We start from the raw sequence: 57671 nt of genomic DNA, 5'->3' as shown, positions 1-57671 counted from the left end.
CACTGCACCCTGATTCTCCGAACATTCTGTATTCCATATGTTCGAAGCTAAAAAAACACTACGATTCTACCTTCTCGGTCAGCCGGAAATTGGTGACTTCTCCCTTTCCCAGTCCCCATCGCTCCAGTATGGGAGTTTCCAGGGCCGGCTCACGGTATTCATCAGGCGACATGATCGGAATACCATGTACAATGGGATAATACCTGCCACAGGAGGTGCAGGTCATGAGCCCTTCGAGTATCTCCTGACCAGCTTCCTTGATCACTTTTATTTCCAGATCGCTCTTATCCAAAGGGCAACACAATTTCTTGAAAAATGCTTTCTTCATGGTTTTGATATGATTTGATTAAACTTTATGGTCGTGTCCAGCGGATTCTCTGCTTTCCACAATGCGGATATCAGGGCAACCCCTGACACTCCAAGCGATGCTATTACTCCGGCGTTTTCAAGACTGATCCCCCCGGATGCGAATACCGAACCGTCAAAATGCTCACAGGCCTCCCGCACAACATCCGGGGATACCAGCTCACAGGTATCCACCGATGAGGAGGGATACATCGCACAAAAACTGATATAGTCTACACCTTTTTTTCTGAGGGCCACCCAGTCGGCATGTGTACTCACTGTAAGGCCAATTATCTTTTTGAAAGTGCATTCCGGGCTCGGTAAATCCTCCTCCCTGTCGAAATGGACACCCTGAATGCCCGGTAGGGAGGCCAGCTCCAGATTGTTGTTGATCAGAATAGGTACCTGACCACACACCGCTTGCAACCTGTATAGAAACTCGTGACGATCCTGATCCGGATGCCAGTGATCCCACACCTGGATGGCACCTATGCCTCCACTCAGAATATGGAGTAATCTGTTTTCCAAGGCGTCAAACCCCTCAGCAGGATCCAGCACTAAATAAACTCCCTTTAGCTTCGGCTTCATTTCCATCCGCGATTTAGAGCGTCTAAAAAAGCCGCCCAATAAGGATCAACACCCGGGGGAGTCAATGGACTAGGTACTTCTCCAGCCAGCCATCTGCCGGCCCTTTCCTCCGTGACTTCCCCAATCTTAACCGCCTGGTGGCCGTCCTGATGCAACTGATTAATAATCCCGGACACCCGCCCCGGAGCTACCGCCAGAAGCAACGCACCTGCACCTACACTACGAAGAGGATCAATACCAAAAGCCCCACAAATACTGTCCTGAGCGTACCCCCGGGGAAGGGCTGCTACATCCACCTGAACTCCACACCCTGCAGCCGTCATCATTTCCCATATGGCTCCCATCACACCCCCCTCGGTGATGTCATGAATCGCTCGCACACCCTCCGAGTGAATCCCGACAGAAATAGCTGACATGGCGGCATCTACCGCTGATGATGCATAGAAGAGTGCCTGACCAGCCTCCAGTACCTCCTTGCCACATTTCTTAAGTATTGTTTCGGGAAAGCTAAGGGCCAGGATGGCGGTGCTAATAATGGCTGGCTCCTTCACCAGAATGAGACTATCGCCAGGACGAGCCATCCGGCTCAGCAAAACCTCTTCCGAGGGCATAGTGCTCATCATGGTCACTCCTCCTGAAATGGTACTATTCTGACCAGCAATCCTTCCGGTATGCCCACCAGTAATGGCCACTCCCAGCTGATCACAATAAGTACTGATGTGATTCCAATAGGAGTGAAACTCAGCCGCTGTGAAGGTTTCCGGTAAGTTGAGGCAAAACTGAGCATACTGGGGCAAACACCCTGCTGTGGCCACATCCGATGCTACCAAATGAACCGTCAACCATGCCGATTCCTGCAACCCGAGTGTTGGAATTAAAGTGGCAGGGTCAGTAGCCGTGACAAGCGACTGACCTCCATGAAGCGCTATGACACTTACATCCACGCCATATTGAGGGCCGCTTACCACCTCCTGTCTCACAGCCCCGGTGGATGGGAAAACGTGGCTTTTGAGAAAATCCTCCTGGATTTTGCCTGTATCCGGAAATCCTGAAATCATGGTTGATTCCTTTTGACATAAACACCGAAAAAATCACCTACTGGCACATGCCATTCCTGTACGGGAAACCACTTGGGCAATCCTGTACACTGCCATTCTACCGTATAATCTTCCCCCTGGAGAGCGATATCAATCACTTTGAGTAATGATTTTGGGGTGTAAAAATTGGCCGTTACATAAAAAGGATTCTTACCAACCATCTGCTGCATCCTGCGGCGCACATATTTGGGCGTGTTTCTGTTCATCATCCCGAAGACTATCCCGTGTTTGCCCACACGGGCCGCCTCCCTAATCACCTTCACCGGGTCTTTATAGTATTCAAAAGTGGTAATGAAGGCCACCGCATCGAAGGTGTTGTCACGAAAGGGCATGTGATGAGAGTCTGCCAGCACCAGGTCACCTCCGAAGAGCTGTCTGCCCTGAGCCAGCATGAAGGGACTCAAATCACCACCGGTAGCCTCTATCCCAATCTCGTGCCACCACCTGGTGAATCGTGTGGTCCCACATCCAAACTCGAGAAGTGTCTTCACCCTGGGGTCCTTTTGAAGCCGATCCGCAATAATTTTTTTCTGAAAAATCTCAGCACGCTTATACCGCCCCTCGTACCAGAGCTCATAGGTATCGGTGTGTTCGCGGTTGAAAAACCACTCTTTTCTGCCCTGCCAATTGGTCAGGTTCTGTTTTACTAACTCATCAAAAGCCATCTCATCATTTTTAAAAAATGGAATAAAAAAAACCGTACCGTCCAGGCATGCGCGGACAATACGGTTTATACTAATGACTTTATAATCTTACTACGAGTCAACCGATATTCCTACGCTGGCATTACCCAGATCAGGTTCAACGGGTATCATCTCAGCCGAATAACGGCACCCCGTGGTTACTTCAAATCTATACGCTAAAACCAGAACCAAAAAGGAATCCGGCTCCTTTCCATCAATTTATTTACTTGCTCCGTTCACAATAGCTTCTACCACCTCAGGATTGAGCAGGGTGGAAGTATCACCCAACTGATCTGCTTCCCCAGAAGCTACCTTTCGGAGAATCCTGCGCATGATTTTTCCGGAGCGGGTTTTAGGCAGTCCGGGAACAATCTGCACCTTATCAGGTTTGGCAATTGGCCCGATAATCTTGCTCACGGTTTCCCTGATTTCATTTTTCAAACTCTCTTCTGAGCGGCCCTCCATGTCACAGATCACGTAGGCATAAATCCCCTGACCTTTCACATCATGAGGGTAGCCCACCACAGCGGACTCGATCACCTTAGGATGCTCATTGATAGCATTTTCTACTTCGGCAGTGCCCATTCTGTGACCTGACACATTGATCACATCATCTACACGACCCAGGATTCTCAAATAGCCATCATGGTCCCTCTTGGCTCCATCTCCTGTAAAGTAGAGTCCCTTGTAAGTGGAAAAATAGGTCTGTTTGCATCGATCATGATCCCCATAGGTGGTTCTGATCATACCGGGCCATGGGAACTTGATACATAGGTTTCCCTCCACATTGTTTCCATGAAGCTCCTTTCCCTCGGTATCAACAATGATTGGCTGCACCCCGGGCAGGGGCAACGAGGCATGCGCGGGTTTGTTGGGGGTCACCCCAGCAATTGGCGCTATCATGATACCTCCGGTTTCCGTTTGCCACCAGGTATCTACCAAGGGGCAGTTTCCTTTACCCACATGATCGTGGTACCAGTGCCAGGCCTCCTCATTGATAGGCTCCCCTACAGATCCTATCACCTTCAGAGTGTCCATCTTGTACGGCTCCAGCGGCTCCAACCCATAGGCCTGAAGGGCACGAATGGCCGTAGGCGCTGTATAAAACTGATTGACCTTGTGCTTATCGATGATCTCCCAAAAACGACCAACATGCGGGTAAGTGGGTACTCCCTCGAACATGAGCGTGGTGGCACCAGCCAACAACGGGCCATATACGATGTAAGAATGCCCGGTGATCCACCCAACATCAGCCGTACACCAGTATACATCACCCACATTATACTGAAACACATTCACAAAGGAGTAATAGGTATAGACCATGTAGCCACCACAGGTGTGCACCACCCCTTTAGGCTTACCCGTGGATCCTGAGGTATAAAGGATAAAGAGCATATCCTCTGCGTCCATTTCTTCTGCCGGGCAATCCAGGGGCTGGCCCTTGATGGCATCACTCCACCAAATATCCCGTCCCTCCTTCATGGTCACCTCGGTATCTGTTCTTTTGAATACAATCACTTTCTCTACTGAGGTAGACTTTTCCAGGGCCTCATCCACCACACTTTTTACTCCTATGCTCTTGGCTCCTCTGTAGTTCCCATCTGAGGTCAGCACCATTTTAGCTTCACAGTCGTTGATTCGATCTGCTACAGCCGTGGAGGAAAATCCGGCAAACACTACCGAGTGCACCGCCCCGATCCGGGCACAGGCGAGCATCGCCACAGCGGCCTCAGGCACCATGGGCATATAGATAATCACCCGATCACCCTTCTGCACTCCCTGCGCCTTGAGTGCATTGGCAAACTGGCAAACCTGATGGTAAAGCTCCCTATAGGTAAGGGTAACGACCTCATCTCCCGGCTCATTGGGCTCCCAGATAATGGCTGGTCTATCCCCCATGATGAACAAATGACGATCGAGGATATTCTCTGTGATGTTCATTTTCCCATCTACAAACCAGTTGACATCTGGACCATCAAAATCCCACTTCAGTACCTTTGACCATGGCTTCTTCCAATGAAAAGACTCTGCCACTCTCCCCCAAAACTCTTCGGGCTGGAGAACGCTTTTCTGATATTCATGGATATAACCGCTCAGGGTTTGAATCTTGTGACTCATGTGTTTTGAATTTTTATGTTTTTGATAATTTAACGTTAGATAGGCCTTCAAATATCATGGATATCACTTACAATTCCTATGTGAAATTCCCAATTTGACAATGCTCCATCAGGTCCGCCCCAAAGCAAAGGCCAAATATTTTACCGGCATTTACTTAACGGCCAAAAGAATATTCCATTCGTCGCTATTCATCCTTGGTGAGAGGTTACTTCATTCATAGTCGTATCAAGGACAGGCCGAAAACAATCGTGCAATATGGTCATGCGTATTATCCATCCAATGACTATATTTATGAAACTGACCAAATCCAGACATGAAGACCAACAAGCTCCTAATTGCCACTCTGGCGTTATTCGCCGTAAATGTACCCGCTTACAGTATGGATGGAATGTCCTCTAGTAGTTTCAATATCACACTTGGACTTCTGGAACTCCCATTCCTGATCATGGCTGTTGTTTTTAGTTTCCTCAATGCAAAAAACCTCAAGGGAGGAAAATTTGGGACAGGAATGACCTACCTGGCCTGGGGATTTCTGGTGATGGCCGTGGGTCACCTTCACATGCAGATCGACTATCACTTTGGGTTTAACTTATTTAACACCCTGCTGGGTGAAAGTGGTGGTCTTATCGCCTGGTTTATTGCACTTATTCTCACATGGGGACTTTCCGGGTGGGGGTTTTATCAGATTTGGAAGGTAAGTAAATCCTGATGTTTAAGTCCCTTTACAAAAGATTGAGTTCCCGACCCCATGGGAACCTCTTGCGTGAAGAGCACAACCGTTTTATCGAATACATTAAATCCTTTGAAGCGCAAGGGATTTGGAACGAAAACCTGGACAATAGGATCAAAAGCCTGGCCAAGGAAAGCTTTGACAGTCAGCTTAACAGATCCGCAGGACTCTATCTCCTTTTCGAACATTCCTTTATTTACAAACAAAAAAATCCATCCAAATATCAAACTCAGCTGAGAAGAGAGATGCGGGGCCGGTTTCCCAATTTGGTGGACACGTTGTTTTTCAGAATCATCTTTAGTTCAGTCAATAATCAGGAGCGTGACCTGGCTTATCTGATTGTGGATCTGGTATGGTCCAAATACACCGATATGGTGGGCAACTCCAAAAACGAGCTCCTCAAAAACTACAAGTATCAGGTGGATAAAGCTGCGGAGCAGTTGAAATTTAACCAGCTCAACAGAAGTGAATTCAGGAGTACGGTAAAGTACGAAGTGTCCAGGCTTTATGAGTACCTCTGCCTCTCCATGGGCCAGGCCAAAATATCAGAGTGGCTCCAGGAGGCTTATCAGCTATTGGCAGACAATTATCAGTTTCTTGATGGCTTTTCACTCCTAATTGGCATTCTTCCCGAGCCCCTCCTGAATGAGCAGCAGCTGAGCCAGCTGAGCCGGGAGCAAATTCACGGTGTACTGCTGGAAAAAACCGAAAAGCTGGAAGAAACCAACCAGAAACTTCAGATACAAATCGCCGAGCGGGAGAAGATTCAGCGGGAGCTGGCTCAGAGTGCTGAAAGGCTCTACACTGTAGTGGAAAATGCCATGGACGCAGTGGTTCTGCTGGATGCTTCCGGGAGGATTACCTTTTGGAACAATCAGGCTGAGACCATTTTTGGATGGTCAAGTGAGGAGATCATTGGCAAGAAATTCTCGGAGCACATTGTACCGCCAGACCGAAAAGAGATCCTGGACAGAGGGTTGGATTTCTTTCTTAAAGGACAAAAAATGCCCACCATCAACCGAAGATTTGAGTTGGTGGGGCTTTCAAAAGAGGGGAAGCTCATTGACCTGGAGCTATCCATTGGTGCCAATCAGATTGGTGATGAGGTTATTTTCACGTCTTTTATCAGAGACATCTCAGACCGAAAGCGCTACGAAAAGCAACTCATGGATGCCCGGGACAAAGCGCAAAAGGCTTCTCAAACCAAGGCAGAATTTCTCTCAACCATGAGTCATGAGATACGCACCCCTATGAACGGCCTGTACGGCACCATTGAGTACCTGCTGTCAGAGAATCCAAGGGAAGATCAGCGGGAATCTCTGAAAATGATGAAACACTCTGCCAAGGGCTTGTTGGTGATATTGAATGACATCCTTGATCTTTCCAAACTGGAAGAAGGCCATGTGGAATTTGATCAGCGTGACTTCTCCATCCAGGAGCTATGCAACCGGACCATCTCCACGTTTATGCAAATGGCAGATGAGAAAGGAATCAACCTGACTCTGAACCTCCATCAACCCATACCCGGGCTCATAGGAGACCCCGTGCGCATTGGCCAGATCCTGAATAACCTCATTAGCAATGCCATTAAATTTACAGATGAGGGCTCAGTAGAACTAAGTGTAGAGTGCCTGGGGACGTCCAATGACTCAGTCAATGTGCGGTTCAAGGTTATTGACACGGGAACAGGTATTGCGCAGGCCGATCAGGAACGCATTTTCCACCGCTTTACGCAGATTGACAACTATGGAAAGACTCATCTGCGGACGGGAACAGGACTTGGATTGTCCATTTGTCAAAAACTCCTACAGCTTCAGGGAAGTGATCTTCAAGTAGACAGCTCCCCCGGAAAGGGATCCAGCTTCTTTTTCCAGCTCTCGTTTCCCAAATCGACCCAGAGAATTGCGCAGCATCCCACACCGGATGACCAAAAAAGAGACCTCTCTGGTGTCAGGGTTCTTCTGGCTGAAGACAACCAGATCAACCAGATCGTCGCCAAAAGATTCCTGGTGAAGTGGAACTGTGAAGTAGACATTGCCGATAATGGATTGATCGCCCTGGACTTACTGGCAGTTAACCAATATGATGTGATTCTGATGGATTTGCAAATGCCGGAAATGGATGGATTTGAAGCTTCCAGGGCCATCCGAAACCACAAGGATTCTCACATGAAACGAATCCCCATCATAGCGCTAACAGCGGACGTATTTCCCGAGGTGAAAGAAAAAGCCTTGCAATCGGGTATGAATGACTTTATGTCCAAGCCTTTCGACTCTGAAAAGCTCTACTTCACCATCGCCTCGAACCTATAACCCATACTAATGATGAGTGGCTCCTCCGGCCCCTCTTGGGTACCTGATTTGCTCCACCATCTCCTGCACATCGGCTGGGGGCGCAGGGTAAAACCTGGAAATCCCGAATGAAACGGCAAAGTTGACCAGCATGGCAATGGTGCCAAAACCTTCCGGAGAGATTCCAAACCACCAGTCTGCCTGAGTGCCTCCTCCAAATCCATCAAACTTGAACTTGATCATGTAAAACAGCATCAGTAAGATGCCGACGACCATACCAGCGATAGCACCCTCCTTATTCATTCGCTTATCGAAAATGCCCAAAATAATCGCAGGGAAGAACGACGCTGCTGCCAGCCCGAAAGCCAGTGCCACCACCGCCGCTACAAACCCGGGCGGGTTGATGCCGAAATATCCAGCCACCAATACGGCACCCAGCGCCCCTACCCGTGCCCAAATCAATTCCTCCTTATCAGAAAGATTGGGCTTTAATTGCTTTTTGATCAGGTCATGAGAAATACTGGCTGAAATCACCAGCAGTAAACCTGCGGCCGTAGACAGGGCTGCAGCCAGTCCTCCCGCTGCCACCAGAGCGATCACCCAGTTGGGCAAATTGGCTATTTCAGGATTGGCCAGCACCATGATGTCACGATCTATCGTAAGCTCATTTTTCTCTCCAGCCACGTATTGAATTTTCCCGTCTCCATTTTTATCCTCAAAAGCGATAAGACCAGTAGACTCCCAATTAGAAAACCACTGAGGTACCTGCTCATATTCCTGATTGGAAACCGTCTCAATGAGGTTCGTCCTGGCGAAAGCCGCTATGGCAGGAGCAGTGGTATATAGAATGGCAATGAAAATCAGCGCCCATCCGGCTGAAAGACGGGCATCCCTCACCTTCGGAACCGTAAAGAACCTGACGATCACATGGGGCAGACCTGCCGTACCTACCATCAGGGCAAAGGTGATGGCAAAAACATCTATCATGGACTTGGTACCGCCAGTGTACTCTGCAAAACCCAACTCTTTGTGAAGGTTGTCCAGCTTATCCAGCAGATAAGTACCATCCGCTACCTGGCTCCCAAAGCCGAGCTGAGGAATATAATTTCCTGTGAGCTGAAAACTAATGAAAATAGCCGGCACCATAAACGCAAAAATCAGAACACAAAACTGAGCCACCTGCGTATAAGTCACCCCTTTCATTCCGCCAAGGACTGCATAAAAGAAGACAATGCCCATGCCTATATATACACCCACATTCACCGGCACCTCCAGAAATCGTGAAAACACCACGCCCACACCGCGCATCTGACCTGCCACATAGGTAAACGACACGATGATGGCGCATATCACTGCTACCGTACGGGCCACATTAGAATAATACCGATCTCCTATGAAATCAGGTACTGTAAACTTTCCGAATTTCCTAAGGTACGGAGCCAGAAGCAGTGCCAATAAGACATACCCACCTGTCCAGCCCATAAGGTATACCGAGCCATCATAGCCCATAAAAGAAATGAGTCCGGCCATGCTGATAAATGAAGCCGCAGACATCCAGTCTGCTGCAGTAGCCATACCATTGGCCAAGGGAGAAACACCACCTCCAGCCACATAAAAATCATTAGTAGAGGCTGCCCGGGCCCATATGGCAATCCCTATATAAAGTGCGAAAGTGATTCCTACGATGAGGAAAGTCCAGCTTTGTACATCCATGATTATTCCTACTTTTCGTCTACATCAAATTCCTTGTCCAGCTTGTTCATCAAGCGGACATACACAAAGATCAGAATCACAAACGCATAGATGGATCCTTGCTGGGCAAACCAAAAGCCTAACTTGAAGCCGGCAAACTGAATTTCATTGAGTTGGTCCACCAGCAGGATGCCGGCGCCAAACGAGACTGCAAACCAAATGGTCAGGAGGATTAGTAAATACCTGACGTTTCTGCGCCAGTACTGCTTCATTGTATTTTCACTCATGGTTGGATTAGTTACTTAACTTTGAAAGATATGTGATTTTACCTTCCTGAAAAGAATTAATCCTAACTCAAAATGATTTTTTCATAGAAAATATTCTGTCGCAATGGCTGTAAATGCCCCAAACAAACTTATTAGAAACTTTTTGAGCCCAAAGTGATGATTGGGACTGCTTTCCACAAAAATGGTAGTGGAAATATGCAGGAAGCTACCAGACACAAAGGCAAAAAGCAGGAGAAGTACCTCAGGAGAAAGATTGAGCACCTGGTCGCTCATGAGAAAGCCTACCGGTGAGGAGATGCTAAAGATGAGGAGTATACCCCACAGTCGTCCATCGAATCCCTTACTGGTTCGAAGTGTGGTCACCAGAGCAAATGCCGCTGGCATCTTGTGGAGGACAATTCCCACGAGTAGAGAGTATGACTCATGCCGCTCATGAAATGGAGAATCATGGGTAAGCAGCGCACCCTCCAGAAATGAGTGAATCACCAAAGCGATCAACAGACCAAACTTGGACGTTCCGGTGATCTCATCATGAGCATGCGTATGTCCGTGTTCAATACCAGAAGTAAAATATTCCAGTAGCTGCTGAAAGAAAAAACCAAAGAGGATGTATAAACCAACCTCCAGTGGGTCTTCTGACAAAGAGAAGACTTCAGGAAGAATGTGTATAATGGTGACGGAGAAGAGAAAAGACCCTGCGAAGATGAGCGGGTACCGGATACTTTGGGTGTGATGACCAAAAAATTTAGAAGAAACACCCCCCAGTACGGCGGATAAGAACAAAATAAGAATCATTAAAACCATCGATCGGCGATATTATAGCGGTGAAGCATCTCCCTGCGCGGGCGCTGCAACTTCATAGAACGGATAATGCAATTCCTTTCAAGAAAATTCACCTGGAGCTGAACTTTTATTAATTTTTATTACAATCATTGAATGTTGTTGCGTTCTATCAGGGATTGCAGCCCCGAAGACACAAAACTTTTCAATTTACCCTCATCATCCTGATAAATCAAAAATGCCTCCAACTCTGTGGTGGATAAAATCTCTTTTGCACCCTCTACACCCAATACCATAAACGCCGTGGCGTAGGCATCTGCCGTCATGCAGTCCTCAGCAAATACAGAGGCGCTTAGTAAATTATGACTGGTGTTATAGCCCGTTCGGGGATCTATGGTATGTGCTATGATGCGGTCTCCCACCTGATAATAATTACGGTAATTCCCAGAGGTGGCCATAGATAGGTCATCCAGCTGCACAATCGCCAACAGACGTTGCTGGTCCCTGGCTACCATCGGATCTTCTATCCCGATTTTCCAGGTCTCGTTATCTAGATTCTGCCCTCTGGCGCGCACCTCTCCACCTATCTCCACCATGTAATGTTCCAATCCCCTTCCCTCCAGAAACTCTGCCACCAGGTCTACGGCATAGCCCTTGGCAATGGCACTAAAGTCCAGATACATGCCAGGGTCCATTCTTACCTGACTCCCCTGGGTGATGATTCGCTCAAACCCTACCATAGATCTCAAAGAATCAATCACACTGCTATCGGGCACTGTGACTGACTTATCCGGACCGAAACCCCAGGCATTGACCAAAGGACCCACGGTAGGATCAAACGCCCCATTGGTACGCTCAAAAACCAGCCGGCTGGACTCCAGCACCTCAGTAAACATTTTCGTGGGATAAAGTATACTGTCCGTTCTATTGAGCAGAGATATTTCCGAATCCGGAATGTAGGTGGACAGTGACTGATTGAAAGCCTGAAGAATGGAGTCAATTTCGGTCTTGTAACCGGGTACATCGTCACCCAGATACTTCACATTGTAGATGATTGTGCCCATGGTCTGACCCGTAATATGTGTCAGCTGAAATCCGGGCTGACCCATAAAAACCCGATAAATCGCCACTACCACAACCACCGCCAGGATGACTCTAAACACTAGTTTTCGACTCATAATTGGATATTTTACGCAATATTAAGGCATACACTATTACTAACCTTCATTAACATTATCTTTGTCCAAGATCGAAAACAAAGCATGAGAGAAGACTACCTGAGAGGTGATGATGAGCAGATGGATTCTGGAGAAAAAGAGTTTGAAAAAGCCCTGCGCCCTCTTTCGTTTGATGATTTTGCCGGACAGGATAAAGTGGTTGAAAACCTGAAGATTTTCGTGAAGGCTGCAAAGCTCCGCTCTGAGCCGCTCGACCATGTACTGCTACATGGCCCTCCCGGACTGGGGAAGACCACCCTCTCTCACATCATTGCCAATGAACTGGGCGCTGGCATCAAAGTGACTTCCGGCCCGGTACTGGACAAGGCCAGCGAGCTGGCTGGTTTGCTTACCAACCTGGAAGCTCACGATGTACTCTTCATAGATGAAATCCACAGACTCAATCCGGTAGTGGAAGAATACCTCTACTCGGCTATGGAGGATTACCGCATCGATATCCTGCTGGACAGTGGACCCAATGCCCGATCGGTACAAATCAGTCTGGAGCCGTTTACACTCATCGGGGCTACTACCCGTTCGGGCTTGCTCACTTCGCCACTGCGTGCACGCTTTGGCATAAACTCCCGACTGGAATATTATGATGCCAAATTGCTCACTTCCATAGTGGGTCGATCAGCAGATATTCTGGAGACGCCCATCGATCAGGAAGCCGCCTACGAAATAGCCCGTAGAAGCAGAGGAACCCCTCGTATCAGTAACAACCTCCTCCGCCGAACCCGGGACTTTGCCCAAATCAAAGGAGATGGTGCCATTACTCTGGACATTGCTAAAATGGCCCTGAAAGCACTGGATGTGGATGACCATGGACTTGATGAAATGGACAACAGGATTTTGGCTACCATCATCGAAAAGTTCAAAGGTGGGCCTGTGGGACTTTCTACCATTGCCACAGCTTGTGGTGAAGAGGCTGAAACCATAGAAGAAGTCTATGAACCTTTCCTGATCATGGAAGGCTACATCAAGCGAACTTCAAGAGGTAGACAAGCCACAGAACGCGCCTATCAGCACCTTGGTCACATCCCTCCGCAAGAGATGGGAAGACTCTTCTAAGAAGACCCAAAAATCGACTTCACAGGATCATATGTATCACATTAGTGCTGTGAATGTTCTTTCCCCGGATATCAAAAGGTAAAAATAGCGGGAGGTGATCTTTTCATCCTATTTTTAGGACTATAGCAAAACGCAAATGAAAAAGATCTTAGTCCCACTCCTACTACTTTATTTCCTGGAAAGCCTTGCCCAAACTGCTCCCGGTAACATACGCCTCAATCAGGTAGGGTTCCTGCCGGAAGCTCAGAAAATCGCGGTGGTTGTTGGCTCCAGCCAATCGGCCTTTGAAGTCATCAAAAACAGTAACTCGGCAGTGGTTTTTTCCGGTACGCTGTCCGCATCCAAATATTGGAGTAAATCCGAAGAAGATGTGAAAATCGCTAACTTTTCAGACTTCAAAACCAGAGGAACTTATAGACTAAAGCTTGGAAATGGGGACCTCTCCCATCCTTTTAAAATAGCCGATGATGTACTCCTGGATGTAACGAGCGCCACCATCAAGGCCTATTACTATAACCGCGCTTCCATGGAGCTCACCGAGGAGTTTGCCGGTGTCTACAATCGCCCATTGGGCCACCCGGACAATGCGGTAGTAGTTCTGCCTTCGGCAGCTTCCGATGAGCGTCCCGCAGGCACCGTCATTTCCACACCGAAAGGCTGGTATGATGCCGGTGACTACAACAAATACATTGTAAACTCAGGCATCAGCACCTTTACCCTACTCGCCGCTTATGAAAACTATCCTGAATTCTACGACACCCTTGACCTGAACATCCCCGAAAGCGGCAATGCACTGCCCGACCTCCTCGATGAGGCCCTTTGGAACATTGAGTGGATGAGTACCATGCAAGACCCAAATGACGGTGGAGTGTATAACAAGACCACTACTGCCAACTTTCAGGGAGTGGTCATGCCGCACAAGGCTACCGCCACGCGGTATGTGGTGGCCAAGGGCACAGCAGCTGCACTCGACTTTGCCGCTGTAATGGCCATGGCTTACAGAATTTACAAACCCTACCTGCCCGACTTTGCTGACGAATGTCTGGCCAAGGCTGAATTAGCCTGGACTTGGGCCAAGACCAACCCTAATGTATCGTATAACAACCCTGGAGCACAAGATGGCTATCCAGCGGTTCATACCGGTGGTTACGGAGATGGCAACTTCAGCGATGAGTTTTTCTGGGCTGCCGCCGAACTCTACATCAGCACCAAAGATGACAGCTACTTTTCCACCCTCAACTTTTCTCAATACTTTGGAATACCAGGCTGGCCCAATGTGCAAACCCTGGGTATCCTGTCGCTCATCACCCATAGAAAATCCCTAACGGCAGCTGCAGATACCACGGCCATTAAAAACATCCTGATCAATATGACGGATGACATCAAGGATTACCAGAAAAACACTTCCCCTTACCTCATTCCAAACAATGACTTCTACTGGGGAAGTAATAGTATCCCCGGCAATCAGGGGATGCTGCTGATGTATGCCTATGAGCTGACGAATGACGTGGACTACCTGAATGCTGCCATAGGAGCCGTGGATTATCTCCTGGGGCGAAATGCCACCAAATATTGCTTCGTGACAGGTTTTGGGACTGTCTCTCCAATAGACATTCACCACAGGCAGTCTGGCGCTGACAATGTGGCCTCACCGGTGCCAGGATTTCTGGCGGGTGGCCCAAACCCACAGAATGTAAATGACGACTGTGGTGCCAGCAAGTACCCCAGCCTCGTTGCCGCCCAATGCTACGTAGATGATTTTTGCAGCTACTCCACCAATGAAATCACGATCAACTGGAATGCGCCGCTGGTGTACACCGCAGGAGCCATTCATGCAGTCTATGATCGGGATTTCAAAACACCCAATACCGATCCGGTAGAGGAGCCTTTGTCGCTTTCTCCTTCATTCAAAGTTGAAATATACCCCAACCCGGCAGATGATTTTCTTATTGTACAAACCGATGAACACACCTTTGGGGAAATGGACATTCGCATTTTTTCCATCAACGGAAAAGAGGTCATCTCCACTACCCAATCGAGGATTGATGTTTCGGCATTGACACAGGGAGTGTATGTAGTCAGATGTAAAACCCGACAGCAGACCATCAGCCGTCAGATTCTGATCAGATAACCCATTGAATGAAAAAATCAAGCTGGCAAATGGATTTGCCAGCTTGAGAATCATCCCTTAGCCCTTGTAAGAACCCGGCTCATATCCAAAGGTAATGGCGATGCGATTCCATGAATTGATCTGGCAAATCAGCAAGACAAGATTAGCGATTTCCACTTTGCTAAAATGCTCCGATGCATGGGTATATGCACTTTCCAAATCCGAATGACCTATTGCGGTCAATGCCTCTGTGAGATGCAGCGCAGCAGCTTCGGCAGGAGTAAAGCAGGTAGCTTCGCGCCACACCTGCGAGAGATATAGCCGTTGAGCGGTCTCACCATCTTTGGCCGCCTCTTTGGCGTGCATGTCCATACAATACCCACACCCATTGATGGCCGAAGCCCGAAACTTCACCAGGTGGTAGATCATTTGATCAATGCCTGCTTTCTTCAAATAGCCCTCAGTATTCAGCATGGTATCAAACCAGCCTTTTGGGAGTTCTTTTGCCGTTATTCTTTCCATTGTCATACATTTATTTGGTTTATGGTAGTATGACTGGCCAGCAGCCCAATACGTGACAGTTTTTTTGAGTTATAGATTGATTCGAAAGTCCATCAGCTTTTCCGGATTGATCACCACAAAAACTCCGGTGACTTTGTCCGCTTCCACCTCCAGGATCATCACCCGATACACTTCATCATTTTGCAAGTAGGCAATAGCCGGCTGATGATTAACAGAGATCACTTCCACTTGGGTGTTTTCCAAATAGTATTTGGTACCTATGGCCCGTAGCAATTTGGACACATGGTCCTTCCCTCGGAGTACCTTACGCACCGCTGAGTTATTTGGTCCGCCATCTGAGCGGCTTTCCACTTTATTTTTGAGCAAGTGCTTGATCCTGGGCAAATCAGCAGATCGCATCGCTCCTATCAACTCATTCAGCAAGTCACTGTCTTGGCTCGAAAGAGCCTTTTTCTTTCCTCTTTTCAGGTGAATCTTATCTTTTGACCTTTTGTAAAGCTGTCGCGAATGCTCTTCTTCAACCCCGAGTACCTCGCCTATGTCTTTGTGTGAGAATTCAAAGGCATTTTTCAGGATAAAAACCGCCCGCTCTTGCGGGCTCAGTTTCTCCATAAGCACCAGCAGGGAATAACTCAGAATCCGCTCCTTGTCCACACCCTGATAGATACCCTCCTCGGTAATCACAGGCTCTGGCAGCCAATGATCAGGATAGTGCTCCAGCCTGCTTCTCAGAAGATTTTTATGGCTGATCGACCGGTTGATCACAGATTTTACCAAATACCCGGTGGGATTTTGAACCTCCGGGTGTTTTTTGAGGACAAAAGGCACCAGCACCTCCTCCACTACGTCCCGTGCGGGTTCCATTGTCCCTATGATGTTATAAGCATAGGGCAGCAGCGTAGATCTGAATCGCTCAATCTCATTTTCCGGATATTGAAGTTCGCTCATCTCAAGTGTACCCTGTGGGTTTTCGTTAGCATGCATCTTTGCCTGAAGTCCTTGATCCAGTTTAATGACGCTGCTTGTTTGAAATCCGTGACAATTATTTTTCTATTTCAAAGTCTGCCTCAGTTTCTTCTCTGCCCGAAGTGCATGTTCGCTTTCCGTATAGAAGAAAGCCGCCGGATCCATATGCTCCTCACTGATGATGTGCTGCTGGGCCTTGAACGTTTCTGAGTATTGGCTCAAAAAAACGATTCCCTGCTCCAACCCCACCAGTATGAGTACCAACAAAACGATGTTTCTAATCACGCGCTTCATATCGCCGAGGTAATTTCAGGGAATACTTTGTAGAACATCAGCCATGCCATGAGCAAGGTGAGCCCCAAATTGAGTAATTGACCACAGACGTAGAGGATCAGAGGCTTACCGCCAGAAAACTGGCTTCGGAGCTCTTTGAAGTTGGTAGAGAGCCCAATGCTTACAAAAGCCAGGCAAAACAGCCACCCACGGATCTCTTTGGTAAACCCAAACAACTGCTTTTCGATCAGGGCCTCTGATAACTCGGGGCTCAGGGTCGCCTGCAGAAGGGAGAAAAAAATGGAGGCTCCGATAAATCCCAGAATAAACTTAGGAAAGCGGACCCATATCTCAGATGCGGGTACTTTTTTACCCTGCACACGATCCACTTTGGTGGTCCAGTAAACGGCCACCGCAAAGGCAATCACCCCGATGAGGATGTTTTGAATCATCTTGATGGTAGCAGCTACATTCATCGCTCTATCCCCCAAGAAAGCCCCCGCAGCTACCACTGCGCCAGTAGCATCTATGGTGCCACCCAGCCAGGCACCGCCCAGGACCTCTGGCATCCCCACTGCTTTGATAAAGGCGGGCAAAGCCACCATCATCACAGAGGTGAAAACCATGGACAGCCCGATGGCCGTTGTAAGCTCCTCTTTTTTGGCATTGCAAGCGGCAGCAGTGGCAATGGCCGCAGACACGCCACAAACAGACATATCAGCACTGATGGTGATGTTCAGGGTTTTGGAAGACATCTTCAGAATCCGCTGGCCAAACCAAAAAGTGGTGACCAGCACAATGGGGGTGACCACCCAGGCCACGAAAATACCAGGAAGCCCAATGGCCATGATCTTACCAAAAAGCACCTCTGCTCCCAGCAGGACCAGACCGGTTTTGATAAACAGCTCATGCTTTAGAGCGGGTCTCAGCCAGTCAGGTATTCCAAAGGTATTGCTGATAAAGATCCCCAGAACGATCGCCCAAAGGGCATAACCCAGACCGATTGACTTGAAACTGACCTGAGACTGCAGTACATATGCCACCAGTCCCACCAAAAAGACCAGCGCAAAACCACCCAAAAACTTTTTGAGGGGCGTGCCCATCATGACCGCTCCGCCTCCCAGAACAGACGCGAAGACCAGCAGCAGGCTCAACAACCCCCAACAGTAGTTTTTTCCGGCAAAGGTATCGAGTGGGTTATACTCCCACTTCTGCAGCTTGGCGGTCATGAGATGAAGATGACTTGTCAATGTAGTCTGCTCTATCTCCACAGACCCGGTGATGGTCTGTTCGCTGGCATTTCCATATGGAGCCATCACAAATACCACCAGGGCAAACCCAAGAATTAATACGCCCGTGGCAATAGCCACCAAATCTTCTGTCCATTTCATCCGCTCAAATTTTCCAAAAAGATATGAATTCTCCTCAACTAACCCCATCAGATATGGCCTCACTATTTACCTTTAAGGCATGAGCGAGCAAAATGTCACCATCATCTATTGTAAAATGTGTCGCTGGATGATGCGCGCCCACTGGATGAGTCAGGAGCTGCTCACCACCTTCAGCGAAGAACTAGACGAAGTAACCCTAAGGCAGGGCACCGGTGGCATTTTTGATATCTACGCCAACGAGACAATGATCTTCTCCAGAAAAGAAATGGGACGATTCCCGGAAATCACCGAACTGAAGCAACTTGTGAGAGATCACATCGCACCAGACAAAAGCCTTGGCCATTCCGACAAGAAATCAGATTAATCTTTAGTTTGCAGCCTGATGCAGCAACTCAATCCTATTAAATTCTGGCCGCCACTCATTCTCCTCACGGGCACAGTGATCTACAGTCTGCTGGATAAAGAGGGGTTTCTGGCTGCAGCTCAGTCTATCAACACCTGGATTCTGGAACACTTCAGTTGGCTGTTTAGCTGGAGTGTCTTGTTGTTCGTTTTGCTCCTTGCCGTCATTTACATTTCCCCATTTGGTCGGATCACAATAGGGGGAAAGGGAGCTACCCCGCTACTTTCCAAATGGAAATGGTTTTCGATTACCCTCTGTACCACCATTGCCACTGGCATTTTGTTTTGGGGAACCGCTGAGCCACTCTTTCATTTCCACCAACCACCCGCCAGCCTGGACATCAACCCAGCCAGCGTAGAAGCCCGGAATTTTTCTATGGCTACAATGCTCCTTCACTGGACCCTAAGCCCCTATGCCATCTATACCATGGCAGCGCTGGTCTTTGCCTATTGTTTTTATAACCTCCAGCGCCCTTTTGAGGTGAGCGCTACCCTCTTTCCCCTCATCGGCAAAAGCTCCTCCGAAATCATTGGACACCTCACCGATATCATTTGCTTATACGGACTGGTGGCAGGCATGGCAGCTTCCCTGGGAGCAGGCATTCTTACCATCTCTGGCGGACTGCGCCTTTTTCTGGGTATTCCTCCTTCCAGTTTTCTTCCGCTGATCATTACCATAACCATTGTAGGCACTTTCGTGGCCTCTGCCAGCAGTGGGCTGATGAAAGGTATTCGGGTGCTTTCCGACTATAACATCAAAGCATTTATTCTCCTGGCCATTTTCTTTTTCTGCTTCGGCCCCACCATGCCTATTTTAGAAACAGGAAGCTCGGCGGTGGTCGCTTACGTCCAAAATTTTCTTCCCCGCAGCGTCAACTGGAACCATGCCCTTGATCAAAGCTGGTTTCAGAGCTGGACCGTCTTCAACTGGGCCAACTGGCTGGCCTGGGCACCCATCACGGCTCTCTTCCTTGGTCGGCTCGGCAAAGGATATACCGTTCGTCAGTTTATCCTGGTCAATCTGGTCTTTCCATCTATTTTCGGAGGACTCTGGATGATGATCTTTAGTGGTTCGGCCATTCACTTCGACACCCTGAGTAATGGTGCGCTATTTCAAATCCTGACCGATAAAGGACCCGAAAATGTGATCTACGCTATCTTTGAATCCTTACCTTTTACCCGCCTGATCAGCATCATTTTTCTACTGATTACCTTTATCTCCTATGTCACCGCGGCTGACTCCAACACCTCTGCCATGAGCAATCTTTGCTCCAAAGGAATCACCACCGAGCATCAGGAATCACCGGTTTTCATTCAGGTCATCTGGGGGACCATCGTGGGGACACTGGCCTGGATGATGATCTCCTACTCGGGCATAGAAGGGATCAAAATGATCTCCGTACTTGGCGGCTTCCCAGCGTTGTTTCTGGTCATCGCCATTTCCCTTGGCGCCCTCCAACTAATGATCACTACCAAATCATGAACCTACAGCAGCATACAGCACTGATCAAATCGCTGGCCACAGAGCTGGGCTTCAGTTTCTGTGGAATCTCCAAAGCGGGATTTCTGGAAGGTGAAGCACCTAAAGTGGAAGAGTGGCTCAGGCGCGGATATCAGGGAAAAATGGGTTATCTGGAAAATCATTTTGACAAGCGACTGGACCCCACCAAACTGGTGCCTGGTGCTAAGTCTGTGGTCTCTCTCCTCTACAACTACTATCCCGAAAAAGACCAGGCCACCGACGGAAAATACAAACTGGCTAAGTACGCCTATGGTCAGGACTATCACCATGTGATCAAGGACAAGTTGAAGGTTTTCATGGATCAGATTCAGGCAAAAATTGGAGCTGTGGAGGGAAGAGTATTTGTAGACTCGGCGCCCGTACACGAGCGGGCCTGGGCCGCTAAAAGTGGACTGGGGTGGATTGGCAAAAACTCCCTCCTACTCAACAGGCAGATGGGAAGCTTTTTCTTCCTGGCGGAGCTCATCATCGATCTAGAGTTGGAACCTGATGGTCCTATGAAAGACTACTGTGGCACCTGTACCGCCTGTCAGGATGCCTGCCCCACCGATGCCATCTCAGAGGCTTATGTGGTAGACGGGAGCAAATGCATTTCCTACCTTACGATCGAACTCAAAGAGAGCATTCCTCCGGAGTTTAAAGGTAAAATGGAAAACTGGGCTTTCGGGTGTGATATTTGCCAGGACGTGTGTCCCTGGAATCGGTTCTCCACACCTCACAATGAACCCGCCTTCCAGCCACAGGGCTGGGAAGATTTTTCCGCTCAGGATTGGGAAGAAATGACCCAGGAAGTCTTCAGCAAAGTATTTAAGAAATCGGCCGTAAAGCGGACCAAATACGAAGGCCTCAAACGGAATATTTCTTTCCTAAAAAATAACACTTAACCCCAGCTTTTCTCCGTTGGGTTGCTTAATATGGCATCGTTATTTTTTAAGTCCCAAATCATGAAAATAAAACACATCCCCCTCCTCACACTCCTGTGCCTCCTCTTTGCCTGCGGTGGCGACAACAGTGGATCATCTGGCACCATCATCAATGACGCTCGTTTCGGCGAGTACATCAGTGGCTACACCAGCGGCACCATCTCGCAAAAGGACAACATCAACGTACAGTTTACGAATCTCGTGCCGATCCCTGATGCCCCGCAGCTCAGCACCCTTTTTTCCATTTCCCCGTCCATCAAAGGAACCCTGGTGAAAACCGGCCCGCACGCCATCACCATTTCCCCGGAGACGCCTTTAAAATCAGGGCAAAAATTCGTATTCACCCTCAACCTCCAATCACTCATAGAAGTGCCGAAAGAACTCGGGCAGTTTAAGTTCGAAATTTCCATCATCGAGCAAAACTTTGAAGTGATCCTCGGTGAAATGCTGGCTCCCGACCCCTCCACCCCTGATCAGCTCCAGTTTGAAGGTACCGTGAACACCGCAGACTTTGCCGAAAACGAAGCGGTAGAAAAAATGATTCAGATGGAAGGTAGCCTCCCCATCGCCTGGCAGCATCGCAGCGGGACCTCCCATCGATTTGCCGTGACAGGGATCACCCGCACCAAGGATCCTAAAACCATCCAGATCAAAGCCAGCGGTGCCCCAATAGGGGTGAAACGATCCGAAGATCTGCGAATAGAAGTTCCTTCTCAGGCGGTGTTTTCCATGATTTCTACCAAGGTGGACAACTCGGGAGACCCCTTTGTAGCCATCTATTTTTCTGATCCTCTTGATCCTTCCCAGAGTCTTGCCGGCCTCATCAATCTCGAAGGTGTTCGAAATCCGGGCATGGTCATCGAAGGTAATCAGGTGAAGGTGTACGTACCTCAAAACATGACCGGCAGCAAAAAGCTGGAGATTTTCGAAGGGATCAAAAACTCCAAAGGGCAGGCCCTGGGTAAAACCACCACCAGCTACATCCCCTTTGAGCCAGAAAAACCACAGCTCCGACTAGTAGGAAATGGCACCATTTTACCCTCTACTTCCGGGCTGGTACTACCCTTCGAATCCGTCAATCTCAAAGCCGTGCAGGTGGAAGTAGTGAAAATTTTTGAAGCCAATATGCCTGCTTTTTTTCAGGTGAATAATCTCTCCGGTGAGGATCAGATCAACCGGGTAGGTCGAAAAATCATGCGCCGCAAGATCGACCTTTCCGCCAAGGCCGAAGACCTCAGCAGTTGGAACCGGTTTACATTAGATCTTTCTACCCTTTTTGAAGCCGAAAGAGGGGCCCTGTATCAGGTCAGAATTGGTTTTCTTCCGGAATACACCAACTATCCCTGTGATCAGGTCTTTGAAGTGCAAGACAATCCCACAGACAAAGAATCATGGAGCATCCACCAGGATGACAACTTTTACGAATGGGGTAATCTCTGGGACTATCGCTACCCCGAGGGGTATACCTGGAAGGAGCGCGATAACCCATGCCACGTTTCCTACTACAACTCCAATCGCTTTGTTTCCACCAGCCTGCTGGCCACCGATATTGGGCTGATTGCCAAAATAGGAGGTGACAACACCATGAAGGTGATCGCCACCAACATGACAAACGCACAACCCATCCAGGCCACTATCAAAGTGCTGGACTATCAGCTTCAGGAAATGAGCTCCAGCATGACCGACGCCCAGGGCTTTGCCACTATCAAACCGGAAAGAAGGCCATTTCTTATTATTGCAGAAGCTCAGGGTCAAAAATCTTACCTGAGGTTGGAAGACAATGAATCACTCTCACTGAGCAATTTTGATGTATCCGGCACCCGGGTGATTGGCAATATCAAAGGCATGGTCTACGGCGAAAGAGGCGTCTGGCGTCCCGGAGACGATATTTTCCTCAGTTTCATGCTGGAGGATCCCGAAAAACAAATCCCCGATAATCATCCGGTAGTCATGGAATTGCGCGACCCCCGTGGCAACATTAAGGACAAGCAGGTAGTCACACAGGGCGTAAAAGGACTTTACACTTTTCAGACCAAAACAAGTCCGGATGATGTGACCGGAAACTGGTGGACAACCGTGTCGGTAGGAAATAATAGTTTCGCCAAAACCGTAAAAGTAGAAACCGTAAAACCCAACCGCCTGAAAATCAACCTGGATCTGGGGGGCGATCAGATTACCTATGAAAACAGGGCCGTGAAAGGGAAACTCAATGTCAAATGGCTCACCGGACTCACCGGGAGCAACCTGAAGGCCGAGACCGAGCTGCGACTGGTAGAAACCAATACCACGTTTAATGGCTACGCCCAATACGAATTTGATGATGCGGGAAAAAACTTCCATGACGACCCAAAGCAGATATTTAGTGGTGAAGTAGACCAAAATGGGGATGCCACCATTAACTTGCAACTCCCATCAAAACCTAACTCCCCGGGAGCGCTCAAAGCCATTTTCAACACCAAAGTATTTGAGCCGGGCGCCGCTTTCAGTGTCAACTCCAAAGCTGTGACCTACCTCCCCTACAGTTCGTTTGTGGGGGTGAACCTCTCCACAGCAGATCAGGGTAGCCGCATCGAGCGCGATAAACCTCAGCAGGTAGACTTGATCACACTTGGTGCCAATGGGCAACCCGTAGACCGAACCGGCGTGGAGGTGAAAATCTACAAACTCAACTGGCGCTGGTGGTGGGATCAGTCGGATGACTACAGCACCAACTATGTTTCCTCCAGCTATGCCGAACTGATGGAATCCAAAAAAATCAACACCACCGCAGGTAAGGGCAAAATCAACTTTACCATCAAAAGCCCCAACTGGGGGCGGTTTATCGTCGTGGCCAGGGATCCGGTGTCCGGACATTCATCCAGTCAGGTATTTTATACCAGCTGGTATGGCTCATCGGGTGGCAATGCCATCGGCGCTACTTCGCTGGAAGTGAGCACCGACAAAGCTGAGTACGCAGTAGGCGAAAAGATCAATGTGACCATGCGTGGAAGTTATGAAGGGCAGGCACTCATCAGTATAGAAAATGGCAGCTCAGTAGTCCAAAATTTCTGGGTCAAAACCGAAAAGGAATGGACCTCCTTCACGGTGGACGCAACCCCCGAAATGGCACCCAATGTCTACCTGCATGCCTCCTTATTGCAACCGCACGGTCAGACCAGCAATGACCTTCCTATCAGACTCTATGGGATAGCCTCCATTCAGGTCTATGACAAAGAAACCCGACTGGAACCCACCATCCGAATGGCCAATGAACTGGCTCCCAACGAGCCAGTGGAGATCACGGTGACTGAGAAAAATGGAAAGCCTATGGCCTATACACTGGCGGTAGTAGATGACGGACTGCTGGACCTCACCAATTTCAAAACACCTGCTCCGTGGGATCACTTCTATAGCAAAGAAGCCATAGGCGTGAAGACCTGGGATCTTTACAATGACGTGATTGGAGCGTATGGTGGTCGCCTCGAAAGACTGCTCGCCATTGGTGGTGGCGAGGGAGGTCTGGACGACTCCAAAAAGAAGGAGGAAAATCGATTTAAGCCCGTGGTTCAGTTTATGGGCCCCTTTTATCTGGAGGGTGGTCAATCTAAAAAACATACTTTCACCATGCCCCAATACATTGGATCCGTGCGAACCATGGTGGTAGCAGGGCTGGGTGGTGCTTATGGAAGTGCCGAAAAAAGCACTCCGGTCATCAAACCCCTGATGGTACTGGGCACACTGCCACGCGTGGTAGGCCCCGGTGAACTGGTGAGTCTGCCTGTGAACGTATTCAAATACAAAGAGGACATCAAAAACGCCACCATCACGGTAGAAACTTCCGGAGTACTCAGCCTCAGGGGCTCCAATAAACAGACCATCGAGCTCAGAGAATCCAATGGTACCCTGTATTTTGATCTGGCTGTAGCCGAAAAGCTGGGGCCGGGTAAAGTGACCATCACCGCCTCCTCGGGCAGTGAGTCGGCCAGGCACGACATCAACATTGAGTCCAGGTCACCCAACTCCGCACAAACCATCGTGAAGGTACTTCCCGTGGAAGCAGGCCAGGCAGTCACTCCCGGTGGAAAACTTTTCGGCATGGAGGGCACCAACAAAGTAACCCTGGAGGTGGCATCCATCCCACCGATCAACCTGGAGCACAGGCTCAGCTATCTGATCCGCTATCCACATGGATGCATCGAGCAGACGGTCTCCTCGGTATTCCCTCAGCTTTTCCTCAAAAACATCACCGAACTGACGGTGGAGGAGCAGGTGAAAATTGAGAACAACATCAAGACGGCCATCAAACGACTTTCTAAATTTCAGGTGCCTACCGGAGGGCTTGGCTACTGGCCTGGCTATGACAATCCCAACAGCTGGGGAACGAGCTATGCTTATCATTTTCTGATAGAATCCCAAAAACAGGGGTACTCCGTTCCAGGAGAACTGATTGAAAAGATTTTGAGCTACCAAAGGAATAAGGCCCGAAACTGGAGCAAGTCTGTAGATCATCGGGACTCTGATCTGATACAAGCTTATCGGCTTTTCACTCTGGCACTGGCCGGATATCCGGAAATTGGGGCAATGAACAGGCTCAGAAATACCTCCGACAAGTCTGTTCAGTCTGTACATAAACTTGCTGCTGCCTATGCCATCATCGGTCAGAAAGAAGCAGCACAGACACTCATGAAGGATTACGGTCGCTCAAAAGTAAAAGACTATGGATATAGCTACTATTACTACAGCTACGGCTCCTTTGAGCGGGATCTGGCACTGCTGCTGGAGACCTACGTGTACATGGATAGCAAAGCAGAAGCTTATAAAATCTTGCAGGAAATCTCCGAGAGGTTGTCCGCAGACGGCTGGATGAGCACTCAAACCACGGCCTATTCGCTGTTGGCAATCAGCAAATACATCACTGCCAACCAAACAGAAAAAGGCATGAAAGCGGGTATTTCCTATGGCGGAAAAAACACCACCTGGTCTTCGGATAAAGCCATTTACAAATCCGAGTTACCCATTGACGCCATACAGTCACTCAAGATTGACAACAAAGGCGAGTCCAATTTCTTCGTGACACTTTCTATCACTGGCACTCCAAAGCCCGGCGATGAACCAGTCGCACAGTCTGACCTGGCCGTGAGTGTCCGTTACCTGGATCCATCCGGCAGATCGCTCTCTCCGGATAGCCTGAAATTGGGCCAGAGCTTTGATGTACTGATCACTGTGAAAAACGAATATGCTGCCGGTAGCGTGAAAGACATAGCCCTTACGCACATATTGCCCTCTGGCTGGGAAATCCAAAATGACCGACTCACGGATCAGGAAACCAGTGAATACAGCGCTTTCGACTATCAGGACATTCGTGACGACAGGGTCTATACGTATTTTGACTTGAGTCGAGACAGTCAGAAAGTATTCAAAGTAAGTGTGACGGCTGCCTACCCGGGCAAATATTATATGCCGGGTATACAGGCAGAAGCCATGTACAAGGCCTCTATCTCGGCGAAAACCGCCGGGAAATGGGTTTACATAACCAAATAATTTATCTACTCAAATGCTTTCAGGCAGTGGTGATCGTCGTTCAAAAATCAAGTGGGCCGCCTGGCTATCACCACTGCTGGCTTTGGGTATTTATCTGGCCATACCACCCAGCCTGGGCAACAGACCCACCTCTACCGTATTGAATGACCGCAATGGTCATTTGCTCAGTGCTTCTATTGCTGCGGACGGACAATGGCGATTTCCCTTATGCGATTCCGTGCCTGTCAAACTGGAGCGATCCATATTGCTTTTTGAAGACGAATACTTCTACTACCATCCTGGTGTCAATCCCCTCTCTGTTTTAAGGGCCATTCGGCAAAACATCAGACAACAGCGCATTGTCAGTGGTGCGAGTACCCTGACCATGCAGCTGGCGCGAATGCTCCAAAACGAGAAGCGCACCTTCTTCCAAAAGCTTCGGGAAGTGGGCATTGCCCTAAGAATGGAGCTCTGGTATTCAAAAGAGGATCTACTGCGACATTACGCCTCCCTGGCTCCATTTGGGGGCAATGTGGTAGGCATCGATGCTGCCTCATGGCGATACTACGGGAGGCCGGCCCACCTCCTCAGCTGGTCAGAAAGTGCCACCCTGGCCGTACTGCCCAATCAACCCGGAGCAATCTACCCTGGGACTTCCATGGAGGCATTGAGGTACAAGCGCGATTTCCTTTTGAAAAAGCTCTATCTGAGCGCTGACATTGACAGCCTCACTTATGCACTAAGCCTGGAGGAACCACTTCCTGACAAGCCCTTTGATATTCCACAGCGCGCCCCCCACCTCCTTACAACCCTACGTGAAAATGCCGAGGGACGACCCCAGACTACAACTCTCCATCCCTTTTGGCAACAGAAAACCACGGAAGTGGCAGAGCGTAAGCATCGGTGGTTAAAATCCAGTGGCATCGACAACCTGGCTGTAATGGTGGTAGACCTTCGGAATGGCCAGGTGCTCTCCTACGTAGGTAACACCACCGATCCCACCGCGGATGGATATCAGGTGGATGTTATCCAAAAACCAAGAAGTTCGGGTAGCATCCTCAAGCCCCTGCTTTATGCCAGATCACTGGAAAAAGGCATTATGCTGCCAAAAACCCTCCTTCCCGATGTGCCCAGCTCCTTTGGTGGGTATACTCCCAAAAACTTCAACCTGGGATATGCAGGGATGGTCAAAGCCAATGAGGCACTGTCCATGTCTCTAAACATCCCTTTTACCCATCTCCTGCAGGAATATACCTATGAGGTTTTTCATCAGGACCTTCAAAAATTTGGGATCACCACCCTCACTCAGCCACCGGGGCATTACGGTCTCTCCATCATTCTGGGTGGGGGAGAGGTCAAACTTTGGGACTTGGCCCAGGCGTATTTTGGTCTGTACAGAAAGCTGGCCAACGAGGATAATCTCAGCATCAGCTACCTTCCTGATTCTCAGAAAATCGCGGATGTGGAGCTCAGCGAAATCAATGTCTGGCATACCTTCCAGGCCATGACCGAACTCACAAGGCCTGGAGCCGATCACTCCTGGCAAAACTTTAGCTCCAGCCAGCTGATCGCATGGAAAACAGGCACCAGCTTCGGTTTTAGAGACGCCTGGGCCATTGGACTGAACGGCAACATTCTCGTGGGTGTATGGGTAGGAAATGCCGATGGCGAGGGCCGTGCTGGTCTCTCGGGCGCTTCATCTGCAGGCCCCATCCTCACCGAGCTCATCCGGCTTGGAGAATACGATGGCCAATGGCTCGAAAAGCTCAGGCCTTTTTCATTTCCCCATCAAACCTGCACCGCCTCCGGGATGCTGGCCGGGCCGGCATGCGAACACACCGAAACCATGGAACTGGGGCCTCAAGCGGAACAATCCGGCTTATGTACCTATCATCAGCGACTCTGGATGGACGAGAGTAACACCTACATTGTCAATCATTCCTGCTATGACATGCACAAGGCTTCCCTGCAGTCAGTGTTTGTACTCCCCCCGAAGCAAGGCTATTACTATCAAAAGAATCACTCCGATTACTCCGGCAGACCGCCCATATACCCGGGATGTGAGCAGCAAGTGGAAAATCTACTGGCGATCAATTATCCATCGGTGAACGCCAAAATATTTATCCCTAAAGAATTGCAGGGCCAGTCAAGTGAGGTGATTTTGGAAGGCTCCCATCAAAATCCCAATGCAGAGCTCTTCTGGCACCTCAACGACCGCTATATTGGGAGCACCCATGGGGAGCATAAGCAGTCACTCCTGCTGCCAAGAGGAGCATATCTGATCACCATCTTAGACGAACAGGGCAACTCCACCTCACGAAGTTTTGAAGTGGTATCTGATCCCTCATCTTAGTACCTTGCCAGAAAAATAAGAACTTTTGAATATCCTCTACTTCATAGACCTCTTGGGCACCATGGTATTTGCCATCAGTGGAGCACTCACCGCGTTTGACAAAAAGCTGGATATTTTCGGTATCTCAGCAGTGGCTTTTATCACGGCGCTGGGCGGTGGTACACTTCGCGATGTGCTGCTGGGGAGCACTCCTGTTTCATGGATGCAAAACCTCAATTACCTGTTCATGATCCTCATAGGCATTTCCATTGCCATTTTGTTTCGGCAGGCAGTCCAGAAGCTCAGAAAAACCTTTTTCCTGTTTGATACGATAGGCATCGCCGTATTCACCATTCTGGGTCTACAAAAGGCCCTGGACTTTGGTGTCTCTCCTATCATTGGCATTATGATGGGCATGATCTCCGCGGTTTTTGGTGGGGTAATCCGGGATATTGTCTGCAATGAAATCCCGCTCATCTTCCGCAAAGAAATCTATGCACTCACGTGTATCGCCGGAGGCATCGTGTTCATGCTTCTGGATTTTTGGGCGGTAGAACAATTTCTCAACATTCTGATCACTGCCGGGTTTATCGTTTCCTTCAGAGTGCTGGCTGTCAGGTATCATTGGGAATTGCCCCTTTTATCATAACCGATTCTTATTACTTTTACCCACCCAAAAAGTCAGCCCCACTTTTGATACAAACCGAATAACTATGGGCTTAAAGAACCATGCCATACTACTGATCCACTGTACGGACCGCAAAGGCCTGATCAGTACCATTACCAATTTCCTGTTTGAGCACAATGGCAACATCATCGACCTGGATGAGCATGTGGAAAAAACAGAAGGGGTATTCTTCATGCGGGCAGAATGGGAACTCGACGGATTTACCATCCCCAAAGAGGATATTCATGGCACCTTTCAGGATAAAATAGCCAGCCAATACGACATGGACTGGCAGCTACATTTTACAGACAAAAAGCCCAGAATGGCGGTGTTTGTCTCCAAATCTTCCCACTGCCTCTACGATATCCTGTCGCGACACTACTCAGGTGAGTGGGAGATTGAGATTCCGGCCATCATTTCCAACCATACCGTGCATCAGACCATCGCTGAGCGATATGACATTCCATTTTATCACTTTGAAATCAACAAAGACAACAAGCAGGAAATGGAGCAGGCCCAGCGATCACTGCTCTCGGAACTCAACATTGACTTTTTAATCTTGGCGCGGTACATGCAGATACTCAGCGATGAGTTCATCAATGCCTATCCCAATAAAATCATCAACATTCACCATTCCTTTCTTCCGGCATTTGCTGGCGCCAAGCCTTACCACCGAGCGCATGAGCGGGGGGTGAAACTGATAGGTGCCACCAGTCACTATGTTACTGCTGACCTGGATGCCGGCCCCATATTGGAGCAGGATGTAGTGAAAATCTCCCACAAAAACTCCGTGGAGGACCTCATCAGAAAAGGAAAAGACCTGGAAAAGATCGTACTCTCAAGGGCCATCTGGACACACCTGCAACGTAAGGCCCTGGTGCACAATAATCGGACAGTGATTTTTGATTAACGAATAAATAATTAAACCGACTGACAGTACTCCATCACGCCTTCTTTGATCAGCTTGAAGGTCTTCTCGATGATGCTTTCATCCTCCTCAAGCAGCGTAAGCCGGAAGCCCAACAGGTCTGATGAAAACGAGGAGATCGGGACGATACACACATTTTTGGCAGCCAGCAGATAATACACAAACCGCTTGTCCAGCGTCATGTGATTGGCCTTCATCCAGGATTCCAGCAAAGCTTCTACCTTTGGATCAGTGATCTTCAGGGTCTGTTTGTCATTCAGCACACCCGGCTCAAAAATCATGGTGTTGTAAAAAGCCCCGTTGGTCTGATTGAATTTCACATACGGCACATCACTAAATACCTCATTCAAATAGGCGCTTCTCCTGCCAATCTTATCCCTTGTTTCTTTGATAAACTCCGGATAACGAGGATCCTTCATGATCCTGGGAATAGAAAGCTGCGGCAACTTGGTCGAGCTCACCTCGATCATCTTGGCATTGTCTATGGTCTCACATAGTCTGGTAAACTCCGGATCGTTGGTACGGTTGTAATATTCGGCCCAGCCACATCTGGCGCCTGGCCAGGGGAACTCCTTAGAAATTCCTTTCAACGAAATGGCAGGTACATCCCCTATCACCTCCGCAAGCGTGCAGGTTTTTGCGCCATTGTAGACAATATTCATATAGATCTCATCACAGATCAGGAAGAGATCAAACTCCCTGGCGATGGCCACCATCTTTTCCAATATTTCCTTGGGGTAAACCATGCCGGTTGGATTATCCGGGTTGATGATGAGTATCCCCACGATGCTCGGGTTGTACTTCACCTTATTGTACAGGTCATCCATGTCGGGGTACCAGCTATTATCCGGATCCAGCTTGTAGGTGATCGGATGATGGTTGGCATGCCCCGCCTCCGCAGAACTGTGGGTAGAATACGCCGGTGAGGGACCAATCACCCGTGAGGTGGGCAAGAGGTACTGATAGATTTTCTGAATGGCATCCCCCAGTCCGTTGAAAAAGGTAATGTCCTGTGGCAAGATCTGAGCACCTCCGCGCTTATTATTCAAATCTGCCAGAAACTCGCGCGTAGATAGCACGCCTTTGGAGTGGCTATACCCATAGGTATTGTCCTCATAGAGCAATCCTGCTATGATCTCCTTCATCCATGCCGGCAGCTTGTGATTTTTCTGAATAGGATCTCCAATGTTCTCCCACAGTATAGAATATCCAAGCTGCTCAAGCTGCTCTGCCTTCTTCACAATCCCACGAATTTCGTAAGAAAGCTCGTTGGCCCCTTCCCTAAGTAGTTTCTGTCGCATACGCTGAAAATGAAGCTACGAAGGTAGGAGAAAGTGTAGGTCTTTTGAAAATCGACAAAAGAATATTGTTTCGTTTTGTTAAGGAACGGAATTAATCTCCTAGCCTAAAGGCCAGCATGGCAGTAAGCTCGTTGACGTTCTGCACCTTGTTTTCTGGTGAATTATAGTACCGATAATATCCATTTTTCAACCGATGATTGGTCACCCAATAATACCGGGCTTTGAGTGCCACGCGCGAACCGATGCGCAGGGAAGCGCCCAGGGTCAACCCAAAACCTGTGGTTCCTTTTATTTTGTACACATCCCGCCCTATCACCATGGCAGTAGGTTTAAAAAAGCTGATTACTCCCCCCGCTGACACCTGCCAGGTATTTCGGGGAGAAAAATTAACCCCTGCGGCCATGGGCAGGCCAAAGTAATGTGAATACTTTAAGTTCTCCGGTGGGCTCCTCATCGAGGATTCTATTTGGGCTTCGGAAGATTCGTCGAAGGGATTCCAAATAAAGGAGGCATTGAAAAAAATCGCCAGTCCCAAACTATCAGTCGGGCCAATAAATTCATAACCAAGGGCCATTCCCGTGGCCGCCATCCCGCTGGTCGGGTGTTCTGCGTCTGCATCTCCAAAGTCTGCCAATGGCACCGATGGCCCCAAACCCAGCCAATGAGTTTGCCCATAAAGTGCACTTAAGAATACCAGTGCGAAAAAGCCGGTAAGCAATATTTTTTTACTCATACAGGATCACTCTGAGAGAATATCACACAAGTAGTCAAAATAACGGTTAATTTTCTAAGAGAAAAAGGCAAAGCACGTACATGGAAAAGAAAAAAGTGATATTTTAAGGTCAAAATAACTCACCCATGGATTTCAATTTTTCAGATTGGTGGAACTCCCTCACCACCCTCCAACAAATTTACTGGGGCTTTGCCATCCCTTTCTCCCTGATTTTCCTACTCCAGATGATCATGACTTTTGTGGGTGGCGATATGGATACAGACGGGTCGGCAGACTTTGACGTAGAAACCGATGATGGTGCTGGCTTCCAGTTTTTTACCATCAAAAATTTTGTAGGTTTTTTTACGCTTTTCTCATGGACAGGCATCGCTTGTCTGGATTCAGGGCTGTCAGGAGGACTCTCAGTAGTCATTTCCATTGGGGCCGGTATCCTGATGATGGTGATTATGGCAGCAATTTTTTATTATTTCAGCAAGCTGACAGACTCTGGCAATATGTCCGCTAAGAATGCGATCGGGGGAATCGGAGAAGTTTATCTGCCCATCCTATCAGGCCGAAGCAATATCGGGAAGGTGAGCATCAAAGTGCAGGGATCTCTGCGGGAGCTTGACGCCATCACCGATGATGATCAGGATTTGCCAACAGGCGCCGTGGTGACCGTCACAGACATCACCAGCAATGACACATTAATCGTTACTAAATCTAAATAATTCAATGTCGAGTACCTTCTTATTTATCATCGCCGCAGTAGTCGTATTCGTATTTGTACTACTCATTGGTCTCTTTCAACGCTATAAGCGCTGTCCCTCAGACAGAATATTGGTAGTCTATGGAAAAGTCGGCAAAGGCGCCGATGACCAGGGCCGGTCGGCCAAGTGTATCCATGGGGGTGCCGCCTTTATCTGGCCCATCATTCAAGATTATGAATTTCTGGACCTGACACCCATTTCTATTGAAGTGATGCTGACGAATGCCCTCTCTCGCCAAAACATCCGCGTGGATGTGCCATCACGGTTTACCGTGGGTATCTCTACTGAGGAAGGTGTCATGAACAATGCCGCAGAGCGCCTGCTGGGTCAGTCACAGCAAAGTATTCATGACCTGGCCAAAGACATTATTTTCGGACAACTGCGTTTGGTGGTTGCGACCATGGACATTGAAGAGATCAATAGCAACAGAGATAAGTTCCTGGCCAATGTGGCCTCCAATGTGGAAGCTGAGCTTAAAAAGATCGGTCTGAAACTGATCAACGTGAACGTGACAGACATCAAAGATGAGTCTGGATACATAGAAGCACTGGGAAAAGAGGCTGCAGCCAAAGCCATCAACGATGCCCGAAAAAGTGTGGCTGAGAAGGTGAGAGACGGATCTATTGGTGAGGCCAATGCTCATCAGGAGCAGCGGGTAAAAGTAGCTTCAGCCGATGCTATGGCCGTGGAAGGGGAAAATACCGCCAAGATCACCATCGCACAATCGGACGCTGCCAGACGAGAAAAAGAGGCCGAAGCACAGAAAATTGCCATCGCCGCAGAGAAGGTACAATCTGCCAAAGCCCTGGAAGAAGCCTATGCCGCAGAGCAGGAGGCTGAAAATGCCAGAGCGAGAAGAGATAAAGCCACCCAAACAGCTGATGTGGTAATACCCGCACAGATTGACAAAGAAAAAGTGGAAATAGCTGCTGAAGCGGAGGCCGAAATGATCAGAAGAAAAGCCAGAGGGGAAGCAGACGCCATCCTGTTTATGAAAGAGGCTGAAGCCAAAGGTATTTATGAAGTATTGACCAAGCAGGCCGAAGGGTTCAAACAAATAGTAAGCGCCGCCGGCAATAACTCGCGTGATGCGGTGCTGCTGATTATTGCCGATAAACTGAATGAATTGGTAAAACTGCAAACTGAAGCCATCAAAAACATCAAAATTGATAAGATCACCGTCTGGGACAGTGGCAATGGGGAGAACGAAAAATCCTCTACGGCCAACTTTATTTCCGGTTTGTATAAGTCTGTACCACCACTTCAGGAGATGTTTGGCATGGCCGGTATGGAGCTCCCGGATTATCTGAAAGGCAAGTCTACCGAAGAGATTCAAAAGCTGGCCAGCGAGGTGAAAAAGAAAAACGAACCCAAAAAGCCAAAGGAGGCCAATGATCCTCCAAAAGACGATACAGCAAAATAAAATAAAGGGGGCGCTTGCCCCTTTTTTATTGGTTGCATTGTTGGCCATTCCGGCTAACTAATCAATATTTGAGTTGATTTATACAAAATCCCATGAGACTACTTTTTACTTTCATTGTGCTTTCTTCCATCCACCTCGCCCACGGGCAAAACTACCTGCTCCCCCTTTGGAAAGATCAGGTGCCCAACCAGCAGAAAACCAAAGAAGTGGAATCCCGCGACACCACTGACGCAGTGCGAATAGCCTATGTGCAAAATCCCACCATCGAGGTATACCTCCCTGGTAAAAGTCAAGCCACAGGCCAGGCCGTAGTGATCTGCCCGGGAGGGGGGTATTCCATATTGGCTTATGATAAGGAAGGAACGGATATAGCCAAGCTCCTGAATGGTCAGGGCATTGCAGGGATTGTACTGAAATACCGCCTGCCCAAATCTCAAAGTAACATTGTACCTCATCAGTCTGCACTCATGGATGCACAGCAAGCCATGAAGTTGGTAAGAGCCAATGCCGACAAATGGAACATCGATCCCGACAAAGTTGGGGTGATCGGATTCTCGGCAGGGGGCCACCTGGCCTCCACCCTCGGCACCCACTTTGATGACGAATCTCGCCCCGATTTTATGGCACTGATCTATCCTGTTATTTCCATGGATACTGAGATCACTCATATGGGATCCAGAAAAAATCTGATCGGTGAAACCCCAACAGAAGAGCTGGTGAGATTATACTCCAACGAACTGCAGGTACAAGTCAATACCCCACCAACTTTCATTCTTCATATGATGGATGATCAGGTAGTACCTGTGGAAAACAGCTTGCGATTTTACGAAGCCCTGAGAAAAGCAGACGTACCCACAGAGATGCACTTGTACCCTGCCGGCGGACATGGGTTTGGCCTGGCTATTGGTCGGGGACACCTGGCGAGCTGGACAGACCGGCTGATCGAGTGGTTACAGCATTTGGATTGACCCAAATCAAGGGGTAGAAGCACTAAAAAAGCCCGGTGAAGAATCTTCACCGGGCTTTTTCTCATTTTGATTAAGTCTTAAAAAGTAAACCCTATGCGACCGAAGAAGTAAGCACCGCCTACACCCATTTGCACAGAATCCCAGTACCCTCCCGAATCGGTCCAGTCATCCTGCTGTGATGGATAGACATTGAAAATGTTATTTCCTCCGAGAGATAAGGTCAGCCCATCTGTCACCTGGAAACTAACACTCAGGTCAGTAACCACTCCTGCCTCATACACATCTTTGGAGGCATTGAGCTTGTTTTGATACCCACCATAGTCGGCATCATCCTCATAAATCTGCCAGTCGAGCACTGTGATTTCGCTGAAGCGGGTGAACGCCAGAGATACGTCAAACCGGTCGGTGAAGTAGCCGATGTTCAGACCAAACTTGGACGGTGGGGCAGAAGCCTTCAAGAAGTACTGTTCCCTTGGCCCAAAAAACACATCCGCATCCAGGTTGCCATTATTGATTTTTTCAATAGAGATATCATTGATGTTTCCGGTCAGTGCCACATTGAGTCGGTTGGCACCCAATTGCGCCCGATAGTTCAATACCATATCCACACCAGTGGTTTTAGTATCCAGCCCATTGGCGAAGAACTGAGCATCCACCACGTTGATGTTCAAAGAAGAGGCATCAAAGTAGTCGGTCAGTACTATCCTGTCCTTCACGGTGATGTAATACCCATCCACAGTAGCGGTGAAATTACCAGCTCCCAGTGTCACTCCTAGGCTCGCATTCTTGGCTGTTTCCTGCTTCAGTTGCTCTATGCCAAACCCACGAGTCACGGGGCTGTTATTGGGCGCCAAAAGAACCTCCAGAGCCTCACCACCAATAAAGTTGGTAAATCGAAGGTTATAATAAATCTGCGCCAATGATGGTGCTCTGAATCCTGATGAAAGGGAACCTCTCAGCGCCAGATTATCGGTCAGTTCAAGTCTGGAAGCCAGCTTGTAGTTAAACGTCTCACCAAAATCTGAGTAGTTCTCATAGCGAACTGCTGCTCCCAAGAGAAACTGCTCTGTTATATTAAATTCGGTATCCACATACAAGGCCAGATTGGATCTGCTTCTCAGCACTTCGTTTGCCGGGCTATACCCGGGAAAACCCTGTGATCCACCCGGACGTGGCTCGTCGTTATACTCAGGAGCTTGCTGATCAGGGCCGGTAATGGCCAGTCCCAACGTATCGTAAGTAGCATAAGAGCCCTCTTCACCACTGAAAATACCAAAAGTCTCCGTTCTGTATTCCATCCCGAAGGCCAGGTTGGTACCTGACAAAAACCCATCGTAGTATTTGGTCAGGGTGGCAGAGGTCACATTCATTGCCAGGCTGTGTCCACCGGCATCAAAGTCTGTGGGAGAAGCCTCTTCCAGCGAAGCGTTCACAGTGTTTTTGATGTAATAATGAAAATCGTTTTTACCGAAACTGTTGTTCACATCCATTTTCCAGCCATTCGGCAAAATCTGCTTGAAGCCAGTGGATACCGATGCATCAGAAATGATGGAGGTGATCCTGGGGGTGAACCCATTAGGATAGATAGAAGACACATTACGACCAGATTCGGCATCTCGTGAAAAGGCGTAGGCATCTGTGTTTCTAAAATTGCGACCACCAAAGGCGTAAAACTCTGTCTTATCACCTACTGGCACCGAAGCATTCACCATGAAGTTGAACCCCTGAATGCCTGCTTCACCATAACCCTGACGAAAAGAAGCCCCGGGTCGGAGTACTTTTTCTTTATTGACAAATTCGGTAGTGAAGTTCACAAACCCACCATCATCACCAATGTCCAGACCGTAATTAAGAGAAGCCCGTACCGTATTGCCATCGAAGCTTCTATCGTCATCATACAGTCTGTTTTTGCCGTCGGCATTGGCCGTCCCCGGATCAAAGGTTCCCTTCGCCGCTGTGCTATAAGCACCATAAGTCACGTTGCCACTAATATCTCCTGTGTTATCTTTCAGTACGATGTTGATCACACCCGCGATGGCATCAGACCCGTACTGGGCAGATGCTCCGTCTCTCAGGATTTCTATTCTTTTGATAGAGGCCACAGGGATGGCGTTCAGGTCAGTCCCGGTGTTCCCACGCCCTCTGGTTCCAAACACATTGATCAATGAAGACTGATGTCTTCTTTTTCCATTGATCAGTACGAGTGTCTGGTCAGGACCGAGGCCTCTGAGTGTGGCCGGATCTATGTGGTCAGCACCATCAGACCCCGACTGCTTGGAGGAGTTGAAGGAAGGTGCCGCATACTGCAAAATCTGGTTGATCTCGATCTGTCCGTTTCGTGAGGGGATTTCTGCCAGATCAATCACATCTACTGGCACCGGGGTGCTGAGCTCCGTCCGGTTTTCATTTCTGGAACCTACCACCGTCACGGCACCCAGCTCCAGGCCTTCGCGCATGGTCACGGACAGGTTAGTTTGCCCGGCTACTGCCACTTCCTGGGACTTAAATCCCACAAAGGAAAAAGTAAGCACGGCATTTGAGCTGCTCACCTGAAGGGAGAATTTGCCTTCATAGTCGGTAATGACACCATTTGAGGTGCCCTTCTCCAGAACGGTCGCTCCCACTACCTCCTGCCCAGAGTCATCGGTTACTTTGCCCGATATGTTGACCTGAGCCCACGAGGTGTAGGAAATTACTGCAAGGGTTAATAGTAGAATTTTTCTCATAATCTTCATACTTAATGTTTAGAGTATGAGTAAAATAACAAATATCGAAGACTTTTCCTTTTAGGCATCTCAGTCATTTAAAGGGAACATGACCTATTTGGCAAAGGTTATGAAAGTGTTTGAAGTGGTAGTTTGAGGCTAGATTAAGCATAACTGTACCCTACATCTATAACCATCCACAAAAAAAACCCTGGCCTTTTAACAAGACCAGGGTTTTCAATCTATCTCTGTAGGGTGACTACAAGAACACTACTGACGCTCGGCCAGCACGGGCCCGGGTTTCCCCTAAATGGAAGGCCTGAAGTGCGTCCGTAAGGACTACTTCTTCTCTTCGTCTACCTCTTCAAACTCTACATCTGACACATCAGAGTCGGCATTGCCGGCATCTGCTCCACCAGTAGGATCAGCACCTTGCGCTGCTTCTGCTCCACCTGCGGCCTGCTGTGCCGCATAGATCTCCTGAGAAGCTGCCTGCCATGCGGCATTCAATGCTTCCATGCCAGCGTCTATGGCAGCTATGTCTCTGGAAGCATGCGCTTCTTTCAACTTGGCCAGGGCTCCTTCAATGGCAGTTTTGTTGCCCTCAGAAAGCTTCTCGCCGTACTCTTTCAGCTGACTTTCTGTTTGGAAAATCAACGAATCGGCCTGGTTCACTTTCTCCACTTTCTCCTTCTCAGCCTTATCAGACTCTGCGTTGGCCTGAGCTTCCTGCTTCATTTTCTCGATTTCCTCGTCGGTCAAGCCGGAAGAAGCCTCAATCCTGATTTTCTGCTCTTTGTTAGTGCCTTTGTCCTTAGCAGACACTTGCAGGATACCGTTGGCATCTATATCAAAAGTCACTTCGATCTGAGGCACTCCTCTTGGTGCTGGTGGTATACCATCCAGGTGGAATCTACCGATGGTTCTGTTGTCCTTCGCCATTGGTCGCTCTCCCTGAAGCACGTGGATTTCCACAGAAGGCTGATTGTCAGCTGCTGTAGAGAATGTCTCCGATTTCTTTGAAGGAATGGTGGTGTTAGACTCGATCAGTTTGGTCATCACACCGCCCATGGTTTCAATTCCCAAAGAAAGTGGCGTCACATCCAAAAGCAGAACGTCCTTCACCTCTCCGGTCAATACACCACCCTGAATCGCAGCACCTATGGCCACTACTTCGTCAGGGTTCACTCCTTTAGAAGGCTTTCTTCCGAAAAACTTCTCTACTTCTTCCTGAATTCTGGGGATACGTGTAGAACCTCCAACCAAAATCACCTCATCGATCTCCGAAGCTGCAAGACCGGAATCTGCCAGGGCTTTCTTGCAAGGCTCCATAGATCTTCTTACCAAATCCTCGCTCAACTGCTCAAACTTGCTTCTGGAAAGTGTTCTTACCAGGTGCTTTGGCACACCGTCTACCGGCATGATGTATGGCAGGTTGATCTCCGTAGAAGACGAACTCGACAATTCTATTTTCGCTTTTTCAGCTGCTTCTTTCAATCGCTGAAGGGCCATCGGGTCTTTTCTAAGATCCAATCCTTCGTCTTTTTTGAATTCTTCAGCCAGCCAGTTGATAATTACCCCGTCAAAGTCATCGCCACCCAGGTGAACATCACCATTGGTAGATTTTACTTCAAACACACCATCACCCAGCTCAAGGATAGAAATATCGAATGTACCACCACCAAGGTCATACACCGCGATTTTCATGTCCGCATTTTTCTTATCCAGACCATAAGCCAATGCCGCCGCTGTAGGCTCATTAATGATCCTCTTCACTTCCAGGCCTGCAATCTGTCCGGCTTCTTTCGTGGCCTGACGCTCAGCGTCGTTGAAGTAAGCAGGCACGGTAATGACCGCCTCTGTCACTTCCTGTCCCAGAAAGTCTTCTGCCGTTGACTTCATTTTCTGAAGGATCATAGCCGAAAGCTCCTGAGGAGTGTAATTTCTATCGCCGATTTTTACCCGCACGGTATCATTAGTGCCAGCCTCCAGGCCATATGAAACATTCTTTCTTTCTTCTGTCACCTCAGAATACTTCTTACCCATGAATCTCTTCACTGAGCTAATGGTGTTCTGAGGATTGGTGATGGCCTGACGTTTTGCAGGATCTCCAACTTTTCTTTCTCCGTTACCATTATCCAAAAATGCCACGATAGATGGTGTGGTCCTGCGCCCTTCACTGTTCTGAATCACTACAGGCTCGTTACCCTCCATTACCGCCACGCATGAGTTGGTAGTACCTAAGTCTATGCCGATAATTTTTCCCATTGTTAACTATTTATTTAAAGTCTTGAAAATTCTTTTTTCGTTATCTATCCTTTTATCAATGGTTGTGCCAACAAGAAAATGACAGCCTATTTATGACAGATTGTCAGAACTACCCCGGTAAACTGACGCTCCAACCGGACACATTTGTGCAGGTAACTGGCTTTTAAACTTATTTATCATAAAATTCGCATGATTCCAGAGCGCTTTTTTTTAACTTAATGCACTAAATCATAAAAACACTTCCTAGCGTCTTAACTAAACGATCATGAAAAATAAAATTCCTGAATGGCTGTCCAATTTCCCTACGATTGGTTTTGCTTTTTTTGCCATCGCCGTATTGATCACCATTACCTATTTCTTCATGCTGGCAACTGCTGGCAAAAGAACCAAAAAATTTATTTTCGCTTCGGCTAAAGAAACCGTCTATTTTGATATTGCCACTCGCTTTGTGGCCTTTGGTTTAGTCTTTTTTGCCTTTTATGCCATCATCAACTGGATCGGAAAAGCAGCGATTTATCACATTTTCGGGGCCGGATTTTTCTCCATTATCATCGGTGTGGCATTTGGCTATGCTTTTTGGGCCATTGTAAAATATTACTACCCATTCGTACTGGAAAAGCGCCTCGATAAGATTCGATTTAAGCCAATGAAGTCCAAGGCCGGCAATCCCATGAGATTGCTAAACGAAGAAGAAGAAGATGAGTATATGACTCCTGCGATGATTGAAGAGGAAGACAATCACATTGCGGATTACGACATCTGGGTAGATGAAAAAACCGGGGAAAAGGTCGTGGAGAAATACGACATGCTCTTTCATGCACTGGTATGTGAGAAGTGTAATTACCGAACCATGAGAGACCTGAGGGAAGAAGTGGTGAAAGAAGCCAGTGCCAGTGAGGAGGGACTGATTGTGAAGCATTACAAATGTACCTACTGCGGACACTCCAAGACTCAGGACCTTAAAGTGGCTGCACTAGGCTAACACCTGCTAAAAGACATTAAAAAAACCTGCTGAGTATGTACTCGGCAGGTTTTTTTATGTCTGCATTAATCTTTTTCCTTCTTACTAATGATATAGCGCACCAGAAACAGCAGTACCACTACACCAATGATCAGCGCCGGGGCCATTTTGTGTACCTCCTCCAGAGATTCGGGATTGTTCTCTCCATCCATGGCAAAATAGATGAGCACGCCAATACCAAAGTACAGCGCATACCTGTAGGGCTTTTTCATGGCGCTAAAATAAGATCAATTCCTTAAAAAGGATGGATCCCAGGCTCAAAGACCTTTCAACTCATCCACCAGCATGGCTATTCCACTAATCACCTGCAACTCTGTGCGCCCTCCATTCTCCCTGGCCTCCTCCAGCACCTGCTGACACTGAGTCACCCATCCGGATGATGGCTTCCCGCCTGACTCAATGAGCCCAATGGCCTCAAGACCAATCACAGCGAGTCTGGAAAAGTTTTCTGAAAGTGATTCGATCTCCAAAAGTGCCGGAGATCGATTGATGATGGGCAGTACTTTCTTATGATTCTTACTCCACAGGTCCAATTGTGTTCGCAGCTGGTTGGCTTCCAGACTGCCCGACAGGTATCGCTCTACGTCTTCATTGAATACCCTCGCCACGGTGGCATCGGCAGTAGCAGCATCTGCCCAAAGCATGAAAGGGGAAAATGTGGTGTACAATGTGCCATTCGTATTTCTGGTATAGCCTTTCATGGGTTCTACCACCTCCACCAGTACTTTTAGTGGCTCTATGTCTTTGCTTTTAGCCAACTTCCTGAGAATGACGTTTCGAGACGAAATATGCTTCAGACCGAGCTGCTCCAGTTGGAGACTGATGATGGCCAGGCGCCTGTACATGTCCTGTACGTCCTGTACGTCCTCGGGTGACCACAATCGCTCTGCCACAGCCGCGGCTCTTGGCCATAGCCTGCTATCGATGGTTTCAGGGACGACGAGCTCACTCCACATGCACATCTCACCACCCAATATACGGCTTCTCTCCGCTGGGGTAAGGTCCATATCAGCGGGCGCCGGATCCACCAGGTAGTGCTGGCTGGCAGGCATCATCAAATCGAGATAATATCCGTTGGACAGCACTGTTTCATAACCCGCTCTGGCTGCATCGTACAAAGTCTGCTTGGCCACCAGGCCTTCCCAGTTGCCCCGCCATGAATGAATGATGGCACTTTTGGGCATTTCAGGTGTCATGATCTCATCCCAGCCCATGGTGTGTTTACCATACTTGTTGAGTATTTTTTGCACCCTGATGTTGAAATAGGTCTGCAAATCGTGATTGGTAGCCAGGTTATTGGCTTTCATGAAAGCCTGAATATCCTTGTTTTCATTCCAATGGCGCCCCAGGTTTTCATCACCCCCGATGTGGAAATATGGATCGGGGAAAACCTCAGCCACTTCAGCAAACAACTGATCTAAAAAATCATATACTGCATCGTTGGTAGGATCCAGCGTAGGGTCAAATATGCCTGAATAGCGTTCCAATGTATAGGTAGTATCCTTGCTGCCGAGCTCGGGGAAGGCCACCAGAATGGCCGTGGCGTGTCCTGGTACGTCTATTTCGGGAATTACCCGGATCCCCCGCTGATGTGCATACGCAATAATGTCATCCAAATCCTCCCGGGTATAATACTGACCGTCCGATGAAAGCTCCAACAACTCAGGGAAGGCTTTGGTGGGAAACCTGAAACCCTGATCATCCACCAGGTGGAGGTGAAGCACGTTCAGCTTCACAGCAGCCATGGCATCCAAATTTCTATACAGCACATCCATCGGCATGAAGTGACGAGCCACATCCATCATCAATCCTCGCCAATGAAAACGCGGTGAATCATTGATGGTGAGTACAGGGAAAGTACTTTGGCCATTGGTGGCACCTGCCAACTGAAGGAGGGTTTCCAATCCTCTGATGGCACCTATATCCGTCTGCGCATTTAACTCAATGGACTCAGTACCTACTCGCAGTTGATAGCTCTCGTCTTCGTGCAGCCTGACCTCTCCCGGGCGCTCCACGGTGATGGTGAGGCTGGCGTTTGTCCGCTCACCACTTACCTTGTGCTGGTCAAAAAACAACGCGGTTTTCTGATCCAGTCTGCGCAAAAATCTGGTAGCTTCATGAGCAAGTCGCTCGTGATAGGTGCCGGTGAGAGAAATAGAAAAACGCTTCGTGATAACAAAATGTCCTTCTCCCATTTCTATTTGCTCAGGCACGGGCATGAGATTTAGTGCGGTTTCCTGAGCACTCAGGCTAAGCCCAAATAATAAGAAAATGAGCGTTAGCTGGTATTGAAAGGATTTTTTCATCATCACACTGAGTTGGGGTAGAAGAATATGGCCTGAAAATATGCCGGATACCTTTAATGTCATTATGACTATAAGTTACGATTATTTTAAAACTTCTAGAGCGAATACCCAGAATGGACTCACCATTCGACCATCGCCCGTACTCTAAATAAAGTGCCCAAGGCACCTGAAAAAAATTTATTAGCGGTTTGGATCAATTTCATCGACCAACAACCCAGGCCTGCCTTCAAACGGCCCAGACGCTCTTCATCGTCGAATTCACAACAACCCGCACTCTTTGTGTGCTCAAAGAAGGAATAAAAAGCCTCCCGGAGGAGGCCTTTCATCTACTTATAAACACAATTTATCATCTCGCGTCCCACCACACTTTGGTCAGGAACGTGTTGGTGCCCTGTCTGCTGATGGCTTCTGCATAATTCACTGAATTGTTAGACGCTTCATGAGAAGGGTAAATCATTCGCCTTGGGATCACCCCGCCTGTTGCATTTCCAGGATAGTCGACCGGTACCAGCTCAGGGTACCCTGTTCTTCTCCAGTTGGACCATACCTCGTACCAGTCAAGGAATGATGCTACCCAATACTGCGCTCCGATCATTTCCATTCCATCTGCCACCACAAAGGGGTTAGCAGCCAGATAGGTAGTGATTTCATCCGCAGGCACTTCTGCGGTGGAGTTGTACTGAGTGAGAAACTGCATGGCAGCAGTCACCCCTGCCGTATAGTGCGACTCAGCGGTACCGCCCACACTGTAATTCCTCAAGGCTGCTTCTGCCAGTAGCAACTCCACCTGCGCATAGTTGATCACGAACGTGGGGCCTGAGAGGCTAAGAAATACATCATCACGAATGGTTGAATAATTGGTAATGTCCCCGGGAAAATCAGGATCTGTACTCACGTCAAACGCTCCTCCATTCTGATCGAGCCCGTTAGGAAGTCCGATCTGATTGGCCGGGTCTGTATCGCCTGTAGATTGTATCCTGGCAAAAAGACCCAGTCTCGGATCGTTGGTGTCAGAAAGAAAATCCACGAAGGTTTTGCTCAGGAACACCTCTCCGGTGTTGGTCGCATTCCATTCTCCTGCCAGGATGTTGCTGTTTCTGTTGACCGTGGTTCGGCCACCGGCTGCATCATGCATAATGAAAGCATTGTCAGCATTGGAGGTAAATACTCCCCCATTTACTGCCGTTTCTGCCCATTGCTTGGCTACTGTAGGCGCCACTTCTGTGAGTCGCATAGAAAGTCTGAGCATCATGGAATACGCCAGTTTTTTCCACTGACCAATAGGGTCTGCCGCCGATCCGTAGATCAAATCCCCGGAACCAGGCAAGTCACCATTGGCATTGAGGGCTTCAGCTGCCTCTTTTAACTCCTTCAGCATGTCCATGTAGATAAATTCCTGCGTGTCATACTTAGGGGCATAAATCCCTTCGTGATAAGCCAAACCAGCTTCAGAGTATGGAATCTCTCCATACAAATCTGTAAGTCTGTGGAAAATGATCACTTTCATAATCCGGGCAATCTGATGCAGGTTAGCATAGAGCGGATCTGTTTCTGTGATTTTCAATAAGTCCACGATGTATTTTACCTGATCATTGTAAGCCACGTCGAATGACGCATTGGCCCAACCATCGTTTTGCATGTACTTATCTCCTGCATACCAACTCGCATTGGCAAGTTGCTGGGTCATCATACTCGAATAGATGATATTGATCCTCCAGGTATCATAGCTGAAATCACTATTTCCTGTATACTCCAGCTGAGCCCTCGAAAGGTGATAACCAGGCACATAACTCTCCTTAGCCACCTTGTTTTTGTCTGTGTTGATGTCCTCAAAGTCGGATGTACATCCGGTAAAAGCCACCGCAACAGTCGTAAGAACGATATATAATAGATTCTTCATGTCTGTTTCTTTAGATGATTAAAACTTAATACCAAGGTTGATACCATAAGTCCTGGATGTTGGGAGTCCCAGGTATTCGATTCCCTGAGCATTGCCATTGGTATAGTTGGACTCCGGATCGATGTTTGGCGTGCTCTTTTTGATGTAAAAAAGGTTTCTGCCCACCAACGAAATGCTCAGTCCCTTGATGTTCCCGAGGTTGGGGAAGTTGTAAGTAAGACTCAACGAACGGAATTTGATGAAATCCGCATCATATACCTGCAGCTTGGAAATGCCCGCCAGAGCTCCGTAGTAGTTCTGGTCTGTGACAGTAGAAGTCATGGCATTTCCTTCAGCATCCACTCCACTGACGGTGATTCCATCCCCACGGCCTTCCAGTGTTGCTTTGTGAAGACCATTGCCATAGGCAATCGCATTGGTTCCGGAGTAGATCACCCCTCCATATTTGAAGTCAATCAGGAAGGACAATGTAAGGTTCTTGAACTTCACATCGTTGCTCCATCCTCCCGTGACCGGATGTACACCTGTTCCCTGTGAGGTGAGCTCTGAAGCTGCCTGAGGAAGACCTGTGGCACCTAATATCAGGTTGCCGGCATCATCCCGCATATAGTCATAGGCCATCACCTGAGCGAATGGTTTTCCTACCACATGCTCAATGAACGCCCGCCCGTTTCTGGACTCGCCCACGGTAAGTTTATCCTGACCTTCTGCCAGGCCAATCACAGTATTCTTGTTATTAGAAATATTAAAAGTAGTGGTCCAGGTAAGTGCCGGAGTTTTCACGGGTACCCCTCCCAAAAGGAATTCTACACCCGTGTTTTCAATCTCTGCGATGTTCACCACAGCCGTCTGATAACCAGACCCTCTCGAAATTCCCACATTCACAATGTCATTGAGGGTTTGCTTTTTATACCAGGCCAGATCTACAAACAGTCTCTTTTGTAAGAATTCCATTTCACCTCCAACTTCCAGTTCGGTCACCTGTAGTGGTTCAATTTGAGGATTTGGCACGTTGTTATCTACGTTCCCGAGCGGCACACCATTGATGGCGTTGCCCAGGGTGCCATAGTATAAGCTGGTGGCGAACACAGGAGCGTCACCACCCACACGCGCATACCCCGCTCTGATCTTACCCATGTTCATCCAAGGCACATTCAATGACTCAGAGAATACATAAGAAAGATTGACCGATGGGTAATTGTACGAGTTATTACCACTTGGCAAGGTACTCGACCAGTCATTTCTGTCCGTGATGTTCAAAAACAGCATGTCTCTGAATCCAAGCTCAACCGAACCATAAAGCGAGTGCACCTCTTTTTGTGGCTCTGTCACGTTGGCATTTTTGGTGGTAGCTGTACCCGGGTTATAGAGGAATGGGAACGCAAAACCACTGGCGTTCACTTCCACAGTCTTCTGCTGCATTTTCAGCAGGTTACCTCCCAGCGTGACCCCAATGGAGAAGTCTCTGCTCACATCTTTATTGATCCCCACAAGGAAATCAGCGTTGGTTTCATTGTAGTTTACCGTGCGCTGCAAGTCCAGTCCTCCAGTAGGCCGGTACGCGGTACCTGTTGGAGTGATTTGGGTGGCATTGAACGCATAGAAGTCATTGGCAATACGTGCCTGCACATATAACCACTCCAGTGGAGCATAGCGCAAACTAGCCACACTCAACACCCGGTCTTTGGAAGTCTCCGTGATGAACCTGTTGGCTGCAAAATATGGGTTGGTAGTAAAGGCATCACTGCCAAATCGGATTTCATTTTTCAACTCATCATAGCCCGGAGCCAGGTATTCGGCATCCACGTTGGGTGGCAAGAACATGATGGCATAGTTACCGTTACCCGGTGCATCATTTACTTTGGTTCGGCTCGCACCGTCTTTGGTGTAGTTCACATTGGCACTACCTGTCAGCTGCGGTGACAATTTGTAGGAAGCATCCAGGTTGATTGTTTGCCTTTTATAATCAGCACCCGGATATACCGAGCTATTTCGCAAATCACCTAAAGACAATCTGACAGAGCCAGACTCGCCGCCTCCGGAGATCGCCAAAGAATTGGTATAAGTGGCTCCGGTCTCATAAAAATCAGTCAGGTTGTCCCCGCTCACTGCAGAGTATGGGTGCTGCTTTCCATCAAAAAGCGTAACCATAGAACCATCTAGCGGAGCTCCCCAGGAGGTAAGCCCGGTATTGAGGGCAGAGGTCTGATCCGTAGGTGCTGCGCCGAGCGTGCCTTGTCCATACTTTTCCTGAAAATCCCTGAAGTCATTGATCTTGGAGATGGCCACGTTGCTATTGAACTCAACGCCCAATCCCTGACTGGACTTACCTGATTTGGTGGTGATGAGGATGACCCCATTGCGACCTCTCTGTCCATACAGTGCTGCTGCAGCACCACCTTTCAGTACTGTGATGTCTTCGATATCATCCGGGTTGATGCTGGAGATACCATCTCCGAAATCGGCACCATCCCATTTGCCTACACTACCCAGGTTGTCATTGTTCATCTGGATACCATTAATTACATAAAGTGGCTGGTTGTTGAAAGAGAGGGAGGAGTTACCACGAATGGTCACACGCGAAGATCCCCCAGGGCCGGTGGAAGGCGCACTGCTGTTGAGGCCTGCTACTCGCCCTACCAGGTTGTCCGCCACGCTAATCTCACGTGCTTTGGTAAACTGCTCTCCTTTCACTCTGGACACCGAGTATCCGAGTGTTTTCGAATCTCGTTCGATACCCAAAGCCGTCACCACCACTTCACCCAGCTGAGTGATGTCAGCATCCATGGACACAGTAATAATGGCTCGTGAGCCAACAACTTCCTCCACGGCTGAAAAACCAATGGATGAAAAGACGAGAACGTCCGTTTCGTTTTCAATCTGGATCCTGAATTTTCCATCCAGATCCGTAGTAGTCCCTGTGTCCGTCCCTTTGATCAGGATGGTGGCACCAGGTATAGGCTCCCCCGATTGAGCATCACTCACAGTTCCCGAGACAGTTTGCTGTCCGAGTACGACGATGCCCATCAGCATTAACATGCAAAATGGTAGTATTCTCTTCATAGAATTAAACTTTTTGGTTTAGGACTTTTGTGACCGCCTTTTTTCAGTCACGGTACCCAATTAAGCAACTAGGTATGATCCGGGGAAATTTATTCGCAGTACGACGAGCTTTTATCGCTAGATGACATTGCCGGTGCTACGAATAGCACCAATGCTGTTTATTGGCAAAACAGCGCTGTTGGTATAATTTAGGGCCTGTCCGTTCACTTATTTAGGAAATTTGGCTATCTAGTATATGCAGTATCGCCTATAAAAAGCCATTAAGAATAAATAACCGGCATTGAAACAGATCAGAAAACACCGTACAGTACTCTTCCATATCCTCTTCTGGGTAGGCTATTTCTCTTTCAACAGTGTAAGGTGGGGTCACTACTTTGGTGACTATATATATTCGATCAAGTCCAACCTGGTGGAATTCCCAATACACATCATTCTGGTATACTTCAACCTATACTGGCTGGTACCGCGTCTGCTTTCCAAAAAGAAATACCTCTTCTATGTGCTGTCGCTCTTTGGTGCCACACTTGCGTTTTCACTCGTCAAAATCCTGCTGACCTATGGCCTGGTAACCACCAACATCTGGCCGGAATCCGCCAAACCGGAAACTGACCTGTTTGGGCTGAGCTATATCATCACAGTATTCATTGGTGAATTGTACATTATTGGGCTTACTGCAGCCATCAAACTCACCATTGACCACATTCGTGAACGAGATGCCCAGCGGGAACTGGAAAAAAACAGCCTCGAAACTGAGCTTGCCTACCTCAAGAGTCAGATCCAGCCACACTTCTTTTTCAATACGCTCAACAGCCTCTATGCACTTACGCTGGAAAAATCCGACCTGGCCCCTAACACGATCCTCAAGCTGTCTAACCTTATGAGTTTTGTTATTTACCGGGCCAAAGCGGATGAGGTGACCCTCATGGAAACCGTAACCCACATGAAGAATTACATTGAGTTGGAAAAAATTCGCTTTGGCATCCGCCTTCAGGTGGACTTTGAGATCACCGGCAAACTGGACGACAAGAAAATACCGCCACTTATCCTCTCCCCTTTTGTGGAAAACAGCATGAAACATGGCGGAGAGTCTCCTGAAGGCACCTTTGACATCTGGATCAAACTGAACGTGGAAGAAGATAAATTACATTTTCAGGTACATAACTGGCTGAAGGATTATCAGGACTCCAAAGAAGTACAGCGGCTCAATAAAAGTGAGGGCATAGGCCTTCAAAATACCATTCGACGGCTTAAGTTGCTCTATCAGAATAAGTACCAGCTGGACATAAGCCAGGACGGTCAAAAACATATGGTTAATTTGGTGCTCCCTTTAAATCAATAGTTATGCAAGTAAAATGCCTGATCATAGATGACGAACCTCTGGCCGTAAAAGTGGTAGAGAAATACATCGAAGAGGTGGATGACTTTGAATGCGTAGGGAGCTGCTCCAACGGCCTGGAGGCCATTCGCTTCCTGAATGAGCAAGCTGTAGACCTCATTTTTCTGGACATCAATATGCCTAAACTCAGCGGCATGGAGTTTTTGGAGACTTTGAAAAATCCCCCACAGGTGGTGATCACCACAGCCTACCGCGACTATGCCGTGGAGAGCTACAACTATGACGTGGTAGATTATCTGGTCAAGCCCATTGAGTTTCCTCGTTTTTTCCGGATGGTGCAAAAAGTAATGAACCGCCTGAGCATCAAGCCCGCGGGCCCGGGCAGTGCTGCCGGTGAGGCAGAGAAAATAGACCACCTCTTTCTCAAAGTAGATAAAAAAATGGTGAAGGTATTCCTGAAAGACCTCCTCTACGTGGAGAGCCTCAAGGACTATGTGATGGTGCGCACCACTGCTGAAGACCTCATCGTTCATCACAACCTCCACTCCTTCACCGATCTCTTACCCCAGGAAGACTTTATGCGCATACATCGCAGCTATACGGTTTCACTGGAGAAAATCAAAGCCATCAATGGCAATCAGGTGGAGATCGGAGGCAAGCACCTGCCCATCGGGCGCAACTACCAGTCTGAAGTGAAAAACAGAATATTGAAGGGTTAGGCAAAAGCCAAAAGCAGGGCATGTGTTCATCCGCTAAAGATCACTAACTTTGCGCCCTGAAATACTCGCAGGGAATGACCTTAGAACAAGAAATACAGAAACGCCGCACCTTTGGAATCATCGCTCACCCGGATGCCGGAAAAACCACCCTTACGGAGAAATTACTCCTTTTTGGGGGTGCCATACAAACAGCCGGGGCGGTAAAATCCAACAAGATTGATGTGGGCACCCGCTCCGACTGGATGGAGATAGAAAAACAACGGGGTATTTCGGTAGCCACTTCCGTCATGGGTTTTGATTACAAAGATTTAAAAATCAACATCCTGGACACCCCTGGTCACGAGGATTTTGCAGAAGACACCTACCGCACGCTCACTGCCGTGGACAGTGTGATCATGGTGATAGACTGTGTGAAGGGTGTGGAGCGCCAGACAGAAAAGCTGATGGAAGTATGCCGGATGCGAAACACCCCGGTACTCTGCTTCATCAATAAGCTGGACCGTGAAGGCCGGGATGCCTTCGAACTCCTGGACGAAATAGAAGAAAAGCTGGGGATTAATGTGCGGCCAATGAGCTGGCCCATAGGTATGGGTAAATCCCTACGTGGCGTATTCAATATTTTTGAAAACAACCTGAACCTGTACGAACCCAGCAAAACGAAGAAAGTCACGGATGTGGTCGAGATCAAAGGCATCGATGATCCTGAACTGGACAAGCGACTCCCAGCCTCTGCTGTGAAAACCCTGCGTGAGGAAATAGAGCTGGTGAATGGCGTGTATGATCCGCTGGATGTCCAAAAATACCTCAATGGTGAAGTAGCTCCTGTCTTCTTTGGTAGTGCGGTCAATAACTTCGGGGTGCGTGAGTTGCTTGATTGCTTCATACAGATAGCTCCTCCGCCTGTGGCACGAGAAACAGAGGAGCGGAAGATCGAACCCAACGAACGCAAGTTTTCAGGGTTTATCTTTAAGATCCATGCCAACATGGACCCTAAGCACCGAAACCGTATCGCCTTTGCACGAATCTGCTCAGGCACCTTTCATCGCGGCACCAGCTACTACAATGTGCGCCACGACAAACAATTTAGGTTTTCCAATGCCACGGCCTTCATGGCCCAGCAGAAGGAAACCGTGGATGAGGCCTTCCCGGGAGATATCGTAGGACTCTACGATACCGGCAACCTGAAGATCGGGGACACCCTCACCGAGGGGGAAAAAGGACTGTACAAAGGAATTCCTTCCTTCTCGCCTGAGCTTTTCAGAGAGGTGATCAACCTGGATGCTATGAAGTCCAAGCAGTTAGAAAAAGGACTCAATCAGCTCATGGATGAGGGCGTGGCTCAGCTCTTTACCTTCGAGATGGGTGCCCGAAAAGTGGTGGGCACCGTGGGTGCACTGCAGTTTGAGGTATTGCAGTACCGTCTCCTCAATGAGTACAACGCCAAGGCCCGGTTTGACCATGTCAACATCTACAAAGCCTGCTGGATCAGCAGTAAAAACGAAGCTAAGCTGGATGCCTTTATCAAGGACAAGTACCGACACATTGCCAAAGACAAAGAAGGCAAACTGGTGTTTATGGCCGAGTCAAAAGCCTGGTTGCAGATGGTGCAGGATAACTTCCCGGAGGTAGAGTTTCACTTTATCAGTGAGTTTTAAGGGAGGTTCTTCCTACTGGGGCTCTATTGTTTGTATTTTGTCCACCTTTTGGATGGATGCCTTTGGTAAAAAACCTTAACGAACTTGAGTAAACCATTCGTATTATTTGAAGACAATCACCTGCTGATCCTCAGCAAACCCACCAGCTGGCTGGTACAGGGAGATAAAACCGGGGATAAAACGCTCACGGATTGGGGGCGTGAATACATCAAGGAGAAATATCAGAAACCCGGGGACGTTTTTCTACACCCGTGTCACCGGCTGGATAGGCCCGTGAGCGGCATCACCGTTTTTGCGCGTACATCCAAAGCACTGGAGCGCATGAATAAGCTTTTCCGTGAGGATAACATCCAAAAAACCTACCTCGCTGTGGTACAAGGCAAGCCTGAACACGAATCCGGCAAGCTCATCCACTGGCTAGAGAAAGACGGAGCTAAAAACATGGTGAAGGCTTATACCAAAGCCAAAGGGGGGGCCAAAGAAGCGGAGCTGGACTATCAGCTCCTGGCCAACGAAAAAGCACATTCGCTGCTGAAAGTTCTCCCCAAAACCGGACGCCCACACCAGATCCGTGTGCAGCTCTCCAAAATGGGCTGCCCCATCAAGGGAGATTTAAAATATGGCTACGCTGACCCAAATACCGACAAAAGCATTCACTTACACGCCTTTCAGATTAGTTTTGTGCACCCTGTAAAAAAAGAGCCTGTTACTTTCACTTCATTACCCCATTGGAATGAATTCAAATCCATCATCCATGAGTTGGCTTGACCGACTGCAAGCCCGCTGGAACTTAAAAAGCAGCTTTCATGTGTTCATCGTGCTCATCGTTTTTGCCTGCACCGGCTTCACGGTGCTCTTCCTCAAGCGGCCTGTGGTTTCCTTTTTCACTGCTGATGGTGAGCAAAACATCTGGTTTTCGCTGGCTTACTACATTCTCATCCTGCCCATTTACAATCTCATTCTGCTATTTTATGGATTTGTATTCGGCCAGTTCCGCTTTTTCTGGGCATTTGAAAAACGCATGTTTAGACGACTGACAGGCAAAAAAGACAATGCTTGAACGGGAAGAAGCGATAGCGCGGATGAATGAACTGGGTGCCCGTGGCATCCCCTTTTTCTTTTTCACCGACTTTCTGGGTCACCGCTGCCTCATCCAGCCATTGGACGAAATCAACCCATCAGTGTTGAGGTTTGCCATCGACCAACCTGCCGCCAAAGACCGGAAGCCCGCTTTTCATTTCAAAAAACACCCCCTGACACAAGCGCAGTTTCACGGGCCGTTTCGCTATGTGGTGGAGCAGATCAACTATGGCAACTCCTACCTGGTGAACCTCACTTTCAAAACGACCATAGAAACCAACCTCTCTCTTGCCGACATCTACGAGCTTAGCAGGGCCAAATACAAACTCCTTTATCAAGACCAGTTTGTGGTTTTTTCTCCCGAAACTTTCGTGAAAATAGCAGATGGGCGCATCTACAGCTACCCCATGAAGGGAACGATAGACGCTTCCCTGCCCAATGCCGAGGCGCAAATCCTCAACGACCCGAAAGAAACGGCCGAGCATGTGACCATCGTGGACCTGATCAGAAACGACCTCAGCCAGATCGCCAGTGAGGTGCAGGTGTCACGGTTTAGGTTTATCTCAGAAGTGAAAACCCACGAAAAGAAACTCCTGCAGGTGAGCTCCGAGATCACCGGAAAGCTCCCTGCCGACTATCACCAAACTCTGGGAAGCATGTTCTTTCAGCTGCTACCCGCTGGCAGTATCTCTGGAGCTCCTAAGAAAGAGACCGTCCACATTATAGAGACTGCCGAGACTTATGATCGCGGCTTCTACACCGGGGTGTGTGGCCTGTTTGATGGCAAAGACCTGGACACTGGTGTGATGATCCGGTTTATTGAGAAAGAAGGCGACCAGCTCTACTACAAAAGTGGCGGCGGCATCACCTCCTTTAGCGATGAAGCCCGGGAGTACCAGGAGATCATTGATAAGATCTATCTGCCTATTTGATGGAGCGCTTTCCGGATGCACCCTCTGTCTCCGCAGAGGCGATGCCCGGGTGTTTGTTGCCTCATTGCATAAATTTTCCTCAATCTTCATTTAAATTAACCCGCTCAAACCAATCGCGATGTACTGTACCCAATGAGCCGATTCATTGAAACCATCTGTTTTGAAAATGGAATTTATCCCATGCTGGCATGGCACCAGCAGCGGGTCGACAGAACATTCAAGAAACACTTTCCGGGTATGCCCCCTCATCAGCTCACTGACGCTTTGCCGGCACTGTCGTTTGAGGAGCGCTACAAGGTGCGCGTGGTGTATGATGGCGAGCTGACCGAAGTGGAGTTTTCTCAGTATACACTCCGCCCGTTGAAGCGCATTCAGCTCGTGCATGATGACTCCATCAGCTACACTTACAAGTATGAAAACCGCAAGGCGCTCACGAAACTCTTTGAGCAGCGCGGATCAGCAGACGAAATATTGATAGTGAAAAAGGGAGCCCTGACCGACAGCTACTTTGCCAATGTGGTCTTCTGGGATGGAGAGGCCTGGTGGACACCCAAGACGTATTTGCTCAATGGGGTGAGAAGGCAGCAGCTGATCAGTATGGGTAAAATAAAGGAGGTAGAAATGACCATAGACGACCTCAGGTCGTTTGAAAAGGTAAGTCTGGTCAATGCCATGGTAGACCTGGGGGAAAGTGAGCTTCCCGTGAGTGAAGTCCGTGGGATAAACAGCTGAGATGACCCCATTTGGGCCACCCCGCTGTTATTTGTCTACGCTGGTTAAAAATCTAAATCCGTCAGAAACCTGAATTTCAATTCATAAATTTCTGAAAAGTCTCTTCCGGTTTCTATCATTTCTTGGTTGGTGACTTCCGCACCCCACACCACCTGTACATCCGTACCTCGCAGGGCACGCGTTCTCAGGTATTTGAAAAGGTCAAACAATACTTTAGCGGTACTGGTATTCAGGTCTTTGAAACACAGATAAACTTTGAGTCTGTCGCTATCGCGAAGCTCGGTTTTGAAAGTTTCCAGTGCATTACTGTAGAACTCGTGCATGTCTGGCTTCACAGAGCTGCCTTTGATCATCAGCAGCTGATGTGCACTGCTGTATCGCAAAAACGGGGTATTGACGGTAGGTTCAATGGTTAGTTCTGATCTTTTGGAGATGAACTGGTGGGCAAGGGCGGCATTTGTGGCGTAGTGAGTAATCATGTTCTTAATGTTTTTAAAATCTAAGTGATGCAATGCCTTTGGTGATACTTTCAGAGTGCTCAATCATAGCTGGATTTTGCAAAGGGAGGCGTCTGGCATTGGTCATCTGATGGATTTAGGTTTTCATTTTATTGTTTGGTTTCTAATACTATACAAAGATGCCATACATCCTTCCGTCATATAAGAGGGAAACCACCAATTGGGAAAAATAGGTGTTTTGCGTAGGCGCTCACTTTCGACAGGCGGACAGCACCTATTCAGGATCAAATTAATTCAGTGCTCAATCTCAATTTGGTACATAAATCGGCCATTATAGTCAAAATAAGGGCCTTTATGGGAAAGTGGGCACAAAGGAGCATCGTTGGATTTCTTCTCCGTGAATTACGTAGGCAGCCCTCTTCCCATCAAACGGTTTAATGGTGACTATTGGCCAAAATGCATAAAAAAAGTGGCCCCTGAGAGGAACCACCTTGCTGGTTGGTCTATTAACTGGTTGTTATTGCTTAGGCAGCCAGGTAGTGAAAATCCATGTCATAAATCTCCGCAAAGTCTCTACCTGTCTCCATCATCTCATTATCAGCTTCGGCACTCCAGATGACGTGTATACGCTTACCCACAGCGCGCATACTTCTCAGGTATTTGAAAAAATCAAAGAGTACTTTGGCCGTACTCGTATTAATGTTTTGAAAGTAAAAGCTCACGGTCAGTTGGTCGGTCTCCTCCAGGTTGGCTTTCACATCAGTCAGTATCTCATGATAAAACTTCTGCATATCCGGGTTTGTCGAATTTCCCTTCACCATCAACACCTGGTTGAACTCATCATAACAAACGAAAGGTGTTTTGGGAGTAGGCTCTATCACCCGTGTTCCGAAGTGAGACACCATGAGTGAAAGACTGTCAAGGTTGTAAGGTCGAGAGGAATGCTGATTTACTGTCATGGCTCTTAATTTTAGGGTGCTTATCAAATAACTACAATACAAAGATGCCATACCTGCTGACCCCATATAAGAGGGAATCAAGTATTTAGATAAAATGGGTGATTTGCGCAACATTCTCCTTCCATCTCTGCGGATATCCGCAATATGCCATCAGTCAACAGGGAGGAAAAACCCTTTTCAATCTGGTGAAAATAAGGCCTATGATCTATTGGAATAGCTTTTATGCGCATTTCGGACAGTGCGATCCGCTCGAGTCAGATATGCGTAGAGTCACTCTGTGAATCACGCACTGGGCGATCTCCAGAGCAACGGTTTAGCAGGATTTTTTCTAAAAGACACAAAAAAAGGTGACCCATCCCGAGTCACCTTTCACCTGTTGGCCGCCAATTTCCTAACCGCCTAGGCTGCCAAATATCTGAAATTCAAATCATATAGCTCTGAGAGCTCGCGCCCGGTTTCCATCATTTCATGATCACAGGCATCAGCACCCCAAACCACCTGTACTTTGGTGCCTGCTGCCACTCGCACCCGCAAATATTTGAACAGGTCAAATAAAACCCTTACCGTACCCGTGTTCATCGACTTGAAGTAGAAGTAGACCCTCAGGTTTTTGGAGTCAACAGTATCTCTTTTTACAGCCGAGAAGATAGGATCAAAAAACTCCTGTATATGAGGATCGCTGGCATGTCCCTTGATAATCAGGAATTTTGTCTCCTTATCATAGCTGACAAAGGGAGTGGCCCCTGTGGAATCCAGCATCAGGTTTGAGGTCCATTTGGGAATAAACCCATGGAGGTGAGTGGTGTCTGTAGCGTAGTGAGTAATCATGTTCTTAATATTAATTTGTGAGTGTTAAGATGACGTTTAGCCCTTGACCCTCCCGGTGAGTTGGCTGTCAGATCATAGCTGTAATCTGGCAGTGGGAGACA

The 57671-nt window shown here is 48.3% G+C and carries 47 protein-coding genes and 1 riboswitch (1 of these 48 only partly in view); of the genes, 22 read left to right on the top strand and 25 right to left on the bottom strand.

Features of this window, described 5'->3' with window-relative positions:
* From GV030_RS10890 to acs, 6 genes are all read right to left on the bottom strand, one after another.
* A protein-coding gene (locus GV030_RS10890; protein WP_159582336.1) for an aldo/keto reductase crosses the window boundary here: on the bottom strand, positions 1–37 show its beginning. Its footprint begins 941 nt before the window's first position; 37 of the gene's 978 nt are visible here — the first part of the coding sequence; the start codon lies at positions 35–37; its stop codon lies off the left edge, out of view.
* A gap of 21 nt (positions 38–58) precedes the next feature.
* A complete protein-coding gene (locus GV030_RS10885; RefSeq protein WP_159582335.1) occupies positions 59–328 on the bottom strand; it encodes a Trm112 family protein in 270 nt (89 codons plus the stop codon).
* Positions 325–933, bottom strand: coding sequence for a thiamine phosphate synthase (locus GV030_RS10880; protein WP_159582334.1), 609 nt, complete (start codon positions 931–933; stop codon positions 325–327). Before GV030_RS10880 ends, GV030_RS10885 begins: the two co-directional genes overlap by 4 nt.
* Positions 930–1991 carry an AIR synthase-related protein gene (locus tag GV030_RS10875; RefSeq protein ID WP_159582333.1) on the bottom strand — a complete coding sequence of 354 codons (1062 nt, stop codon included), beginning with the start codon at positions 1989–1991 and terminating at the stop codon, positions 930–932. The genes GV030_RS10880 and GV030_RS10875 overlap by 4 nt, the downstream gene beginning before the upstream one ends.
* On the bottom strand, positions 1988–2695 hold the full coding sequence (locus GV030_RS10870) for a class I SAM-dependent methyltransferase (protein ID WP_159582332.1): 708 nt from the start codon (positions 2693–2695) through the stop codon (positions 1988–1990). The genes GV030_RS10875 and GV030_RS10870 overlap by 4 nt, the downstream gene beginning before the upstream one ends.
* A gap of 87 nt (positions 2696–2782) precedes the next feature.
* A riboswitch (TPP riboswitch) is annotated at positions 2783–2878 on the bottom strand.
* A 54-nt stretch (positions 2879–2932) separates the two neighbouring features.
* Positions 2933–4882, bottom strand: coding sequence for an acetate--CoA ligase (gene acs / locus GV030_RS10865; RefSeq protein WP_255465320.1), 1950 nt, complete (start codon positions 4880–4882; stop codon positions 2933–2935).
* 262 nt (positions 4883–5144) lie between these two features.
* On the opposite strand from acs, the gene GV030_RS10860 reads away from it, so the two are divergent.
* Both GV030_RS10860 and GV030_RS10855 read left to right on the top strand, forming a co-directional pair.
* Positions 5145–5540 (top strand): hypothetical protein, encoded by a 396-nt coding sequence (locus tag GV030_RS10860; RefSeq protein WP_159582330.1) that lies wholly within the window; start codon positions 5145–5147, stop codon positions 5538–5540.
* A complete protein-coding gene (locus GV030_RS10855) occupies positions 5540–7873 on the top strand; it encodes a PAS domain-containing hybrid sensor histidine kinase/response regulator (protein WP_159582329.1) in 2334 nt (777 codons plus the stop codon). The genes GV030_RS10860 and GV030_RS10855 overlap by 1 nt, the downstream gene beginning before the upstream one ends.
* A gap of 6 nt (positions 7874–7879) precedes the next feature.
* Here the strand turns inward: GV030_RS10855 and GV030_RS10850 are convergent, their stop codons facing one another.
* The 4 genes from GV030_RS10850 to GV030_RS10835 all read right to left on the bottom strand — a co-directional run bounded on the left by GV030_RS10850 (position 7880) and on the right by GV030_RS10835 (position 11789).
* A complete protein-coding gene (locus GV030_RS10850; protein WP_159582328.1) occupies positions 7880–9565 on the bottom strand; it encodes a sodium:solute symporter family protein in 1686 nt (561 codons plus the stop codon).
* Positions 9566–9573: 8 nt separating this feature from the next.
* Positions 9574–9831 carry a DUF4212 domain-containing protein gene (locus tag GV030_RS10845; protein ID WP_159582327.1) on the bottom strand — a complete coding sequence of 86 codons (258 nt, stop codon included), beginning with the start codon at positions 9829–9831 and terminating at the stop codon, positions 9574–9576.
* An 81-nt stretch (positions 9832–9912) separates the two neighbouring features.
* Entirely contained in the window at positions 9913–10626 is a 714-nt protein-coding gene (locus GV030_RS10840) for a ZIP family metal transporter (RefSeq protein WP_255465319.1), read from the bottom strand.
* Between the two features lie 134 nt (positions 10627–10760).
* Positions 10761–11789, bottom strand: coding sequence for an FAD:protein FMN transferase (locus GV030_RS10835; RefSeq protein WP_159582325.1), 1029 nt, complete (start codon positions 11787–11789; stop codon positions 10761–10763).
* 84 nt (positions 11790–11873) lie between these two features.
* Between GV030_RS10835 and ruvB the strand changes: the two genes are divergently transcribed.
* Together ruvB and GV030_RS10825 are read left to right on the top strand one after the other, a co-directional pair.
* The gene (gene ruvB, locus GV030_RS10830) at positions 11874–12899 is read left to right on the top strand and encodes a Holliday junction branch migration DNA helicase RuvB (RefSeq protein ID WP_159582324.1); all 1026 of its coding nucleotides are present in this window, start codon (positions 11874–11876) and stop codon (positions 12897–12899) included.
* 136 nt (positions 12900–13035) lie between these two features.
* Positions 13036–15030 (top strand): glycoside hydrolase family 9 protein, encoded by a 1995-nt coding sequence (locus GV030_RS10825; RefSeq protein WP_159582323.1) that lies wholly within the window; start codon positions 13036–13038, stop codon positions 15028–15030.
* A 57-nt stretch (positions 15031–15087) separates the two neighbouring features.
* Here GV030_RS10825 and GV030_RS10820 read toward each other — a convergent pair whose 3' ends face one another.
* The 4 genes from GV030_RS10820 to GV030_RS10805 form a co-directional block, all read right to left on the bottom strand.
* Positions 15088–15531: a carboxymuconolactone decarboxylase family protein gene (locus tag GV030_RS10820; protein WP_159582322.1), complete on the bottom strand. Its 444-nt coding sequence runs from the start codon at positions 15529–15531 to the stop codon at positions 15088–15090.
* 69 nt (positions 15532–15600) lie between these two features.
* Positions 15601–16515, bottom strand: a complete 915-nt coding sequence (locus GV030_RS10815) for a sigma factor-like helix-turn-helix DNA-binding protein (protein WP_159582321.1) — start codon at positions 16513–16515, stop codon at positions 15601–15603.
* Between the two features lie 66 nt (positions 16516–16581).
* Positions 16582–16791, bottom strand: a complete 210-nt coding sequence (locus GV030_RS10810) for a hypothetical protein (protein WP_159582320.1) — start codon at positions 16789–16791, stop codon at positions 16582–16584.
* On the bottom strand, positions 16788–18161 hold the full coding sequence (locus GV030_RS10805; protein WP_221413332.1) for a YeiH family protein: 1374 nt from the start codon (positions 18159–18161) through the stop codon (positions 16788–16790). The genes GV030_RS10810 and GV030_RS10805 overlap by 4 nt, the downstream gene beginning before the upstream one ends.
* A gap of 79 nt (positions 18162–18240) precedes the next feature.
* Between GV030_RS10805 and GV030_RS10800 the strand changes: the two genes are divergently transcribed.
* From GV030_RS10800 to purU, 7 genes are all read left to right on the top strand, one after another.
* A complete protein-coding gene (locus GV030_RS10800) occupies positions 18241–18525 on the top strand; it encodes a SelT/SelW/SelH family protein (protein ID WP_159582319.1) in 285 nt (94 codons plus the stop codon).
* A gap of 18 nt (positions 18526–18543) precedes the next feature.
* Positions 18544–20046 (top strand): BCCT family transporter, encoded by a 1503-nt coding sequence (locus tag GV030_RS10795; protein WP_159582318.1) that lies wholly within the window; start codon positions 18544–18546, stop codon positions 20044–20046.
* The gene (gene queG, locus GV030_RS10790) at positions 20043–20969 is read left to right on the top strand and encodes a tRNA epoxyqueuosine(34) reductase QueG (RefSeq protein WP_159582317.1); all 927 of its coding nucleotides are present in this window, start codon (positions 20043–20045) and stop codon (positions 20967–20969) included. The genes GV030_RS10795 and queG overlap by 4 nt, the downstream gene beginning before the upstream one ends.
* Before the next feature lie 60 nt (positions 20970–21029).
* On the top strand, positions 21030–26528 hold the full coding sequence (locus tag GV030_RS10785; protein WP_159582316.1) for an alpha-2-macroglobulin: 5499 nt from the start codon (positions 21030–21032) through the stop codon (positions 26526–26528).
* 13 nt (positions 26529–26541) lie between these two features.
* Positions 26542–28860, top strand: coding sequence for a penicillin-binding protein 1C (gene pbpC, locus GV030_RS10780; RefSeq protein ID WP_159582315.1), 2319 nt, complete (start codon positions 26542–26544; stop codon positions 28858–28860).
* A gap of 25 nt (positions 28861–28885) precedes the next feature.
* The gene (locus GV030_RS10775) at positions 28886–29488 is read left to right on the top strand and encodes a trimeric intracellular cation channel family protein (RefSeq protein WP_221413331.1); all 603 of its coding nucleotides are present in this window, start codon (positions 28886–28888) and stop codon (positions 29486–29488) included.
* Positions 29489–29552: 64 nt separating this feature from the next.
* Positions 29553–30416: a formyltetrahydrofolate deformylase gene (purU, locus tag GV030_RS10770; RefSeq protein ID WP_159582314.1), complete on the top strand. Its 864-nt coding sequence runs from the start codon at positions 29553–29555 to the stop codon at positions 30414–30416.
* 11 nt (positions 30417–30427) lie between these two features.
* Here purU and GV030_RS10765 read toward each other — a convergent pair whose 3' ends face one another.
* Together GV030_RS10765 and GV030_RS10760 are read right to left on the bottom strand one after the other, a co-directional pair.
* Complete coding sequence (locus tag GV030_RS10765; RefSeq protein WP_159582313.1) at positions 30428–31735, bottom strand: pyridoxal phosphate-dependent aminotransferase; 1308 nt, start codon at positions 31733–31735, stop codon at positions 30428–30430.
* A 91-nt stretch (positions 31736–31826) separates the two neighbouring features.
* A complete protein-coding gene (locus GV030_RS10760) occupies positions 31827–32468 on the bottom strand; it encodes a hypothetical protein (protein WP_159582312.1) in 642 nt (213 codons plus the stop codon).
* A gap of 125 nt (positions 32469–32593) precedes the next feature.
* On the opposite strand from GV030_RS10760, the gene GV030_RS10755 reads away from it, so the two are divergent.
* The 3 genes from GV030_RS10755 to GV030_RS10745 all read left to right on the top strand — a co-directional run bounded on the left by GV030_RS10755 (position 32594) and on the right by GV030_RS10745 (position 35608).
* A complete protein-coding gene (locus tag GV030_RS10755) occupies positions 32594–33178 on the top strand; it encodes an NfeD family protein (RefSeq protein WP_159582311.1) in 585 nt (194 codons plus the stop codon).
* 4 nt (positions 33179–33182) lie between these two features.
* Positions 33183–34640: a flotillin family protein gene (locus GV030_RS10750; RefSeq protein WP_159582310.1), complete on the top strand. Its 1458-nt coding sequence runs from the start codon at positions 33183–33185 to the stop codon at positions 34638–34640.
* Between the two features lie 92 nt (positions 34641–34732).
* A complete protein-coding gene (locus GV030_RS10745) occupies positions 34733–35608 on the top strand; it encodes an alpha/beta hydrolase (protein WP_159582309.1) in 876 nt (291 codons plus the stop codon).
* A gap of 77 nt (positions 35609–35685) precedes the next feature.
* Here GV030_RS10745 and GV030_RS10740 read toward each other — a convergent pair whose 3' ends face one another.
* Both GV030_RS10740 and dnaK read right to left on the bottom strand, forming a co-directional pair.
* Positions 35686–38334 carry a TonB-dependent receptor gene (locus GV030_RS10740; protein WP_159582308.1) on the bottom strand — a complete coding sequence of 883 codons (2649 nt, stop codon included), beginning with the start codon at positions 38332–38334 and terminating at the stop codon, positions 35686–35688.
* 318 nt (positions 38335–38652) lie between these two features.
* Positions 38653–40581 carry a molecular chaperone DnaK gene (dnaK, locus tag GV030_RS10735; RefSeq protein ID WP_159582307.1) on the bottom strand — a complete coding sequence of 643 codons (1929 nt, stop codon included), beginning with the start codon at positions 40579–40581 and terminating at the stop codon, positions 38653–38655.
* 265 nt (positions 40582–40846) lie between these two features.
* Here dnaK and GV030_RS10730 point away from each other — a divergent pair, with 265 nt between their 5' ends.
* Positions 40847–41563 carry a hypothetical protein gene (locus tag GV030_RS10730; protein ID WP_159582306.1) on the top strand — a complete coding sequence of 239 codons (717 nt, stop codon included), beginning with the start codon at positions 40847–40849 and terminating at the stop codon, positions 41561–41563.
* Between the two features lie 65 nt (positions 41564–41628).
* Here GV030_RS10730 and GV030_RS10725 read toward each other — a convergent pair whose 3' ends face one another.
* From GV030_RS10725 to GV030_RS10710, 4 genes are all read right to left on the bottom strand, one after another.
* The gene (locus GV030_RS10725) at positions 41629–41814 is read right to left on the bottom strand and encodes a hypothetical protein (RefSeq protein WP_159582305.1); all 186 of its coding nucleotides are present in this window, start codon (positions 41812–41814) and stop codon (positions 41629–41631) included.
* A 45-nt stretch (positions 41815–41859) separates the two neighbouring features.
* Entirely contained in the window at positions 41860–43911 is a 2052-nt protein-coding gene (locus GV030_RS10720; protein ID WP_159582304.1) for a beta-N-acetylhexosaminidase, read from the bottom strand.
* A gap of 343 nt (positions 43912–44254) precedes the next feature.
* Positions 44255–45808, bottom strand: coding sequence for a SusD/RagB family nutrient-binding outer membrane lipoprotein (locus GV030_RS10715; protein ID WP_159582303.1), 1554 nt, complete (start codon positions 45806–45808; stop codon positions 44255–44257).
* Positions 45809–45826: 18 nt separating this feature from the next.
* Positions 45827–48871, bottom strand: coding sequence for a SusC/RagA family TonB-linked outer membrane protein (locus GV030_RS10710; protein WP_159582302.1), 3045 nt, complete (start codon positions 48869–48871; stop codon positions 45827–45829).
* A gap of 280 nt (positions 48872–49151) precedes the next feature.
* Between GV030_RS10710 and GV030_RS10705 the strand changes: the two genes are divergently transcribed.
* From GV030_RS10705 to GV030_RS10675, 7 genes are all read left to right on the top strand, one after another.
* Positions 49152–50210, top strand: coding sequence for a sensor histidine kinase (locus GV030_RS10705; protein WP_159582301.1), 1059 nt, complete (start codon positions 49152–49154; stop codon positions 50208–50210).
* A gap of 2 nt (positions 50211–50212) precedes the next feature.
* Positions 50213–50926: a LytTR family DNA-binding domain-containing protein gene (locus GV030_RS10700; RefSeq protein ID WP_159582300.1), complete on the top strand. Its 714-nt coding sequence runs from the start codon at positions 50213–50215 to the stop codon at positions 50924–50926.
* A gap of 74 nt (positions 50927–51000) precedes the next feature.
* Positions 51001–52581 (top strand): peptide chain release factor 3, encoded by a 1581-nt coding sequence (locus GV030_RS10695; RefSeq protein WP_159582299.1) that lies wholly within the window; start codon positions 51001–51003, stop codon positions 52579–52581.
* An 84-nt stretch (positions 52582–52665) separates the two neighbouring features.
* The gene (locus tag GV030_RS10690; protein ID WP_159582298.1) at positions 52666–53349 is read left to right on the top strand and encodes an RluA family pseudouridine synthase; all 684 of its coding nucleotides are present in this window, start codon (positions 52666–52668) and stop codon (positions 53347–53349) included.
* Complete coding sequence (locus GV030_RS10685; protein ID WP_255465314.1) at positions 53336–53641, top strand: DUF6787 family protein; 306 nt, start codon at positions 53336–53338, stop codon at positions 53639–53641. The genes GV030_RS10690 and GV030_RS10685 overlap by 14 nt, the downstream gene beginning before the upstream one ends.
* Positions 53634–54593: an aminodeoxychorismate synthase component I gene (locus GV030_RS10680; RefSeq protein ID WP_159582296.1), complete on the top strand. Its 960-nt coding sequence runs from the start codon at positions 53634–53636 to the stop codon at positions 54591–54593. Before GV030_RS10685 ends, GV030_RS10680 begins: the two co-directional genes overlap by 8 nt.
* A gap of 132 nt (positions 54594–54725) precedes the next feature.
* The gene (locus GV030_RS10675; protein WP_159582295.1) at positions 54726–55325 is read left to right on the top strand and encodes an aminotransferase class IV; all 600 of its coding nucleotides are present in this window, start codon (positions 54726–54728) and stop codon (positions 55323–55325) included.
* A 44-nt stretch (positions 55326–55369) separates the two neighbouring features.
* Here GV030_RS10675 and GV030_RS10670 read toward each other — a convergent pair whose 3' ends face one another.
* The 3 genes from GV030_RS10670 to GV030_RS10660 form a co-directional block, all read right to left on the bottom strand.
* Complete coding sequence (locus GV030_RS10670) at positions 55370–55804, bottom strand: SiaC family regulatory phosphoprotein (protein ID WP_159582294.1); 435 nt, start codon at positions 55802–55804, stop codon at positions 55370–55372.
* 503 nt (positions 55805–56307) lie between these two features.
* Positions 56308–56742, bottom strand: coding sequence for a SiaC family regulatory phosphoprotein (locus GV030_RS10665; protein ID WP_159582293.1), 435 nt, complete (start codon positions 56740–56742; stop codon positions 56308–56310).
* A gap of 399 nt (positions 56743–57141) precedes the next feature.
* Entirely contained in the window at positions 57142–57570 is a 429-nt protein-coding gene (locus tag GV030_RS10660; protein WP_159582292.1) for a SiaC family regulatory phosphoprotein, read from the bottom strand.
* Positions 57571–57671: the final 101 nt, after the last annotated feature.

It is taken from the genome of Marinoscillum sp. 108 (assembly GCF_902506655.1).
GTDB lineage: Bacteria > Bacteroidota > Bacteroidia > Cytophagales > Cyclobacteriaceae > Marinoscillum > Marinoscillum luteum.
Note: the sequence above shows the minus strand (reverse complement) of the source record. Positions and strands in the feature narration are given on the sequence as shown.

Coding starts and splice junctions, on each gene's coding strand:
- GV030_RS10885 (WP_159582335.1), bottom strand. CDS start 328: ATGAAGAAAGCATTTTTCAAGAAATTGTGTTGCCCTTTGGATAAGAGC.
- GV030_RS10880 (WP_159582334.1), bottom strand. CDS start 933: ATGAAGCCGAAGCTAAAGGGAGTTTATTTAGTGCTGGATCCTGCTGAG.
- GV030_RS10875 (WP_159582333.1), bottom strand. CDS start 1,991: ATGATTTCAGGATTTCCGGATACAGGCAAAATCCAGGAGGATTTTCTC.
- GV030_RS10870 (WP_159582332.1), bottom strand. CDS start 2,695: ATGGCTTTTGATGAGTTAGTAAAACAGAACCTGACCAATTGGCAGGGC.
- GV030_RS10860 (WP_159582330.1), top strand. CDS start 5,145: ATGAAGACCAACAAGCTCCTAATTGCCACTCTGGCGTTATTCGCCGTA.
- GV030_RS10855 (WP_159582329.1), top strand. CDS start 5,540: ATGTTTAAGTCCCTTTACAAAAGATTGAGTTCCCGACCCCATGGGAAC.
- GV030_RS10850 (WP_159582328.1), bottom strand. CDS start 9,565: ATGGATGTACAAAGCTGGACTTTCCTCATCGTAGGAATCACTTTCGCA.
- GV030_RS10845 (WP_159582327.1), bottom strand. CDS start 9,831: ATGAGTGAAAATACAATGAAGCAGTACTGGCGCAGAAACGTCAGGTAT.
- GV030_RS10840 (WP_255465319.1), bottom strand. CDS start 10,626: ATGATTCTTATTTTGTTCTTATCCGCCGTACTGGGGGGTGTTTCTTCT.
- GV030_RS10835 (WP_159582325.1), bottom strand. CDS start 11,789: ATGAGTCGAAAACTAGTGTTTAGAGTCATCCTGGCGGTGGTTGTGGTA.
- ruvB (WP_159582324.1), top strand. CDS start 11,874: ATGAGAGAAGACTACCTGAGAGGTGATGATGAGCAGATGGATTCTGGA.
- GV030_RS10825 (WP_159582323.1), top strand. CDS start 13,036: ATGAAAAAGATCTTAGTCCCACTCCTACTACTTTATTTCCTGGAAAGC.
- GV030_RS10820 (WP_159582322.1), bottom strand. CDS start 15,531: ATGGAAAGAATAACGGCAAAAGAACTCCCAAAAGGCTGGTTTGATACC.
- GV030_RS10815 (WP_159582321.1), bottom strand. CDS start 16,515: ATGCATGCTAACGAAAACCCACAGGGTACACTTGAGATGAGCGAACTT.
- GV030_RS10810 (WP_159582320.1), bottom strand. CDS start 16,791: ATGAAGCGCGTGATTAGAAACATCGTTTTGTTGGTACTCATACTGGTG.
- GV030_RS10805 (WP_221413332.1), bottom strand. CDS start 18,161: ATGAAATGGACAGAAGATTTGGTGGCTATTGCCACGGGCGTATTAATT.
- GV030_RS10800 (WP_159582319.1), top strand. CDS start 18,241: ATGAGCGAGCAAAATGTCACCATCATCTATTGTAAAATGTGTCGCTGG.
- GV030_RS10795 (WP_159582318.1), top strand. CDS start 18,544: ATGCAGCAACTCAATCCTATTAAATTCTGGCCGCCACTCATTCTCCTC.
- queG (WP_159582317.1), top strand. CDS start 20,043: ATGAACCTACAGCAGCATACAGCACTGATCAAATCGCTGGCCACAGAG.
- GV030_RS10785 (WP_159582316.1), top strand. CDS start 21,030: ATGAAAATAAAACACATCCCCCTCCTCACACTCCTGTGCCTCCTCTTT.
- pbpC (WP_159582315.1), top strand. CDS start 26,542: ATGCTTTCAGGCAGTGGTGATCGTCGTTCAAAAATCAAGTGGGCCGCC.
- purU (WP_159582314.1), top strand. CDS start 29,553: ATGGGCTTAAAGAACCATGCCATACTACTGATCCACTGTACGGACCGC.
- GV030_RS10765 (WP_159582313.1), bottom strand. CDS start 31,735: ATGCGACAGAAACTACTTAGGGAAGGGGCCAACGAGCTTTCTTACGAA.
- GV030_RS10760 (WP_159582312.1), bottom strand. CDS start 32,468: ATGAGTAAAAAAATATTGCTTACCGGCTTTTTCGCACTGGTATTCTTA.
- GV030_RS10755 (WP_159582311.1), top strand. CDS start 32,594: ATGGATTTCAATTTTTCAGATTGGTGGAACTCCCTCACCACCCTCCAA.
- GV030_RS10750 (WP_159582310.1), top strand. CDS start 33,183: ATGTCGAGTACCTTCTTATTTATCATCGCCGCAGTAGTCGTATTCGTA.
- GV030_RS10745 (WP_159582309.1), top strand. CDS start 34,733: ATGAGACTACTTTTTACTTTCATTGTGCTTTCTTCCATCCACCTCGCC.
- GV030_RS10740 (WP_159582308.1), bottom strand. CDS start 38,334: ATGAGAAAAATTCTACTATTAACCCTTGCAGTAATTTCCTACACCTCG.
- dnaK (WP_159582307.1), bottom strand. CDS start 40,581: ATGGGAAAAATTATCGGCATAGACTTAGGTACTACCAACTCATGCGTG.
- GV030_RS10730 (WP_159582306.1), top strand. CDS start 40,847: ATGAAAAATAAAATTCCTGAATGGCTGTCCAATTTCCCTACGATTGGT.
- GV030_RS10725 (WP_159582305.1), bottom strand. CDS start 41,814: ATGAAAAAGCCCTACAGGTATGCGCTGTACTTTGGTATTGGCGTGCTC.
- GV030_RS10720 (WP_159582304.1), bottom strand. CDS start 43,911: ATGATGAAAAAATCCTTTCAATACCAGCTAACGCTCATTTTCTTATTA.
- GV030_RS10715 (WP_159582303.1), bottom strand. CDS start 45,808: ATGAAGAATCTATTATATATCGTTCTTACGACTGTTGCGGTGGCTTTT.
- GV030_RS10710 (WP_159582302.1), bottom strand. CDS start 48,871: ATGAAGAGAATACTACCATTTTGCATGTTAATGCTGATGGGCATCGTC.
- GV030_RS10700 (WP_159582300.1), top strand. CDS start 50,213: ATGCAAGTAAAATGCCTGATCATAGATGACGAACCTCTGGCCGTAAAA.
- GV030_RS10695 (WP_159582299.1), top strand. CDS start 51,001: ATGACCTTAGAACAAGAAATACAGAAACGCCGCACCTTTGGAATCATC.
- GV030_RS10685 (WP_255465314.1), top strand. CDS start 53,336: ATGAGTTGGCTTGACCGACTGCAAGCCCGCTGGAACTTAAAAAGCAGC.
- GV030_RS10680 (WP_159582296.1), top strand. CDS start 53,634: ATGCTTGAACGGGAAGAAGCGATAGCGCGGATGAATGAACTGGGTGCC.
- GV030_RS10675 (WP_159582295.1), top strand. CDS start 54,726: ATGAGCCGATTCATTGAAACCATCTGTTTTGAAAATGGAATTTATCCC.
- GV030_RS10670 (WP_159582294.1), bottom strand. CDS start 55,804: ATGATTACTCACTACGCCACAAATGCCGCCCTTGCCCACCAGTTCATC.
- GV030_RS10665 (WP_159582293.1), bottom strand. CDS start 56,742: ATGACAGTAAATCAGCATTCCTCTCGACCTTACAACCTTGACAGTCTT.
- GV030_RS10660 (WP_159582292.1), bottom strand. CDS start 57,570: ATGATTACTCACTACGCTACAGACACCACTCACCTCCATGGGTTTATT.